This is a genomic window from Pseudonocardia asaccharolytica DSM 44247 = NBRC 16224 (assembly GCF_000423625.1).
Lineage (GTDB): Bacteria > Actinomycetota > Actinomycetes > Mycobacteriales > Pseudonocardiaceae > Pseudonocardia > Pseudonocardia asaccharolytica.
In genome coordinates, this window is sequence record NZ_KE384067.1 from 1 (window position 1) to 47,315 (window position 47,315).

Annotated in this window: 41 protein-coding genes and 1 pseudogene; 29 read left to right on the forward strand and 13 right to left on the reverse strand. The window is 72.3% G+C overall.

Translation table 11 applies throughout. The annotated features are described in order from the left end of the window. Positions 1-614 (forward strand): transposase (locus tag G567_RS0125640; RefSeq protein WP_028929901.1); only part of this gene is annotated, 614 nt, incomplete at its 5' end. 11 nt (positions 615-625) lie between these two features. Here G567_RS0125640 and G567_RS0125645 read toward each other — a convergent pair. After that, positions 626-1,429, reverse strand: coding sequence for a CoA transferase subunit A (locus G567_RS0125645; protein WP_028932147.1), 804 nt, complete (start codon positions 1,427-1,429; stop codon positions 626-628). 186 nt (positions 1,430-1,615) lie between these two features. Here G567_RS0125645 and G567_RS31580 point away from each other — a divergent pair, with 186 nt between their 5' ends. The 3 genes from G567_RS31580 to G567_RS0125660 all read left to right on the forward strand — a co-directional run bounded on the left by G567_RS31580 (position 1,616) and on the right by G567_RS0125660 (position 4,170). Next, positions 1,616-2,743, forward strand: coding sequence for a methyltransferase C-terminal domain-containing protein (locus G567_RS31580; protein WP_037058254.1), 1,128 nt, complete (start codon positions 1,616-1,618; stop codon positions 2,741-2,743). A gap of 81 nt (positions 2,744-2,824) precedes the next feature. After that, positions 2,825-3,202, forward strand: coding sequence for a BlaI/MecI/CopY family transcriptional regulator (locus G567_RS0125655; RefSeq protein WP_028932148.1), 378 nt, complete (start codon positions 2,825-2,827; stop codon positions 3,200-3,202). After that, positions 3,199-4,170 (forward strand): M56 family metallopeptidase, encoded by a 972-nt coding sequence (locus tag G567_RS0125660; RefSeq protein WP_028932149.1) that lies wholly within the window; start codon positions 3,199-3,201, stop codon positions 4,168-4,170. Before G567_RS0125655 ends, G567_RS0125660 begins: the two co-directional genes overlap by 4 nt. Before the next feature lie 46 nt (positions 4,171-4,216). Here the strand turns inward: G567_RS0125660 and G567_RS31585 are convergent, their stop codons facing one another. Beyond that, positions 4,217-5,533: an AI-2E family transporter gene (locus G567_RS31585; RefSeq protein ID WP_084796458.1), complete on the reverse strand. Its 1,317-nt coding sequence runs from the start codon at positions 5,531-5,533 to the stop codon at positions 4,217-4,219. Positions 5,534-5,868: 335 nt separating this feature from the next. Between G567_RS31585 and G567_RS0125670 the strand changes: the two genes are divergently transcribed. From G567_RS0125670 to G567_RS31595, 3 genes are all read left to right on the forward strand, one after another. Next, a complete protein-coding gene (locus G567_RS0125670) occupies positions 5,869-6,123 on the forward strand; it encodes a hypothetical protein (RefSeq protein ID WP_147201194.1) in 255 nt (84 codons plus the stop codon). 178 nt (positions 6,124-6,301) lie between these two features. Next, on the forward strand, positions 6,302-7,048 hold the full coding sequence (locus tag G567_RS31590; RefSeq protein WP_051233567.1) for a TetR/AcrR family transcriptional regulator: 747 nt from the start codon (positions 6,302-6,304) through the stop codon (positions 7,046-7,048). Between the two features lie 4 nt (positions 7,049-7,052). Next, complete coding sequence (locus G567_RS31595) at positions 7,053-8,297, forward strand: D-arabinono-1,4-lactone oxidase (protein WP_084796460.1); 1,245 nt, start codon at positions 7,053-7,055, stop codon at positions 8,295-8,297. Between the two features lie 36 nt (positions 8,298-8,333). Here the strand turns inward: G567_RS31595 and G567_RS0125685 are convergent, their stop codons facing one another. Further along, positions 8,334-9,659, reverse strand: a complete 1,326-nt coding sequence (locus G567_RS0125685) for an amidohydrolase family protein (protein WP_028932151.1) — start codon at positions 9,657-9,659, stop codon at positions 8,334-8,336. 9 nt (positions 9,660-9,668) lie between these two features. Continuing rightward, a complete protein-coding gene (locus tag G567_RS0125690) occupies positions 9,669-10,295 on the reverse strand; it encodes an NYN domain-containing protein (protein WP_028932152.1) in 627 nt (208 codons plus the stop codon). A gap of 73 nt (positions 10,296-10,368) precedes the next feature. Between G567_RS0125690 and G567_RS0125695 the strand changes: the two genes are divergently transcribed. Further along, positions 10,369-10,794, forward strand: coding sequence for a DUF4440 domain-containing protein (locus tag G567_RS0125695; RefSeq protein ID WP_051233569.1), 426 nt, complete (start codon positions 10,369-10,371; stop codon positions 10,792-10,794). Continuing rightward, complete coding sequence (gene paaI, locus G567_RS0125700; RefSeq protein ID WP_028932154.1) at positions 10,787-11,215, forward strand: hydroxyphenylacetyl-CoA thioesterase PaaI; 429 nt, start codon at positions 10,787-10,789, stop codon at positions 11,213-11,215. Before G567_RS0125695 ends, paaI begins: the two co-directional genes overlap by 8 nt. Before the next feature lie 4 nt (positions 11,216-11,219). On the opposite strand, the gene trmB is transcribed toward paaI, so the two are convergent. The 3 genes from trmB to G567_RS31600 are packed head-to-tail and all read right to left on the reverse strand — an operon-like array spanning position 11,220 to position 13,801. Continuing rightward, positions 11,220-11,945, reverse strand: coding sequence for a tRNA (guanosine(46)-N7)-methyltransferase TrmB (gene trmB / locus G567_RS0125705; protein ID WP_028932155.1), 726 nt, complete (start codon positions 11,943-11,945; stop codon positions 11,220-11,222). Next, positions 11,938-12,954 (reverse strand): glycosyltransferase family 2 protein, encoded by a 1,017-nt coding sequence (locus tag G567_RS0125710; protein WP_245585802.1) that lies wholly within the window; start codon positions 12,952-12,954, stop codon positions 11,938-11,940. Before G567_RS0125710 ends, trmB begins: the two co-directional genes overlap by 8 nt. Before the next feature lie 40 nt (positions 12,955-12,994). After that, on the reverse strand, positions 12,995-13,801 hold the full coding sequence (locus tag G567_RS31600; RefSeq protein ID WP_245585803.1) for a glycosyltransferase family 2 protein: 807 nt from the start codon (positions 13,799-13,801) through the stop codon (positions 12,995-12,997). Between the two features lie 301 nt (positions 13,802-14,102). Between G567_RS31600 and G567_RS31605 the strand changes: the two genes are divergently transcribed. The 13 genes from G567_RS31605 to G567_RS0125780 all read left to right on the forward strand — a co-directional run bounded on the left by G567_RS31605 (position 14,103) and on the right by G567_RS0125780 (position 29,338). Next, positions 14,103-15,944 carry a DUF2339 domain-containing protein gene (locus tag G567_RS31605; RefSeq protein WP_084796465.1) on the forward strand — a complete coding sequence of 614 codons (1,842 nt, stop codon included), beginning with the start codon at positions 14,103-14,105 and terminating at the stop codon, positions 15,942-15,944. Between the two features lie 79 nt (positions 15,945-16,023). Next, positions 16,024-16,791 (forward strand): hypothetical protein, encoded by a 768-nt coding sequence (locus G567_RS0125725; protein ID WP_028932157.1) that lies wholly within the window; start codon positions 16,024-16,026, stop codon positions 16,789-16,791. Beyond that, positions 16,778-17,077: a hypothetical protein gene (locus G567_RS31610; RefSeq protein WP_147201193.1), complete on the forward strand. Its 300-nt coding sequence runs from the start codon at positions 16,778-16,780 to the stop codon at positions 17,075-17,077. The genes G567_RS0125725 and G567_RS31610 overlap by 14 nt, the downstream gene beginning before the upstream one ends. Before the next feature lie 9 nt (positions 17,078-17,086). Further along, positions 17,087-18,598, forward strand: coding sequence for a TldD/PmbA family protein (locus G567_RS0125735; RefSeq protein WP_028932158.1), 1,512 nt, complete (start codon positions 17,087-17,089; stop codon positions 18,596-18,598). Then, positions 18,595-20,001 (forward strand): metallopeptidase TldD-related protein, encoded by a 1,407-nt coding sequence (locus G567_RS0125740; protein ID WP_028932159.1) that lies wholly within the window; start codon positions 18,595-18,597, stop codon positions 19,999-20,001. Before G567_RS0125735 ends, G567_RS0125740 begins: the two co-directional genes overlap by 4 nt. A 271-nt stretch (positions 20,002-20,272) precedes the next feature. Next, positions 20,273-22,099, forward strand: a complete 1,827-nt coding sequence (locus G567_RS0125745; protein ID WP_028932160.1) for a phosphoenolpyruvate carboxykinase (GTP) — start codon at positions 20,273-20,275, stop codon at positions 22,097-22,099. A 106-nt stretch (positions 22,100-22,205) separates the two neighbouring features. Next, positions 22,206-24,098 (forward strand): hypothetical protein, encoded by a 1,893-nt coding sequence (locus G567_RS0125750; RefSeq protein WP_028932161.1) that lies wholly within the window; start codon positions 22,206-22,208, stop codon positions 24,096-24,098. A 47-nt stretch (positions 24,099-24,145) separates the two neighbouring features. Next, positions 24,146-24,727: a peroxidase-related enzyme gene (locus G567_RS0125755; RefSeq protein ID WP_028932162.1), complete on the forward strand. Its 582-nt coding sequence runs from the start codon at positions 24,146-24,148 to the stop codon at positions 24,725-24,727. Between the two features lie 89 nt (positions 24,728-24,816). Beyond that, the gene (locus G567_RS0125760) at positions 24,817-25,035 is read left to right on the forward strand and encodes an antitoxin (protein ID WP_028932163.1); all 219 of its coding nucleotides are present in this window, start codon (positions 24,817-24,819) and stop codon (positions 25,033-25,035) included. A 198-nt stretch (positions 25,036-25,233) separates the two neighbouring features. After that, the gene (locus G567_RS0125765) at positions 25,234-26,421 is read left to right on the forward strand and encodes a thiamine pyrophosphate-dependent dehydrogenase E1 component subunit alpha (RefSeq protein WP_051233571.1); all 1,188 of its coding nucleotides are present in this window, start codon (positions 25,234-25,236) and stop codon (positions 26,419-26,421) included. A gap of 1 nt (position 26,422) precedes the next feature. Beyond that, on the forward strand, positions 26,423-27,397 hold the full coding sequence (locus G567_RS0125770; protein ID WP_028932165.1) for an alpha-ketoacid dehydrogenase subunit beta: 975 nt from the start codon (positions 26,423-26,425) through the stop codon (positions 27,395-27,397). Beyond that, positions 27,397-28,791, forward strand: coding sequence for a dihydrolipoamide acetyltransferase family protein (locus G567_RS0125775; RefSeq protein WP_028932166.1), 1,395 nt, complete (start codon positions 27,397-27,399; stop codon positions 28,789-28,791). The genes G567_RS0125770 and G567_RS0125775 overlap by 1 nt, the downstream gene beginning before the upstream one ends. A 43-nt stretch (positions 28,792-28,834) precedes the next feature. After that, complete coding sequence (locus tag G567_RS0125780) at positions 28,835-29,338, forward strand: FxsA family protein (RefSeq protein WP_028932167.1); 504 nt, start codon at positions 28,835-28,837, stop codon at positions 29,336-29,338. Between the two features lie 6 nt (positions 29,339-29,344). Here G567_RS0125780 and G567_RS0125785 read toward each other — a convergent pair whose 3' ends face one another. Further along, positions 29,345-29,956 carry an SIMPL domain-containing protein gene (locus G567_RS0125785; protein WP_037058260.1) on the reverse strand — a complete coding sequence of 204 codons (612 nt, stop codon included), beginning with the start codon at positions 29,954-29,956 and terminating at the stop codon, positions 29,345-29,347. 209 nt (positions 29,957-30,165) lie between these two features. Here G567_RS0125785 and G567_RS0125790 point away from each other — a divergent pair, with 209 nt between their 5' ends. Next, positions 30,166-31,356 carry an ATP-binding protein gene (locus G567_RS0125790; protein WP_028932169.1) on the forward strand — a complete coding sequence of 397 codons (1,191 nt, stop codon included), beginning with the start codon at positions 30,166-30,168 and terminating at the stop codon, positions 31,354-31,356. A gap of 45 nt (positions 31,357-31,401) precedes the next feature. Here G567_RS0125790 and G567_RS0125795 read toward each other — a convergent pair whose 3' ends face one another. Further along, positions 31,402-32,268 carry an alpha/beta fold hydrolase gene (locus G567_RS0125795; protein WP_028932170.1) on the reverse strand — a complete coding sequence of 289 codons (867 nt, stop codon included), beginning with the start codon at positions 32,266-32,268 and terminating at the stop codon, positions 31,402-31,404. Between the two features lie 299 nt (positions 32,269-32,567). Between G567_RS0125795 and G567_RS0125800 the strand changes: the two genes are divergently transcribed. From G567_RS0125800 to G567_RS0125810, 3 genes are all read left to right on the forward strand, one after another. Next, a complete protein-coding gene (locus tag G567_RS0125800) occupies positions 32,568-32,888 on the forward strand; it encodes a GroES family chaperonin (protein ID WP_028932171.1) in 321 nt (106 codons plus the stop codon). Between the two features lie 145 nt (positions 32,889-33,033). Continuing rightward, positions 33,034-35,439, forward strand: coding sequence for a VanW family protein (locus tag G567_RS0125805; protein WP_245585804.1), 2,406 nt, complete (start codon positions 33,034-33,036; stop codon positions 35,437-35,439). A gap of 102 nt (positions 35,440-35,541) precedes the next feature. Further along, positions 35,542-35,967 (forward strand): CBS domain-containing protein, encoded by a 426-nt coding sequence (locus tag G567_RS0125810; protein ID WP_028932173.1) that lies wholly within the window; start codon positions 35,542-35,544, stop codon positions 35,965-35,967. A 58-nt stretch (positions 35,968-36,025) separates the two neighbouring features. Here G567_RS0125810 and G567_RS0125815 read toward each other — a convergent pair whose 3' ends face one another. Further along, a complete protein-coding gene (locus tag G567_RS0125815; RefSeq protein ID WP_028932174.1) occupies positions 36,026-37,858 on the reverse strand; it encodes an acyl-CoA dehydrogenase in 1,833 nt (610 codons plus the stop codon). Between the two features lie 211 nt (positions 37,859-38,069). On the opposite strand from G567_RS0125815, the gene G567_RS31615 reads away from it, so the two are divergent. From G567_RS31615 to G567_RS0125830, 3 genes are all read left to right on the forward strand, one after another. After that, complete coding sequence (locus G567_RS31615; RefSeq protein ID WP_051233572.1) at positions 38,070-39,134, forward strand: peptidoglycan recognition protein family protein; 1,065 nt, start codon at positions 38,070-38,072, stop codon at positions 39,132-39,134. Positions 39,135-39,159: 25 nt separating this feature from the next. After that, complete coding sequence (locus G567_RS0125825; protein ID WP_028932175.1) at positions 39,160-40,353, forward strand: methyltransferase domain-containing protein; 1,194 nt, start codon at positions 39,160-39,162, stop codon at positions 40,351-40,353. Between the two features lie 321 nt (positions 40,354-40,674). Then, entirely contained in the window at positions 40,675-43,332 is a 2,658-nt protein-coding gene (locus G567_RS0125830) for a helix-turn-helix transcriptional regulator (protein ID WP_147201339.1), read from the forward strand. 11 nt (positions 43,333-43,343) lie between these two features. Here the strand turns inward: G567_RS0125830 and G567_RS0125835 are convergent, their stop codons facing one another. The 3 genes and pseudogenes from G567_RS0125835 to G567_RS31625 all read right to left on the reverse strand — a co-directional run. Continuing rightward, positions 43,344-44,852 (reverse strand): dynamin family protein, encoded by a 1,509-nt coding sequence (locus G567_RS0125835; protein WP_051233574.1) that lies wholly within the window; start codon positions 44,850-44,852, stop codon positions 43,344-43,346. A 34-nt stretch (positions 44,853-44,886) separates the two neighbouring features. Beyond that, positions 44,887-46,716: a dynamin family protein gene (locus G567_RS31620; RefSeq protein ID WP_037058263.1), complete on the reverse strand. Its 1,830-nt coding sequence runs from the start codon at positions 46,714-46,716 to the stop codon at positions 44,887-44,889. 173 nt (positions 46,717-46,889) lie between these two features. After that, a pseudogene (locus G567_RS31625) lies at positions 46,890-47,315 on the reverse strand (hypothetical protein); the annotation flags it as partial.

Consider the following 47,315-nt stretch of genomic DNA (forward strand, 5'->3'; position numbering starts at 1 on the left):
ACCGCGGCCGCACCCCCGCGCAGACCCTGCACGAGCGGCTCACCGGCGCCCCCCGCGGCGCGACCGGCCCGGCCGGCGACACCGCCGCCGCGGTCACCGCCGCCTTCGTCGCCACCCTGCGCGCGATCAACGCGCAGATCGACGCGCTCGCCGCCCGGATCGCCGAGCAGCTCGCCCTGCACCCCGACGCCCCGATCTTCACCAGCCTGCCCCGCGCCGGCACCCTGCGCGCCGCCCGGCTGCTCACCGAGATCGGCGACACCCGCGGCCGATTCCCCACCGCAGACTCCCTGGCCTGCCTCGCCGGCGTCGCACCCTCCACCCGGCAGTCCGGCAAGATCCGCGCCCTCGGCTTCCGCTGGGGCGCGGACAAGCAACTCCGCGACGCGCTCTGCGACTTCGCCGGCGACAGCGTCAAGGCCAACCCCTGGGCCGCCGACCTCTACCGCCGAGCTCGCGACCGCGGACACGACCACCCGCACGCCGTCCGCGTCCCCGCCCGCGCCCGGACCAACATCATCTGGGCCTGCTGGACCACTCCCACGCCCTACGACCCAAGCCGACACCACGCGCTCCAACGCGTCCTCAACCAAGACCAATCGGCCGCGGCTTGACCCAGGGCAACTCATGCCGCCTCCAGCTCGCGCAGCCAGCCGGCGAAGCGCTCCCGGTCGCGGCTGATCGCGTCCCACGCCAGATAGGCGGCGTTATCGCGCTCGTAGTAGCCGAGGGCGTAAGAGGGTGCGGCGCCGCCGGGAGCCTCCGCGACCGCCGTGACGGCCCAGGACGGCAGCACCACCGCGTCGGGTACCGGCGTGAGCTCGTCGATGATCTCCTCGACGGTCGCCAACGAGCACCGCGCGGCGAGGACGGCCTCCTTCTGCACCCCGGTGATCCCCCACATCTGCACATGGCCGGCTCGGTCGGCCCGCTGGGCATGGACGATCGTCACGTCCGGGTTGAGCGCGGCAACGGCGGCGAGATTCTCCCCGGTGAACGGGCAGGTGACCGTGGAGATCGTTGCGGAGTGCGCCGGAAGGTCGGTTCCGGAGTAGCCGCGCAGCACCGCGAACGGTAGCCCGGAGGCGCCCGCGACGTAGCGGTTGGCCATTCCCGCGTGGCTGTGCTCCTCGATCTCGAGCGGGACCGGCCAGCCGTGACGGAGCGCGTCACGCAGCCGGTGCAGCGACCCGACGCCGGGATTGCCGCCCCAGGAGAACACGAGCCTTCGCGCGCAGCCGGCGCCGATGAGCTGGTCGTAGATCAGGTCGGGGGTCATCCGGACCAGGGTCAGGTCGCGGCGGCGCTGCCGGATGATCTCGTGGCCCGCCGCGAACGGGATCAGGTGCGTGAAGCCCTCCAGCGCCACGGTGTCGCCGTCGTGCACGAGCTCGGCCACGGCCTCGCGCAGCGCCACGATCTCCCCCACGAGGGGCACGCTAACCCCGCCGGGCGACCCCGGCAATCGGCCGTCGGCCGTCGCAACGGTCAGTTGACCCGGCGCTGAGCTGTGCCGATCCCGTCCGCGGTGGTCGACGAAAGCCGCGCCGGACCACGTACTACGATCACACTTAGTACTGACCCCAATACTCAATCGGCGAGATCAGGACCGGTGATGGGCACCTTTCCCTTCCGCTGCCGATCATGCGGTTCGTCCGCTGGTGAGGTGGTTCTCGACCTCGGACGGCAGCCGTCGTGGGACCGGATGCCGCCGGTCGCCGAGCCGCTGCCCGACCCCGCCCACCTGCTCCGGATGTGGTGGTGTCGCGCCTGCGGGCTCGCCCAGCTCGTCGAGGACGCCGATGCGGTGGAGGAGGTTCCCGGCATCGAACCCCAGGCGATGCTGGACCAGACCGAGCGCTCGATCGCGCGGATGGGCGAGCAGGAACTGTTGCGCCCAGGGGCGACCGTCGTCGAGTTCGGCAGTCCACACGGCGAGTCATGGCTGTCCCGGCTCGTCGACCGCGGCCTTGTCGAGCAGATCGGGTCTGGGCCCGCCGATCTCGTCATCGACTGCTACGGCCTGCTGCACGAGCCCGATCAGGAGGCTTCGCTGCGGGCCAGGGCCGCGGCGCTCGCACCCGGCGGAACGCTCGTCATCCAGCTGCACAGCTTCGCCACCATGCTCCGCACCGGTCAGTGGTACGACCTGCGACACGGCCATTTCGCCTACTGGTCGGTGCCCGCGCTCGACGGGGCGCTGCGCAGGCACGGCCTCGGCGTGCACCGAGCCTGGTGGTATCCGCTGGCGGGCGGCACCGTGCTGATCACCGCGACGCGCACGCCGGCGCCCGACGCCGCGACCCGGGCACTGATCGAGTCCGAACGCGCCGAGGGCGTCTGTGATGGCACGCAGGTGCGCCGGCTGCAGGACGACGCCGCGTCCGCCGTACAGCTGCGGGACTGGTTGGCCGCCGAGCGCGCCGCCGGACGGCTGGTCCTCGGCTACGGGGCCGCGTCCCGCTCGGTGCCGCTGGTCTGCCACGCGGGGATCGACGCCGACCTACTGCAGGCCATCGCCGACGCCTCCCCGGCAAAGCAGGGCAAACGGATGCCCGGTACCCGGATCCCGATCGTCTCGCCCGCCGAACTGGTCGCCCGGGCCCCCGACCGGGTGCTGCTGTTCCTGGCGGGCCTCGCGGACGAGGTACGTGGCGCGCTGCCCGGCGTCGAGGACGCCGGCGGGCGGTGGGTGGTGCTCGACCCCTCACCCACGGTGATGGAGCTGAGCGCGGCCAGCTGAAACATCGATTCGCTGCCGTTCGATGGACGTGTGAGTGGCCGTCCCGACGGGAGCCGGCTCTATCTCTCGGCGGGAGGGGACATGCGCGGTCTCGGTGCGCTCGAAGCTGCAGTCATGGATGTGCTCTGGCGGGCAACGGGGCCGCGCCGGGTACGCGATGTGCTCGAGGAGCTGACCCGCGACCGCCAGCTCGCCTACACCACGGTGATGACCGTGCTCGACAACCTGCACCGCAAGGGCTGGGTTCAGCGTGAGATGGGCGGGCGGGCCTACCGCTATCGGCCCACCGCCAGCCGCGAGGAGGTCACCGCGAAGGCGCTTCGAGATCTGCTGGACTCCTCGGACGACGTCGAGGCCGTGCTGCTGCGGTTTGTCCGCTCGGTCTCGCCGCATGAGTCCGCGGTGCTGCGGGATGCGCTCGGTGGTGGTGACGGCGACTCGACCGGGAGTCGCGGATGACCGTCGCCATCGCACTGTTGCTCGGCGCCACGATCGTCGCGGTCGCGGCCCCTCGCGGGCTGCGGGCCATGGCCGAGCACGCCGTCGACCCGGTCGTCGTCATCGTCGGCTGGATCCTGGTCCTCACGGGCGTGCTCGGCACGGCCTGCACGGGACTCGTGATGGTTGCTCTGCCCGCCCGGTTCGTCGACAACGGACTGGCCGGGCTGGTGAGCAGCCCGTGGTGGTCGGCGGTGCGCCACGCACCCGAGTTCGTGGTCTATCGCCTGGCCGGTTGGGCCGCGGCGATGCTCGGCTGTGCCGCGCTGGTCCGGGTGCTGTGGGTCGGTCTGCGGGAGGCGCTGCACCGCCGGTCCCGGGTCCGCGGCCAGCTCGAGGTTCTGGGAATGGTCGGTGACCTGGTCGAATGCCCGCGGCGCGGGCCCTCGATCCTCTGGCTGCAGTCCGATCGGGCGGCCGCGTTCAGCCTGGGTGGGCGGCCGGGCACCGTGGTGCTCACGGACGGCCTGCGCCGCCGGCTGTCGCCTCTGGGGCTCGACGCGGTGCTCGCCCATGAGCGCGCGCACCTGCGCGGCCGGCACCATCTGCTGGTCGCGGCCGCCGACGTGCTGGCCCGCGCCTTCCCGTTCGTCCGGCTGTTCCAGTCGGCTCGCCGCGACCTGCGCGAACAGGTCGAGCTCGTGGCCGATATCAGCGCGGTCCGGGCCTGCGGCGCCGATGCGGTGCGCAACGCGCTCATGACCGTCACCGGAGCGTGCGCCCCGGAGCACGCCCTGGCCATGGCCAGGAACGCGGTCGACAGGCGGTTGCGCTATCTGGCGACGGCCGCCGATCCGCCCTCGCGCTGGAGCCGGATCACCGGCTGTGGGGCGTTCGGGGGTGTCGTCGCGGTGGCTCCGATGTTCGCCGCGAGCGCTTTGCTCATCGCGATCTCGTTGCTGGCCACTGCGGCCACGGCCCTGGGTTGACGGCCGTCCGGCACGGCTCTGTCCCGGAACCCTCGGCCAGGCGCCCTCACCGAGGGTCTGCCTGTTCCCGCCCCACCAGCCTGCGCAACAGCCGGGCCAGCCGGGATGGCTTCCGCGGCCCGATCGGCTCTCGTACGGCACGGCTCTGCCGGGGATCGATGGGGTTGATCAGATGCGGTTCCGGCTCGGTCTGCGCGGTCATCGACCGGGTCCCGGCGGTGAGCACCGCAAGCACCGGGACGGCGAGCAGCCCGCCGGGAATACCGGCGATGACCACGCCTGCGGCGACCGCGAGCACCACCGCGAGCGGATGCAGCCGTACGGCGCGGCCCAACAGCAGCGGCTGCAGCACGTGGCCCTCCAGCTGCTGGACACCGATGACGACCCCGAGCACGATCAGTGCCGGGATCAGCCCGTTGGCGACCAGCGCGATGAGCACCGCGACCGCCCCGGTGATGACGGCCCCGACGGTCGGGACGAAGGCGCCCAGGAACACCAGCGCGGCCAGCGGGACGACCAGAGGCACCCCGACGATGCCCAGCCCGATTCCGATGCCCGTCGCGTCGACGATGGCGACGAGCACGGTGGCCCGGGTGTAGCCGACGAGCGAGGCGAACGCGCGACGGCCCGCGACATCGACGCGCTCGCGGCGGGCCTGCGGCACCCCGCGCAGCAGGAACCGCCAGATCCGCGGGCCGTCATAGAGGAGGAAGATCAGCGAGAACAGGGCGAGCGCGATGCCGGCGACGATCTCGGTGACGGTCGCTGCGGTGCTGAGCGCCCCGCTGGTGAAAGCGTCCCGGTTGTTGCTGATGGCCCGCCCCAGCTGATCGGGCAGGTTCTGCAGCTGCGAGGCCGGGATGTTGAACGGCGGCCCGGACAACAGCCGCTGGATCGAGGCGAAGCTCGCGCTCAGCTGCTCCCGCAGGTCGCCGAAGCCACTGATCAGAGCGTTGATGACGAACGAGAGCAGGCCACCGAACAGGACCAGCCCCCCGACGAGCACCAGCGCCGTCGAGATCCCGCGGGGCACCCGGCGGGAAACGAGCCAGTGCACCGTGGGTGCCAGGAACGCCGTGAGCAGTACGGCGATCGCCACCGGGATGACGACGACCCGCAGCTGCACGATCAGGAACAGGAGCAGTGCCAGCGCCGCAGCGATGATCAGAATCCGGGCGCACACCTCGGAGACGACCCGCAGCGGGGTGGGGACCAGCGCCGCGGCGTCGCGTTCGGGGAGGCTGCTGTTCGCCCCGGCCGGCGGTTCGGGCGCGGAGCGACGGGGTTCGGGTGTGATCGGTCGCGGAGCCGCGTGCGGATCGGGGTCGGAACCCGAGGTGGGGCCGCCCTTGTCGTCGCTCATCGTCGCACGCTAACGGTCCCGCCGGCCGGACGGCCGGGGTTGTTACCGGACGGAACGGCCCTCGTACGCGGCGACTCCGCGGCGTGGTCGGCTCGTCGCCGAGCGGAACAACCTCCACGGAAAGCCACGGCAGAAGGGCGAAGGCGCGATCTTTCACTCTAACGGGTGTTTTTTGAGGGAATCGCCGTGACGGTCACGAGCGAGCCGTTTCCCCGGCCGGGTGTCCCCGTTATGGGTGGTGCGGGTGCGCAGACGTCCCCGTGCGGGCCCGCCGAGGATGCCGGTGAGCGCATGGCCGCAGTACTGGATCGTCCACAGATACGGAGGTGCGGCGCGTGACATCGCAGGGAAGAGGCCTCAGCAATGCTGCGGCGCGGCGACGCGCCGCGTTCCTGGTGGGCGGCGAGGAGAGCCCGATCCTCGGGCGGCACGCCAGCCGGAGCGAGATCGTGGCGGAGACGCCGATCTTCCACGCCCTGACCGCCGGTGGCTGGCGCAGCCGCCAGCACGAGCCGTCCCGGGTGCCGGCTCCGCCGGAGCCGGCACCCGGGCGGTGGACCCGATGGTCGAGTTTCGCCGCAATCCGCTGACCGCGCCGATCCCGGTACAGGCCTTCGGTGATCTCCGGATGGGAAGCCGGAACCGTGGGGAGCGCGGTTCCGGCTTCCCGAGTGACGATCATGCACCACCCTTGAGGTGAACGCCCTTCACCCGCCGCGGCGACCGTACGCTCGGTGAACGGCGTTCACAAGAGGCAGGATGGCGAGCATGACGGCGAACACATCGTCATCCGACCGGCCGGGCCGGGAGCGCTCCGACACCGAGCGCCTGATCCGGGCCCGGGCGCGCGGCCTGCTCGTCGAACATGGCGAGAAGGCCCTCACCCTGCGTGCCATCGCCGCGGAGCTGGGGCTCACCGCCCCCGCGCTGTATCGGTACTTCCCCTCGCGGGCGGCGCTCGTCAGCGCCGTCTGCGCGGACGTGTGCGCCGACCTCGCGCACAACCTGCGAACCCTCATCGACCGCGTCCCCGCGAGTGACCCGAAGGCGCGAGCGGCCGCGGCCTTCCGCGGCTTCCGGACCTGGGCGCTGCGTCACCGGGCGGAGTTCGCCCTGGTCTTCGGCACCCCGGACGAGGGCGGCGCCGGGCTGCGCGACCAGTTCGGCCTGGTGCTCATGGAGGTCACCGGCGGGATGCTGGCCTCGGGACGGCTGGCCGCCGCGGCCCCGGTGGCGCCGGCTGCGGCCGGGCCGGTGCTGGAGTCGTTGCGTGACCTGCTGCTGTCCGGGCTCGCCGAGGCCGGAGTCCCGGTCGAGCGCCACCTCATCCGGCCGGACGCCATCTATCTGTTGCTGCGCTGCTGGATCTTGCTCTACGGGGCGGTTGCGCTGGAGGTGTTCGAGAAGCTGGCCTTCCTCGCGACCGATCCGGAGCCGTTGTTCGACGCGCTCCTCGCCGAGATCGCCGACCTGCTCGACCATGATCCCGTGGCCGGAACCGACGGCCTAGGCTGACCGGGTGTGGACGAACTGGTCCGGCGCGCTGCAGAGTCGCCCACGAGCGACCGACCGTCCCCTCGACGAGGCGGGTGTGGCCGCGGCGGTACGCCGGGCGGCGGCGCGGGGTCTGCGTATCCGCCCCGTCGGCACCGGCCACTCGTGGAGCCCGCTCGCGGTGACCGGCGACGTCCAGCTCGACTGTCGCGCGCTCACCGGCGTCGTCACGGTGGCGGGCGACCGGGTGCGGGTCCGCGCGGGCGCGACACTCGAGAGCCTCTACGCCGAGCTGGCCGAGCACGGCCGCACGCTCGCGGTCATCCCGGACGCCGGTGGGCTCACCGTGGCCGGCGCCATCGGCACCGGGACCCATAGCAGCGGGGCGGCGACCGGCTCGTTGTCGGCACAGGTCACCGGCGCGCGAATGGTCGACGGCACCGGCTCCGTGCGCTGGGTCGAGGGGCCCGATCTCGACGCCGTGCGCACCGGGCTCGGCGCGCTCGGCGTGCTCACCGAGGTCGAGCTGCGCACCGTGCCGATGCGGCTGCTGCAGGTCCACGAGGACTCCGGCGACCCCACGGAGCTGCTGGCCGACGGCGGGATGCTCGACGCCCACGCCTGGACCGAGGTCGTGCTGCACCTCCCGAGCCGGGAGGCGCTGGCCCGCTGGGGCGATCCGGTCGAGCCGGGCCTCGAGCGCGAATCCGGGCGCCGCGACCTGGTGCGCGCCGCCGCCGCCGGATCGGCCGAGGCGTTGGGCCGGGTGGTGTCCCGGCTCACCCCGACGCTGCGGCGTACCGCTCGCTGGGGCGGCTCGGTGACCGGCCCGGCGTATCGGGTGCTGATCGACCGCCGTCCGGTCCGCGGCGAGGCGGCGGAGTGGGCATTGCCCCGGGAGCGGCTCGGCCCGGCCCTGCGTGAGCTGGGCGCCGCCGCCGCTGCCCGCCGCATCGAGCTGCGCAGCCCGGTTCTCGTGCGGGTCGGCCCCGCCGAGACGGGCTGGCTGCATCCCGCCTGGGGCCGGGCGACGGCGTGGGTGGCGCTGCGCGGTCTCCGAGGCGCGGACCCCGGGCCGTTGTTCGCGCTGGCGGGCGCCGTGCTCACCGACGCGGGCGGCCGCCCGCACTGGGCGGGCCGGCATGAATGGACCCTCGCGGAGGTGGCGCTGGCCTATCCGCGGCTGGCCGACTTCCAGGCCGCCCGCGACCGGTTCGACCCCGACCGCCGCTTCGCCTGCGACCACCTCGACGCCCTCCTCGGCCCCTGATCCCGCGAGTCGCGGTACTCCGAGCGCGAGTCGCGGTCAGGACGAGTGCAGACGCCTTGCCACGGTGCGCACCTCGGCCTTGGCGGCGGCACGGTCGACGCGGGTGGGCTCGCCGTCGACAAGGACGGGTTCACCGGCCACCCAGACGTCGCGCACCAGCCGCGACCCGCCGGCCCAAACCAGGTTCGACAGCAGCTGCGCGTCGTCGGACGGGTCGGCGAAGGCCGAGTCGTCGAGGTCGATGTGCACGAGGTCGGCCCAGCGGCCGGGCTCCAGCGCCCCGAGGTCGTCGCGGCCGATGGCCCCCGCGCCGTCCCGGGTGGCCAGCAGGAGCAGGTCGGCGGCCCGCAGCGCGGCGGCGTCGCCGGTGCTCACCCTGGCCAGCAGGCCGGCGAGCCGGGCCTGCTGCCACAGGTCGAGGTCGTCACCGGAGCCGGGACCGTCCGTGCCCAGCCCCAGGCGGACACCGGACCTGCGCAGATCGACCACCCGGGCTATCCCGGCGGCCAGCTTGGCATTGGATCCCGGGCAGTGCGCCACCGCGGCTCCGCGGCCCGCGAGCAGGCCGATGTCGGCGTCGGACAGATGCACGCCGTGCGCCGCGAGTACCCGCCCACCGAGCACGCCGAGCTCCTCGAGCAGCGCAGGCACCGACCCGTGCGCCGCACGGACGTCCGCGTCCTCATGCACCGACTCGGCGACGTGGATGTGCAACAGCGCCCCGCGCTCCCGCGCACGTTCCCCGGTCGAGATCAGCGCCTGCGGTGGCAGCGTGTAGGCCGCGTGCGGCCCGTAGCCCAGCTCGATGCGTTCGCCCGGCCCGAAATGCAGGCCCGTCGCGTCGATCCGTGCGGTGACGTCGTCGAGCATGTCCTCCCAGCTGCCCAGCCGGTCCCATCCGGGCCCGGCGATGACGCACGGGGTGACGACGGCCCGCGAGCCGACGCGGAGCACCGCGTCGATCATCGCGTCGGTGTAGAAGTACATCTCGACGCTGGTCGTGCAGCCGGTCCGCAGCAGCTCCACGCAGCCCGACACCATGCCGGCGTGCACGTCCTCGGCCGTCAGCCTGCCCTCGGCAGGCCAGATCACCCCGGTCAGCCACCGCATCAGCGGCAGGTCGCCACCCATCCCGCGTAGCATCGTCATCGGGGTGTGACAGTGGGTGTTGACCAGGCCGGGTAGCAGCAGCCCGGGGAGCGCCCGGACCGTGGCGTCGGACGCCGGGGCGGTCGCGCGGGCGCCGACCCAGGTGATCCGTCCGTCCGCGCCGACGTCGACGACCGCGTCGCGCAGCACCGAGCAGCCCGGGTCGCACGGCAGCGCGATCGGGGCGGTGAAACGCGTGGAGTTCGGGGACACGGCCCGCCCCTACCGCCTCGGCTCGAGCAGCGAGCGCAGCGATCGGAACGGCGGCAGCCAGGCCCCCTCGTCCGGCAGCGTGTCGAGCGTCATCCGGGGCAGCGGCTCGCGGAACACGCCGTCGATGTCCTCGAGATCGACGAAGTCGATCACCTCGGAGGTCAGGGCGAAGTTCGCGTACTCGCGGAACCCGATGACCGTGACCGCGGTGCTCTGGGTGACGAGGCTCTCCAGCGGTTCGCGGAACGCCCGGCCGTCCCCGGAGGCGACGACGACATGGCGCAGCGACCCCTCGCCCATGCGCAGCTGGATATGCCGCAGCATGTCGTCGTCGACATCGGAGTCCTCGGTCACCTTGGGCTTGGCGAACACGGCGAAGCCCACGTTGCGCAGCGCCTCCACCCACGGCCGCACGACCTCCGTGCTGCCGGGAACGACGTTGGTGAACACGCAGGCCTCGGCGATCGCGTCCGGGCCCGCCAGCTCGAGCAACCAGCGGCCCACGGCGTCGAACCGCGGTCGGAAAGCCGACGTCGGGCGAGCGCCGAGCAGCGAGCCCAGGCTCATATCCATATTGGGTGCGTCCCAGACCAGCAGCACGCGGGACGTCGGGGCCACCGGTGCGATCGCCGTCATGAGGGCCGCACCGCGGGGCGCGTCGAGATCATTGGCCGACCCTATCCCGGTCGGCCGGATAGCATCCGGGGCGATGGACGAGAGCGCGGACATCCTGCGGACCCGGTGCGCGGCACGCATCGCCGACCCGCACCGCACGATCGCCGACCGGCTGACGGGCCGATCGCCGCGCACCCCGGGGTCGTTCGCCGCGTTCGCTGATGCGCATGCGGCCGAGTTCACCATGGTCTCCCCGGATGGCGCGTTACTGCGCCGGAAGGATCTGCTGCCCGGATGCGAGGGTGCTCACGGCGCCGCGCCGGGCCTGTCGATCGAGATCATCGGTGTGGACGTCGTCAGGGTCGATGCGGCAAGTGTCGTTGCCATCTATGAGGAGTGGCAGGACGGCCAGGACGGCCGCACCGGACGGCGCAGCACCGTGCTGTTCGACCGGGACCCGGCGGCCCCGCGGAGCCTGCACCTTCGGCACCTACAGGAGACGTGGATCAGCCGTGGGTGAGGACCCGGACGAGATCGCCGCGCACACGGCGGCGGCGATGGAACGCGCGGACGCCGCCGGTCGCGGTGCGGGCGTGCGGCTGCTGGACGTCGCCCCTGGCCGGGCGCGCGTCGGCCTGACGGTGGCGGACCGGCACGTCAACGGGCATGGGCTCTGCCACGGCGGATATCTGTTCCTGCTCGCCGACGCCGCGCTGGCGTACGCATCGAACAGCTACGGGACCTCGGCGGTGGCGTCGGGGGCCGATATCGCGTTCCTGCGGCCGGTTTCGCTGGGTGCCGAGCTCGTCGCCGAGGCGGTGGAACGGGCGAAGACGGGCCGGTCGGGGCTCTACGACGTCACGATCCGGGCCGGTGCGGAGGTGGTGGCGGAGTTCCGCGGACGCACCCGGCAGGTGCCCGGCCTGCCGCCGCCCGCCTGAGGTATCAGACCCGGACGTAGATGAGATCCCGGACGTCGCGTCCCTCGGAGCGGGCGCGCTGCTCGAACTTGGTCATCGGCCGCCATCCGGGGCGCGGGGTCCAACCGTCCGGGGTGTCGGCCGTATTGCGCAGCAACGGTTCGGCGTCGCAGACCGCCCGCATCTGGTCGGCGTAGTCCGCCCAGTCGGTGGCCATGTGCAGCGGCGCACCCGGCCGCAGCCGGGAGGCGGCCAGCGCCACGAACGCCGGCTGAACCAGCCTGCGCTTGTGATGTCGGCGCTTGGGCCACGGATCGGGGAAGAAGATCCGGATACCGTCGAGCGAATCTGGTGGGACACAGGCGCACAGCAGCTCCACGGCGTCTCCGCGGAGCAGCTGCAGGTTGGTGAGCCCGGCCTCGGCGGCCCGCATGAGCAGCTGCGCCAGCCCGGGTTCGTAGACCTCCACCGCCAGATGGTCGACCTCGGGTGCCGCCGCCGCCAGCGCCGCGGTCGTCTCCCCCATGCCCGAGCCGATCTCCAGCACCAGTGGCGCCCGCCTGCCGAACCAGGCCTGCGGGTCGTACGGCTCCCGCCCGGACACGAGGGCGGGCACGTCGCGGCCGCGCACCGGCCACCACCGCGCCCACGCGGCGTGCTGACCGTCGGTGAGCCGACTGCGCTGGTGGACGAAGCTGGGTACCCGGCGCGCGGGCGCGGTCCGGTTCCGGGGGGCGCGGTCCTCAAGCACCGTCGCGGCCGGCCGCGGGCAGCCGGACGTTCGAGGTGGCACCGGGCAGCTTCCCGCGCAGGTAGCCCGCGCTGGTCCAGGACAGGCAGACCATGACCGCGGCCGCCGAGGAGAGCTTGCCGCGCCGCAGTTCGCGCACGACCGCCTTGGGCAGCACGTTCGCGACGTAGCCGCGTTCGGTGGACAGGGCGTCGTCGCTCCCGACCAGCTTGGAGACCGCGGCCTTCGACAGGCCCTCGGCCCAACTGCGCCGCCGCAGGTAGCGCCACTCGACCCGGTCGTCGCTGACCCGGTGATCGACCTCGGCGCGCGGCTCGAACACGATCCGGATCGGGCGCCCGTCGCGCGCGTAGGCCTGGCGCGCGCGGATGCACAGCTCCGTCTCCTCGCAGCCCAACGGGTTCTTGCCGATGCGGCCGATGTCCTCGGCGAAGCCGCCGACCCGCTTGAACACCTCGGCCCGGAAGGACATGTTGCAGCCCATGAGGTTGCGGACCTCGGCCCGCTCGGTCGGCTGGCCGGTGTAGGTGCAGCCGACGACCCAGTCCAGTTCGCCGGTGGCGTTCCGGTCGGTCGGCGCGTACCCGGGGAGCGTCACCGGTCGGCCGTCCGGCCACCGCGGGTGGGCCACCCCGCCGACCGCGATCACGTTCGGATCGGCGTAGGGGGCCAGCAGCGCGCGCAACCAGCCGGGGCGGGCGGTGGCGTCGTCGTCCAGGAAGACGATCACCTCGCCCCTGGCCATGGCGACCGCCGTGTTCCGCGCGCCGGAAAGGCCCTGTGCGCCCTGGTTCCGGAGCACCCGAACGCCACGCGGCCCGAAGGTGTGGTAGGCGCGGTGCAGCAGCGCCTCGTTGTGGTCGACGACCACCATCGTCTCGATCGGGCGGACGTCCTGCGCGGCGACCGAGGTCACCGCCGCCACGATGTCGTCCCAGCGCTTCTCGGTGTAGGCGCAGACCACCACGGTGGCGGTGGGCGGGCCACCCACGGGGGGGTATCCGATCACGAGGCGGGATCCTCCAGGTGTCAGGTGACCGCCCCGCTGCTCAGCGCTGGGCGCGGTCCTTCTTGCGGCGGTCGGCCCGCCGGTGCTCGGCCAGCAGCGTACGCAGCACCCTGGTGCCGTCGGCGAAGGTCCTCAGGTTGGTCTCGCCGAAGATTCGCTGGCGCTCCACCGACGGTACCTCGGTGATCTTCAGAGCGGCCGCCGCGACGCGGCAGTTCAGCACGGTCTCGATCTCGAAGCCGTCGCCCCACAGCATGCCCTCGGCGGGCGCGGACGCGTTCACATCGGGGAGCTCGAGCAGCGGCAGCAGGTCCGCCCAGAACGCGTTGTAGCCGTAGCACAGGTCGGTGTACGACGTGCCGAACAGCGCGTTCGCGACCCCGTTGAGACCGGCGTTGCCGGTCTTGCGCAGCAACGTGATGTCGTCGCTGCCACCGCCCTCGGTGAACCGGGAGCCCTTGGCGAAGTCGGCCCCGGCGACGAGCGCGGACACGAACGCGGGGATCTCCCCGGGGTCGGCGGAGCCGTCGGCGTCGAACATCACGATGACGTCGCCGGTGGCCGCGGCGAACCCGCAGGCCATCGCGTTGCCCTTGCCCTTGCGGGTCTGGGTGATGACGCGAACCCAGGGCAGTGCGCGGCGGGCGGCGCCGATCGAGTCGTCGGTCGAATTCCCGTCCACCACGATGATCTCGTGCACGGCCGGGCGCACCGCGGCGATGGCCGGGAGCACGATCTCCAGGTTCCGGGCCTCATTGCGGGTCGGGACGATCACGGAGACGGCCGGGAACGCGGAGCGACGCGGGTAGGGCCGCGGCCGCGGCTTGCGCATCGGAGGCCTGCGCACGGCCTCGTTGGGGGGCGGACCGAACAGTCGTGGCGGCGCGCCGTACGGGGGAACCGCCCTGTGCGGCGGGCCGACTGGACCGCGCGCAGGTGTGACAGCCGGACGGACGGGCGAAACGGCGCTCACACAACCTCCATACAGGTCCGCTCCATCTTCACAACGACGACCCGCCGAACCGGTTGCTGTGCGTTCGGCGACTGCCTGGCACGTACCCCCCATATGGGGGACGTGACCGATTCGTGACGCGAAGCTCGTTCTGGTCCGCATCATCCCCTGCCCACGAATCGGCATGCTCACCGGCATGTCCGATCCGAATGTCGGGGACCGAATCGCCGCGGTGGCGGCCGAGCTCGGCCGGCTCGGCCGCCGGCTGGATGAGCTGGGCGCCGAGCTGTCGTCGCTGCACAGCGGGGCCGCGCTCGACGGTGGTCCCGCGCCGGCCGGGCCCCAGCCGGCGCCGTACCCGGCCCAGCCGTGGGGCCAGCGGCCGCCGTACCCGGACCAACCGCCGCCGGCCACCTCGGGGGCCGGCGGCGGGCGACGCCGGCGGTCGGCGCTGTCCGGGGCCAGGGTGCTGGCCTGGACCGGCGCCGGTGTCACCCTGCTCGGGGTCGTCCTCCTGCTCGCGCTGGCGGCGTCGCGCGGGTGGTTCGGCCCGGGGGCCCGCGTGCTCGGCGGGGCCGTCCTCGGCGTCGGGCTCGTCGGCATCGCCTGGTGGCTGCATCGCAGGGAGACCTCACGGACCGGGGCGACGGCACTGGCCGGCACCGGTATCGCCACGCTGTACCTCGTCGTCGCGGCCGCCACCGCGCTCTACGAGTTCCTGCCCGACAGCGCCGGGCTGCTGCTCGCCCTGCTCGTCGCGGGTGGTGGCCTCGGCGTCGCCGATCGTTGGCGCTCGCCGCTGCTCGCCTCGGGCACCGTGGCCGGAGCCGCGCTGCTGGCCCCGGTGGTCACCGACGGGATGGTCCCGATCCTGGTCGTACTCGTGCTCGTGCTGGAGCTCGCCGCCACCGCGGTCGCGCTCCGCCACCGGTGGCCGTGGCCGGCCGTCCTCGCGGGGTTCTGGCCAGTGCTGTACGGCTCGCTGACGGCGGCCTCCGGGACGGTCGCCGACCGGCCGTTCACCGCCGCCGCCGTGCTGGCCTTGCTGGTCGTGCGCATCGCGACCGCGCTGCCGGCGTCGACCCGGCTGCCGCGTCCGTCGTCTGCCGGTCTGCTCGTGACGGCGCCCCTTCCCGCGCTGGTACTGGCCGCGACCCTCGACGGCCGCGTGGGCGCAGGCCTCGCGGCAGGCGCGGCGGCTCTGCTGGCGGTCCCGGCGATCGTTCCGCGGCTCGATCGGGCGGGGCGCATCGCGGCGGGGACGGCGGCCACGATCGCGCTGTTCGAGTCGACGGTGATCCTGCTGGACGGCGCAAGCCGGACGGCGGCACTGCTCGGGCAGGCCATCGTGCTCGTCGTGGTCGCGGCGGTACTGCGGTCCCGGGTCCTGCTCGTGATCGGCGGGGTGTACGGGAGCGTCGGAGTACTGATGGCGATGGCCGTACACCTGCCGCCGCGGACGCTGGTCGAGTTCCCCTCCCGTCCGTTGGCCTCCCCCACGACACCGGACATCGGGGCGCTGACCGCCGCGGCCGGGGTGTCGGCGCTGGTGCTCGCGTTCGCCGTGGCGGTACTGGTCGCCGCGGCCCGAGCCGGGGTGCTGGGTGGTACCGGCCTCGGGACCGTTCAGCTGTGGGTGCCCGCCGGCCTGGTCGCGCTCTACGGTGCGGCGGGCCTGGTCGTGACGCTGGCGTTGCTGGTGTCCCCGGACCGGACCGGGTTCGTCGTCGGGCACGCCGTCGTGTCGGTGTCGTGGACGGTGACCGCGCTGATCCTGCTCGCCCGCGGCATCAGTCGTCCGGCGCTGCGACTCGCCGGCCTGGTCCTGGTTCCGGTGGCGGTGGCCAAACTCATCCTGTTCGACCTGGTCGCCCTCGACGGGATCGCCAGGGTGGCGGCGTTCCTCGGGGCCGGGCTGGTGTTGCTCGCGGCGGGAAGCCGCTATGCGCGGCTGGTGGCGGAGGCAGAGGCGGCGGCAAAGGCTGACACGGAGGCGGAGCCGCCCCAGCAGGACGGTGCGCCGGGCACGACCGGCTGATCGACGCGGGGCCGTTCCCGAAGGCGAACGCCGCCGCGGATCGGGCTCGTGGGCGCCGTCACGGTGCCACGCTGCGCCGATGCCCGACCGCTACGCCGATGCCGTACGCAGACGGCGCGCCGAGCTGCGCGCCCATCATCTGATGCTCACCGGTGGTCACCGCGCCGAGATCCGTGCCGCGTGCGCCCAGGTCCGAGTGGCGCTGGCCGCGGACGTGGCGCGCACCGTGGCGGAGCTGGCCCGGCAGGCCCGCGGGTATGTCGACTGCCCCGACCGGGCCGTGCGCCACCGGTTGCCCGCGCTGCTCGCCGCCGCGGCCGACGAGGCCAGAGCGGACCTGCGGGCGCGCATCGCGGCTCTGGTGCTGCCCGCGCTGCGCCGGATCGCCGCGCAGCGGGGCGTGCTCGGGGCGCTGGTCTCGCTCCCCGGCGGCGCGCCGGGCAGACCGGGAGGTCTGCCCGGCCCGGAGCCTCTGCCCGGGCTCGGACGCGTGCTCGCCGCATCCGGGTCCGGCGGGTTCTGGCGGCTCGCGGTCCTGCCCGCGGCCACGATCCCGGTGCTGGGGCTGCCGGTGGGGCTCGGGCTCGTGCTGCTCGTGTTCGTCCTGGTGGCGCGGCAGCGGTGGGTCGCGGCCGAGCGGGCCCGGCTGCACCGATGGTCCGCCGACGCGGTGGCCGAGGTACACGGCGGGCTCGACACCGAACTCGGCCTCGCCCTGCTCGACCTCGAGCAGCGGGCCGGGGTCCTCCTGGACGCCGCGGTGGCCGCCCGGCGCACCGAGATCGAGGCCGAGCTGCAGGCGCTGGCGCCCGCCCGGCGGACGGCGGCTGCCGATGCGCTGGATTGAGCCCGACCCGGCGCCGCGGTCCCCGATGGCCGTCCACGATCTGGGCGATCCCGAACCGCCGGGGTTGCCGGTCGCCGACGGCCTCGACACCGACGGGGACGGCGAGCCGGACACCGTCGTGACCGTCGAGGGTCCCGACCTGCTGCTGCACACCGATCTCGACGGTGACGGGCTGGCCGACCAGATCCTGCGGATCGGTCCGGGCCGCGGCGCGGGGTCGTTCGACCCCGACCCGGAGGCGGGCGAATGGTGGCTCCCGCCGTGCGGGCCGGGACCATCGGGATAGGTTGCGGATGTGCCGACCGACGAGATCGATCCGGAGTTCCGGGCCCTGCCGCTCGCGGCGCTCGCCGACGCGGCGCTGAGCCGCGCCCGCGCCCTCGGCGCCGAGCACGCCGACCTGCGGGTCGAGAGCATCAGGTCGGAGTCGATCAATCTGCGGGACGGAAGCGTGACCGGCCTGTCCGACGAGACGACGGTCGGGCTGGCCGTGCGCGTCGTGGTCGACGGGGTATGGGGGTTCGCCTCGCATGTCGAACTGAGCACGGACCGCGCCGCGGCCACCGCGGAGCAGGCCGTCGCCGTCGCGCGCACGCTGGCCCCCGTGGCGCGCGAGCGCGTCGAGCGGGTCGCGGAGCCGGTGCATGCCGACGCGGTCTGGGTCTCGGCCTACGACATCGACCCGTTCACGGTGCCGACCAGGGACAAGGTCGCGCTGCTCACCGAGTGGTCGCAGCGGTTGCTGGCCAGCGACGGCGTCGACCACGCACAGGCGGCGCTCGTGCAGGTGCGGGAGAACAAGTTCTACGCCGATCTCGCCGGAACCCGGACGACCCAGCAGCGGGTGCGAGTCGGGCCGACGGTCACGGCCATCGCCGTCGACCGCGCGGCCGGCGGGTTCGAGACGATGCGCACGCTCGCGCCGCCCGTCGGCCGCGGCTGGGAGTACCTGACCGGGCAGGGCTGGGACTGGGACGGCGAGCTCGCTGCGATCCCCGAGCTGCTCACCGAGAGGACGAAGGCGCCCTCGGTCGAACCGGGCGCCACCGATCTGGTCATCGACCCGACCAACCTGTGGCTGACGATCCACGAGTCGATCGGGCACGCCACCGAGTACGACCGGGCGATCGGCTACGAGGCGGCCTACGCGGGCACCAGCTTCGCCACCCCCGATCTGCTCGGGACGCTGCGCTACGGCTCGGACCTCATGCACGTGACGGGAGACCGCACCGTCCCGCACGGCCTGGCCACGATCGGCTTCGACGACGACGGGGTGGCGACCACCGAATGGGACCTCGTCCGCGACGGCGTCCTCGTCGGCTACCAGCTCGACCGCACGTTCGCCCCGCGGCTGGGCCTGGACCGCTCGAACGGCTGCGCGTTCGCCGACTCCCCGCACCACGTGCCGATCCAGCGGATGGCCAACGTGTCGCTGCGGCCGGACCCGGCGCGCGACACCACCACCGAGGAGCTGATCGCGCGGGTCGAGCGCGGGATCTACGTCGTCGGCGACAAGTCGTGGTCGATCGACATGCAGCGCTACAACTTCCAGTTCACCGGGCAGCGGTTCTACCGAATCGAGAACGGGACGCTGGCCGGGCAGCTGCGCGACGTCGCCTACCAGGCCACGACCACCGATTTCTGGGGTTCGATGGAGGCGGTCGGCGGGCCGTCGAGCTGGCGGTTGGGTGGCGCGATGAACTGCGGCAAGGCCCAACCCGGGCAGATCGCCCCGGTCAGCCACGGCTGCCCACCCGCGCTGTTCCGCGGGGTGAACGTGCTGAACACGCATCAGGAGGGCCAGTGACAGCGCTCGCCGCCCAGGAACTCGTCGAGCGGATCCTCGCCCGGCCCGGCACCGATGTCGCGGGCCGGGTCGTCGTGGTCGCGGAGACCAGCGAGGCGGTGCTGCGCTGGGCGAACTCGACGATGACCACCAACGGGCACACCACCTCGCGGCGGCTGTCGGTGATCTCGCTGGTGAAGGTCGGGGGCGGGACCGCGGCGGGCGTCGTCAGCTCCAGTGTGCCGATCACCGATCCGGCCCAGCTCGACGACCTGGTCGCCGCCAGCGAGCGCGCCGCCCGCGATGCCGGACCCGCCCGCGACGCCGCCCCGCTACCCGATGCCGTTGTCGAGGATCCGTCGTGGTCCGATCCGGCCGCCCAGACCTCGATCGGGGTCTTCGGCGGGTTGGCCGTCGGGCTGGCCGACGTCCTCGCGGGCGACCTGCGCCAGTACGGCTTCGCCAGTCATGCGCTGACCACGGTGTGGCTCGGGACGTCGGCGGGCGTGCGCAGGCGCTGGGTGCAGCCCGACGGCTCGGTCGAGCTCAACGTCAAGACACCGGACCTTGCCCGCTCGGCCTGGACCGGCTCGGCCACCCGCGATTTCACCGATGTGGACGTCGTGACGCTGGCCGCCGAGGCGGCGCGCCGCCTCGACTGGGGCGCCAAGCGCGTCGAGCTGGCCCCGGGCCGGTACGAGACGCTGCTGCCGCCCTCGGCGATGGCGGATCTGATGGTCTATCTGTGCTGGTCGATGGAGGGCCGGGCCGCCCAGGAGGGGCGCAGCGCGCTGGCCGGGCCGGACGGCCCGCGGATCGGCGAGCGGCTGACCGAGCTGCCGCTCACGCTGACCAGCGATCCGGCCGCACCGGGGCTGGAGTACGAGCCGTTCCTGGTGACCACCCGCTCCGGCGACGGGATCAGCGTCTTCGACAACGGCGCGCCGCTGCGCCGCGTCGACTGGGTGTCCGAGGGTGTCGTGCACGAGCTCGCCTACTCCCGCGCCGAGGCCCAGGAGTACCGGGAGTCCGGGGCGCGGTTCACCCCGAGCGGCGAGAACCTGTTGCTCACCGGGGGCCCGACCGGGTCGGCAGGCTCGATCGAGGAGATGGTGGCGGGCACCGAACGCGGCCTGCTGCTGACCTGCCTGTGGTACATCCGCGAGGTCGATCCGACGAGCCTGCTGCTCACCGGCCTGACCCGGGACGGGGTCTACCTCGTGGAGCACGGCGAGGTGGTGGCCGAGGTGGACCACAACTTCCGGTTCAACTACTCCCCGCTGGACGTGCTGCGCCGGGCGTCGGAGGTCGGGACGACCACGGCCGCGCTGCCGCGGGAGTGGAAGGACTGGTTCACCCGCGCGGCGATGCCGCCGGTGCGGGTGCCCGACTTCAACATGTCGTCGGTCTCGTTGGGACGCTGACCCCGCGGGTGTCCCATAGGCGTGTCTCACGTCCCATCGGTCGCCCCTCGGAGCACCGGACGATCACCAAATGTGGGCGAACGTGAGTCCTGAATCGATTACGTGATCGGTCCTGTGAGTCATTCGACAACGCTTGCGGTGGGTCAGAGGGCGTGTCCCGGGTAGCCTCGCGTCATCCTTTCAAGCCACATCCAGGTCCGAAAGCGGCCCGGGTGGGCGTCAGCATTCCCGCGGGCGGGCGGTGGCCCGCCAGGTAGGAGACAGGACAGAGATGACTGCAGCGACCGTGCCAGGGATCGACAACGCCCCTACATCGAACGCTCGCCTACTGTCCTGGGTGCGCGAGGTTGCGGAGCTGACCACGCCAGACCGGATCGAGTGGTGTGAGGGGTCGGACGCCGAGTGGGAGCGCATGACGTCCCGGCTGGTCGAGGCGGGGACGTTCGTGAAGCTCGACGAGGCGAAGAAACCGAACTCCTTCTGGGCCGTCTCGGATCCCGAGGACGTGGCCCGGGTGGAGGAACGCACCTTCATCTGCTCCGCCGAGGAGGCCGACGCCGGGCCCACCAACAACTGGATGGACCCGGCGGAGATGAAGGCCATCCTGAAGGACCTCTACCGGGGCTGCATGCGCGGCCGCACGATGTATGTCATCCCGTTCTGCATGGGTCCGCTCGACGCGGAGGACCCGAAGCTGGGCGTGGAGATCACCGACTCCGAGTACGTGGTCTGCTCGATGCGGATCATGACCCGGATGGGGGCCTCGGTGCTGCCCCTGCTCGACGGCCCCACCGGGGAGGACTTCGTCCCCGCGCTGCATTCGGTCGGCGCCCCGCTGGAGCCGGGCCAGGACGACGTGCCGTGGCCGTGCAACGAGACCAAGTACATCACGCACTTCCCGGAGACCCGCGAGATCTGGAGCTACGGGTCCGGGTACGGCGGCAACGCATTGTTGGGCAAGAAGTGCTACGCGCTGCGCATCGCGTCGGTCATGGCGCGCGACGAGGGCTGGCTCGCGGAGCACATGTTGATCCTCAAGCTGATCAGCCCCGAGGACAAGGTCTACTACGTCGCGGCCGCGTTCCCGAGCGCCTGCGGCAAGACCAACCTCGCGATGCTGCAGCCCACGGTTCCCGGCTGGCGGGCCGAGACCATCGGCGACGACATCGCGTGGATGCGGTTCGGCGAGGACGGCAGGCTCTACGCGGTCAACCCCGAGTACGGCTTCTTCGGGGTCGCCCCCGGCACGAACTGGAAGACGAACCCCAACGCGATGCGCACCATCGAGCAGGGGAACTCGCTGTTCACCAACGTCGCGCTGACCGACGACCGCGACGTCTGGTGGGAGGGACTCGAGGGCGAGCCGCAGCACCTCACGTCCTGGAAGAACGAGGACTGGACCCCCGACTCCGACCAGCCTGCCGCGCACCCGAACTCGCGCTACTGCACGCCGATCAGCCAGTGCCCGGTCGTGGCGCCGGAGTGGAACGATCCGAAGGGCGTCCCGATCTCGGCGATCCTGTTCGGCGGCCGGCGCAAGGAGACCGTCCCGCTGGTCACCGAGGCCCGCGACTGGCAGCACGGCACGTTCATGGGCGCGACGATGTCCAGCGAGAAGACCGCGGCCGCCGCCGGCGGTCTCGGGCAGGTCCGCCGCGACCCGATGGCGATGCTGCCGTTCCTCGGCTACAACGTCGGCGACTACTTCCAGCACTGGGTGAACATCGGCAAGAGCGCCGACGGCGGAAAGCTGCCGAAGATCTTCTATGTGAACTGGTTCCGCCGCGGCGCCGATGGCCGGTTCCTGTGGCCCGGGTTCGGTGAGAACAGCCGCGTTCTCAAGTGGACCATCGAGCGCATGGAGGGTTCGGCGGCCGCGACGGAGACCGCGATCGGCTTCGTCCCGACCGTCGACGCACTCGACCTGGACGGTCTGGACACTCCGCGCGAGGACATCGAGGCGGCCATGGCGGTCGACGTCGAGGAGTGGAAGGCCGAGATCCCACTGATCGAGGAGTGGTTCGAGAAGGTCGGCGCGAAGCTGCCCAGCTCGATGCGGGACGAGCTGGAGGCGCTCAAGCTCCGCCTCGGTATGTAGCCGCGTGCGTGCGTAACATCGTTCCGGCGGTGTTACGCACGCACGGGCCGGCGCGATACATCGTGTGACCACCGCTTCTCGCGGTGGCCAGGCGGAGGTGACCGAAATGGTGCGTGTCGGACCGGCGAGCGTGATCGACGACGCTCATCTGATCGCATTCGTCGAGAAACTCGCCGAATCCGGCGACGCCACGGTCACCAAAGCCGCTTGCGCGCAGATTCGCCAGGCCATCGAGTCCGGGGCCACGCCTGCCGGGCTGCGCAGGCTCGCCGAGGAGATCGCCGACTCCGTCGGGGACGCCTCCCCCCGGGCGCGTCCCCACACCGCCGCGGACGCCTCGCTCGCCGCGGCGGTGCAGGCCAACACCCTGGTCGTGCTCGACGGGTTCGCGCCGCACGGGGTTGCCGCCGCCGTGGCCGATCTGCTCGCCGACGGTTGCCGCGTCGTCGTCACGGCAACCGACCCGGACGAGCTCGTCGCGTTGCGCGCGGCGTTGCCCGTCGAGGTCAGGGATCGCTGCCTCGACGACCTGCCCGCACTGTCCCCCGCCGAGCAGCGGGAGCTGCGCAGGCTGCTCGCCACCGCCACCGCCTCCCGGCAGGCCCGGCGCGGCGAGGAACTGCCCGCCCCGGCGCGGCTGCCCGGTCTCGACGAGATCGCCGAGCTGTGCCGGCGCGCCGAGCGCGGCCGCACCGGCACCGCGATCGACCTTCTCCCCGGGCTGCTCGCCGGCCTCGAACCCGATCGCCGGGCCGCGGTCACCGAGGTCGCCCGTGCCGCCGTCCGGGCGTTGCGTGCGCTGGGCCCGCGCACCGAGCAGGCCTGGACCTGGAGATTGTTGTCCGACCTCGTCCACAGCAGGCACCGGCCCATGTTCGAGCGACTGGTCGAGGACGTCGCACAGGCCGTCGCGGCCGAGCGCGCCGGCACCGGACCACCGATCACCGTCATCGGCCCGCTGCCCGCGGATTCGGCCGCGCTGCTGCGCCGATACCTGGCGTTCCTGCTGGCCGGCGGCCGTCCCCGGACGTATTTCCGGTCCCCGGAGCAGCGCGACGTCCAGCCCGTGCTGCGGCAGTTCCTGGTCGACGACGTCGTACCGGAGACCGTGGAGCAGGTACGACGCGCGCTGGAGCATGTCGAGCTGGCCGAGCGCCTCAGGATGATCGACGCGAGTTGTCGTGAGGTCGGTATTCCGGTGCCGCGCAACCCCGACGAACTGGCCGAGCTGGCCGAGGGGCTGACCAGGGTCGCTGCCGCCGCACGCTCGGTGGGTGCGCTGCGCCACGACGTGCTGTTCATCCATCCGAACTCGCCGATCCCGGTCCCCGATGTCATCGTGGCCGAGCAGATCGCCGCCGACGTCGTCGACTACGCCGAGCACGGATTCCCCGAGCAGGCCGCCAGGCAGCTCGACCGCTACGCCGACCAGCTGACCGGGCTGGCGCCGGCCCCCGCCATCGCGGCCGAGCACACGCAGGCGGTGGAGGCACTGCGGGCGCGGGATGCGGCGGGTTACGGCGCTGCCCTGGATGCGCTGGCCGCCGCCCGCCGCGAGCAACGCGACGAGCAGCGCTGCACCGAGCTGCTCGGCAGGCTGCGCGTCGCCACGCCGAAGCTGGCCGACCTGTGGGAGTCCGGCAGCCGGTCGGGCCGCGGCGGCTTCGGCCTCGTGTCGTTCGTCGCGGCGGATCGGCTGCTGGAGAGGCTCCCGGAACCGGATGCGGCCGATGTTGTCATCCTGCTCGGCGCCGCCGAACACGGCGTCGACCGGCTGCTGCTGACCGCGGTCGCGCCCCGGCTGGTGGCGGCCGTCGGGCCGGGGGCCCGTTCATCCCGCGGTCCGAGTCTGCTGAGCGTGCTGTACCGGGCGAATGCACTGGTGGTTCCCGCCGATGAGAGCGACCTGTCCACCACCGGCCAGGTCCTGCGACTGCCCACGGGCGGCGACTCGCGGCCCCGCAAAGGCGACCGGCGGGTGAGGCGAGAGGGCGCCTGAGAGCCAGGTCCGGAGGAGATCGCCGCAACCGGCTACCGTCGACAGCCATGAGCGATGAGCATCCGGTCAGCCGCTTCGGCATCGTCGAACTCGAGGACCTGCCCGAGGATCTGCGCGAGCGACTCGAACCCATCGCGCAGAAGTCCGGCTTCGTCCCGAACATCTTCCGCGCGCTGGGCCGCCGCCCCGCCGAACTGCGTGCCTTCCTCGACTACCACGACGCGCTGATGGAGTCGTCCGAGGGCCTGAGCAAGGCCGAGCGCGAGCTCGTGGTCGTCGCGACGTCGGGGGCCAACCACTGCACCTACTGCATCGTCGCGCACGGCGCGATCCTGCGGGTGCGCGCGAAGGATCCGGAGATCGCCGACCGGGTCGCGGCCAACCCCTATGCCGTCGAGCTGAGCCAGCGCGAGCGCGCGATCGTGGACCTCGCGCTGCTGATCTCGACCGACTCCGCGGCACTCACCGAGGCCGAACTCGACAACGCGCGCGCCGCGGGGCTGACCGACGAGGAGATCTGGGACATCGGCTCGATCACCGCGCTGTTCGCCATGTCCAATCGGCTGGCGCATCTCATGGCGTTGCGCCCCAACTCGGAGTTCTACCTCTTGGGCCGGCAGCCCCGGTGACGGACTCGCCCCGGGGAGCTCGGGCGGGAACCGGACGTGCGGTCTGCTCGTTCGGTGATCGAGACGTAATGGACACAAGGAGGACACCGATGTCGCTGCTCAGAAGGATCACCGTGCTGGCGAGCGCAGCCGAGGCCGCCCGCCGGTACGCCCGTCGGAACCCCGACAAGGCCGCCCGGTTCGTCGACCAGGCGGCGGAGTTCGTGGACAAGCAGACCAAGGGCAAGTACTCGGGTCAGATCGGCGGGGCAGCGAGCAAGGTCAAGGGCGTGGCCGGGGTCCAGCGGCGGCCCGGGCCGCACCACTGAGCTTCGACGAAGGTCGGACGTCCGACCTTCAGAACACCGTGGTGATCAGTGCGGTCTGCCCGCGGGCTAATGTCGTGCCAGGATCGTGGTCAGGAACACAATCGAGTGCCGGGTCACCTCCGCCGCGACCCTGGTGAGGCGACCCGGTCGGCCCGAGCCGCCAACAGCGGTCCGGGTCGTGAGCACGAGGAGGCAACCGTGTCGCAACCCCAGGCCTGGGTACCCGTCGATCCCCGGTCCCGCCCAAGCCGCGAGCAGGTGCTCGCCGGACTGCGCGGGACCGATGCGGGCGGGCCCGAGCTCGTCCAGTTGCTCACCCCGGAGGGGCAGCGAGTATCCGATCCGCGGTTCGACGGCTTCGTCGACGACGTCGACGCGACCGCCCTGAAGTCGCTCTACCGGGACATGGTCCTGGTCCGCCGGTTCGACCGGGAGGCCAATGCCCTGCAGCGCCAGGGCCAGCTCGGCATCTGGGTCCCGCTGCTGGGCCAGGAGGCCGCGCAGATCGGTGCGGGCCGGGCGATGCGCCTCGGGGACATGGCCTTCCCCAGCTACCGTGAGCACGGAATCGCCTGGTGCCGCGGTATCGACCCGACCGAGCTGCTCGGCATCTTCCGCGGCACCGACCACGGCAGCTGGGACCCGCTGACCACCGGTTTCAACCTCTACACGATCGTCATCGGCAACCAGTGCCTCAACGCCGCCGGCTACGCGATGGGCCAGCGCTTCGAGGGCAAGGTCGGGGACTCCGAGTCGGCCGAGGCGACGATCTGTTTCTTCGGCGACGGCGCCACCTCCCAGGGCGACGTCCACGAGGGCTTCGTATGGGCGGCGGCCTACGACGCGCCGGTCGTCTTCTACTGTCAGAACAACCAGTGGGCGATCTCGGTCCCCCTGGAGCGCCAGACCCGGGTTCCGCTCTACGAGCGCGCCCGCGGCTACGGCTTCCCCGGTATCCGGGTGGACGGCAACGACGTGCTCGCCTGTCTCGCGGTCAGCCGCTGGGCGCTGGAGGAGTGCCGCACGGGCAACGGCCCGGTGCTCGTCGAGGCCTACACCTACCGGATGGACGCCCACACGACCTCCGACGACCCGACCCGCTACCGGCTCGCCGACGAGCTGGAGCTGTGGAAGCTCAAGGACCCGATCGAGCGGGTGCGGGTGAACCTCGTCCGGGAGCACCACGTCGGGGGCGAGTTCTTCGACGAGGTGACCGCCGAGGGCGACGAGCTCGCCGCGCGGCTGCGCGAGTTCTGCCTCGCGATGCCCGAACCCGCACCTGATCGGATCTTCTCCGAGGTCTACGCCGAACCCTCGCCCCTGCTGGAGGCACAGCGGGAGGAGTTCCTGGCCCACCACACGTCCTTCCAGACCGAGGAGGCGTGAGATGGTCAACCTGACGCTGGCGAGGGCGCTCACCGACGGCCTGCGCGCCGCGATGGAACGCGACCCCAAGGTTCTCGTCATGGGCGAGGACGTCGGCAAGCTGGGCGGCGTCTTCCGGGTCACCGACGGGCTGCAGAAGGACTTCGGCGAGCAGCGCGTGCTCGACACCCCGCTGTCGGAGTCCGGGATCATCGGCACCGCGGTCGGTCTCGCGATCCGCGGGTTCCGTCCGGTGTGCGAGATCCAGTTCGACGGCTTCGTCTTCCCCGGCTTCGATCAGATCGTCTCCCAGCTGGCCAAGATGCGGTTCCGGTCGCAGGGCAAGGTCCCGATGCCGGTCGTCGTGCGCATCCCGTTCGGCGGCGGGATCGGCGCGGTCGAGCACCACAGCGAGTCGCCGGAGTCGCTGTTCGCGCACGTCGCGGGCTTGAAGGTGGTCGCGTGCTCGAATCCGTCCGACGCCTTCTGGATGATCCAGCAGGCGATCGCCTGCGACGACCCGGTGCTCTTCTTCGAGCCGAAGCGGCGGTACTGGGAGAAGGGTGAGGTCGACCCGGACGCGACGCCGCCCCCGCTGTTCTCCTCGAAGGTGCTGCGGGCAGGAACGTCCGTGACCATCGCCTGCTACGGGCCGCTCGTGCGCACCTGCCTGGACGCCGCCACCGCGGCGCAGGCCGACGGGCTCGACCTCGAGGTGATCGACCTGCGGACGCTGTCCCCGCTCGACCTGGGTCCGGTGTTCGAGTCGGTGCGCTGCACCGGGCGGCTCGTGGTCGTCTCCGAGGCCCCGTCCGAGGCATCCGTGACGGCGGAGGTCGCGGCCCGGGTGCAGCAGGAGTGCTTCTACTCGCTGGAGGCGCCGGTACTGCGGGTGACCGGGTTCGACACGCCGTACCCGCCGTCGAAGTGCGAGGACGACTACCTGCCCGACCTCGACCGGGTGCTCGACGGTGTGGACCGGGCGCTGGCATGGTGATGCGCATGCGGCGCGAGTTCCGGATGCCGGACGTCGGCGAGGGGCTGACCGAGGCCGAGGTGATCGCCTGGCGGGTGGCGCCTGGGGATGAGGTCGCTGTCAACCAGGTCCTCGTCGAGATCGAGACGGCGAAGGCCGCCGTCGAGCTGCCCTCCCCGTTCGCCGGGACCGTCGGCGAGCTGCTCGCCCAGCCGGGGCAGACCGTCGAGGTCGGCACCCCGATCATCACGATCGAGGCCGCCGAGACGGCTGCGACCTCCGGGGAGGCTGCGCCCGCCGGCGGTCCGGTCATCGGCGAGGCCGGGGCGGGTGGGCGGATCGCCACCCTGGTCGGCTACGGGCCCCGGCAGGGCACGGTGGCGCGCCGCCCCCGCCGCCCGGCTCCCGGCCGCGCGCGGCACGCGGACGCCGCGCCGAGCCCGGAAACCGCGCCGAGCCCGGACGCCGGGCAGCCGGTGGCCCCTCCGGTCCAAGATCGCCGTTCGGGAGCCGCCGACCGCGAAATCCGCGGCTCCGGCCGCCCAACCGGCGATCATGGCGAGGCCGTTCCCCTGGCCAAGCCGCCGGTCCGCAAGCTCGCCCGCGACCTCGGCGTCGACCTGCGCTCCGTGCCCGGCAGCGGAGCCGGCGGGATCGTCACCCGCGAGGACGTCGAGGCGGCCGCGACCCACGAGCCCGCCCCGGCCGCCGGGACAGGAGGGGTGCGGCGCGAGCCGATCCGCGGGGTTCGCAGGGCGACCGCGGCGGCGATGGTGTCGAGCGCCTTCACCGCACCGCACGTCACCGAGTTCCTCGCCGTCGACGTCACCGCGACGATGGCGCTGCGCGACCGGCTGCGCGGGTCCCGGCAGTTCAGCGGCGTGAAGCTCACCCCGCTGGCGTTCGTGGCCAAGGCGGTGTGCCTGGCAGCGCGACGCACCCCCCAGGTCAACGCGCACTGGGACGACGCGGCGGGCGAGATCGTCTACTACGACCGGATGCAGCTCGGCATCGCGGCGGCCACCCCGCGGGGGCTGATCGTTCCCAAGATCCGCGACGCGGACACGCTCGACCTGCATGGGCTGGCGACCGCGCTCGCCGAGCTGACCGAGACCGCCAGGGCCGGGACGACGCCGCCCGCCGACCTGGTGGGCGGCACGTTCACGATCACCAACGTGGGCGTGTTCGGGGTCGACACCGGGACGCCGATCATCAATCCCGGTGAGGCCGCGATCCTCGCCGTCGGAGCGATCAAACCGACACCCTGGGTGGTCGACGGTGAACTCGCGGTGCGGACGGTCTGCCAGCTCGCGCTGTCCTTCGACCACCGGCTGGTCGACGGCGAGCAGGGTTCGCGGTTCCTGGCTGATGTGGGTGCTCTGCTGGAGGATCCGGGGGTCGCGCTGACCTGGTGATCGGGCCCGGGATCACCAACGGCGGTTCGCTCGTTGTACGGGTATGCCGTTCGTGCTGCTGTACCTCGTTGTCGAGATCGTCGCGCTCGTTGCGCTCGGTTCCTGGATCGGCGCGGGCTGGACGCTGTTGGTGCTGCTCGTGGGTTCCGTGCTGGGGCTCTGGCTCGCCCGGCGCCAGGGTGTCCGGGCCGTGCGGGCGTTGCAGGAGGCGATGCTGCATCGGCGAGTGGCGCACGCGGAGCTCACCGACGGCATGCTGGTCGCGATCGGTGGCCTGCTCCTGTTCGTGCCCGGGCTGGTGACCGACCTGGCCGGGCTGCTGCTGGTGCTGCCGCCCACCCGGGCGCTGGTCCGGCGGCGGTTGGTGCGGGCCGCGGAGCGGCGCAATCCCGAGCTGAAGGCCGCGCGGATCCGGTCGGATTCAACGGTCGTCGACGGCGAGGTGGTGGACGAGCAGGCGACCGGGGCGGCCGGGTCCGCGCCGCCGCCCGTGATCGAGGGCGAGATCGTCGATCCGGCCGACCGGTCGCCATGCGGGGGTTCCTGACCCGGTTCAGCCCAGCGCCCAGGTCGCCGTGCAGCGTGCGGTGACGCGCACCGGCTCGGGTTCGAGCCCGAGCTCCTGCACATCGACGGCCGCCTCGGCGTGCGCCATCCGAAAGGCCACCGGCGCACCGTGGTCGGGTGCCTCCACGAGCCGGCGCAACGTGCCGAGCGTGCCGCCCAGCGCCGCCGCGTAGCCCTCGGCGCGGCGCCGGGCGTCGGCCACCGCGTTGTGCTGCGCGGTCCGCAGCGCCGCCGACGGGTCGTCGAGGGTCCAGTGCGGACCGTTCAGCGCGGTGGGCTCCGCGGCGATCAGCGCGTTCAGGACGTCCTCGAGCGCCGGCACGTCGGTGACGAGCAGCGCGACATCCTCCCCGGCGCGGCAACCCGCGGACCGCCTCCCGCGCCACTCGGTCCGCACCCACAGCCGGCGGCTGCGGACCTTCACCCCGGGTCGCGACAGCGCCGGTTCGGCCGCGGCCATCGCCCGCCCGAGGTCGCGTACGGCGCTCGTCCGGTTCCGTCCGGTCGCCGAGAAGCTGACGTCGATCTCGGCGCGGTCGGCGAGCTGTTCGTGCCAGCCGGTTCCCTCGGTCACGATCTCGGATCCGTCGACGCTCATCGCTCCAGAGAACCAGATCGGGGCGAATGTCGGTGTCTAGCAGATATGCTAGGCCGCCGTAGAAAGTGCGATCAGGACGCCGGATCGCCTCGTCTATCGATCCCTATGTCCAGTACCGGACGGCGATAGACCGGCCGACCGACGACACGGCATCGAGGTTGATGGCGAAATCTAGGACTTGGTCAAGACGGCCGGATACCGTTCGATCCATGGACCCGGTGCGCAACCCCTTCGCTCCCGGTGCCGGTCAGCGGCCCCCCGAGCTGGCCGGGCGGGACAGGGAGGTGAACGCGTTCGAGATCGTGCTCGAGCGCGTCGCGCGCGGACGCCCCGAGCGCAGCCTGGTGCTCACCGGGCTCCGTGGTGTCGGGAAGACGGTGCTGCTGGGCGAGCTGCGATCGATGGCGCTGCACCGCGGCTGGGGGGCCGGCAAGATCGAGGCCCGGCCCGAGGCCGACCTGCGCCGCCCGCTGTCCGCCGCGCTGCACCGCGCCATCCGCGACCTCGCCGTGCGGCACCGCGCCCCCGACCGGGTCGACGACGTGCTCGGCGTGCTGAAGGCCTTCGCGCTGCGCTCGGCCCCCGACGGGGCGAAGCTGCGGGACCGCTGGCAGCCCGGCATCGATGTCCCGGTCAAGAACGGGCGGGCCGACTCCGGCGATATCGAGATCGATCTCGTCGAGCTGTTCACCGACGTCGCCGAGCTCGCGGCCGACGTCGGCACCGGGGTCGCGCTGCTCATCGACGAGATGCAGGACCTGCGTCCCGACGACATCTCGGCGCTGTGCGCGGCATGCCACGAGCTGTCGCAGTCACGCGCGCCGCTCGTGGTCGTCGGGGCCGGGCTGCCGCATCTGCCCGCGGTGCTCTCGGCGTCGAAGTCGTATTCGGAACGGTTGTTCACCTACGCCCGCATCGGCCAGCTCAACCGGCCCGACGCCGACGTCGCCCTGCTCGCCCCGGCCCGGCGGGAGGACGCCGGGTTCGAGGACGAGGCGCTCGAGGCGCTGTACGAGCGCTCGGGCGGCTACCCCTACTTCGTCCAGGCCTACGGCAAGGCCGCCTGGGACGCGGCCCCGGTCAATCCGATCACCGCTACCGATGTTGCGTTGGCGGCGCCCGAGGCCGAGGCCGAGCTCGCCGTCGGGTTCTTCGGATCGCGGTTCGAGCGGGCCACGCCCGCCGAGCGGGAGTACCTGCGGGCCATGGCCGAACTGACCGACGGCCGCGACGAGCCGGTCGTCACCTCCGGGATCGCCGAGCACCTCTCGCGCCGGGCCTCATCGCTCTCACCCGCGCGGGACAGCCTGTTGAAAAAGGGTCTCGTGTTCTCCGCGCAGCGCGGCCAGATCGCCTTCACCGTCCCGCATTTCGGCCGCTACCTGCTCACGCACGCGTGATGCGGGCGATGGCCTCGACAACGTCGGCGGCGGTCGGGATACGGGTCATCGGGCCGCCCCGTCCAGGTGCTCGGTGACCGCGGCAAGCACCTCATCGGGCCGTTCCTCGACGAGAAAGTGCCCAGCGTCGATGCTCCGACCGATGGCTCGTGGGAAGTGAGCTCGCCATGCGTCGAGAGGATCGCACTGCGCTCCGACAACCCCCCGTGTTCCCCAGAGAATGAGCGCGGGGACGTCGATGGTCCGCCCCCGGTCCGCCTCGTCGTGCTCGCGGTCGGGTCCGGCGGCGGCCGTGTAGTCAAGGCACCAGGCCTTGACCACCTCCGGGTTCCGGGCAGCCTCCTCGTAGGCGGCCAGCGCCTCGGGGGCGAAGACGTCCAGTGGACCGCCGAGGCCGCCGAGCGCGGCGTGCAGAAACAGGACGGGGTCGTGGCAGATCATCCGTCGAGGCATGTCGCCCGGCTGGGCGAGAAACAGCCAGTGGTAGTAGCGCAGGGCGAGCCAGCTGTCCATGAGCCGCCACACGTCGAGGGTCGGCAGGATGTCGAGCAGCGCCACCGACGCCACGCGTCGGGGATGGTCGAGAGCCATCCGATGAGCTGTGCGGGCGCCTCGGTCGTGGGCGACGACGTCGAAGGTGGCGAAGCCCAGCCGGTCCATCACCCGCACTTGATCATTGGCCATGGTGCGGAAGGTGAAGTCCTCGTTGTGCGCCTTCGAGTCGCCGTATCCACGTAGATCGGTCGCCACCACCGTGTGGGTTCTGGCGAGCTGTGCCGCGACGGGATGCCACATGGCGTGCGTCTGCGGGTAGCCGTGGAGGAGCAGCAACGGCGTGCCGTCCCCGCCGACCCTGGCGCGGATGACCGCCCCCTCGACCTCCACGTCATGCGGGTGGAATCCGGCAAACATGCGTGTCCAACCCCTTGCCTCGCGCATCCTCGTTGACAGGATGCGCGATCAGCGGTTGCGTCGACCAGCCCGTGATCGCTGGGCACACTCCTGTTGCTCCGAAAGAGTGAAATCCCAAAGGATGGCGCTGTAACGTAACGTGCCCGCCTCTGCGGCCGACTAGCTGATAGCCCCGCGGCGCTGTCGGACCCCCGACCTGGCAGCTTCGCGGGGCATTCCATGTGCCGAGGCTCCGCGCCGGGTCAGCCGGGTGGCGGGCGGCGCACGAAGCCTCGTCGTCGGCCCGTAGCATCAGCCCGGTGCCGGACCCACGCCTCGAGATCCAGATGCTGCACGACCGCGTGATGGTCCGCACCGTCGAGGGCACCGGCGAGCGGCGGAGCAGCGCGGGGATCGTGATCCCTGCAACCGCACAGGTTGCCAAGCGTCTGATATGGGGAGAGGTCTTCGGGGTCGGTCACCACGTGCGCACCGTGAAGGTGGGCGATCGGGTGCTGCTGAGTCCGGACGACCAGTACGAGGTCGAGGTGCAGGGGGTCGGCTACCTGGTCATGCGGGAGCGGGACCTGCACGCGGTCGCTGCGGAGCGCACCGAGCACGGAACCGGCCTGTATCTCTGACGGTTCGGCTCGGCCCGGCCGAGTGTGCGGTGAAGAGGGGAAAACGGAGTTCATGCCCGAGCGCCATGCCTCGCCCGGCGAGGTGACGCAGCGCCCGACATCGGCAGCCGAGACCGAGGGGGGTCCGCAGCCTGATTCGGCCGACGTGACGACCGACGTCACGGCGCCTGCCGGCAGCGCCCCCGGCAAGGAGGCTGTCCAGGAAACCCGGCAGGCGGCGGCCGAGCCCGGCGGGACCGATCCGGGCAAGGCATCCGCGGCCCCGGCGGAACCGGCGGCGTCCGAGGCGGTGGCCACCGAATCCGCGGACCCCGGCGCCCCGGCGCCCGCCGGCAACCGGCCCACCGCCGATGCTGCGAACGGCGACGGCTCCGAGGAGCGCGCCACGGTCGGCGAGGCCGCCGAGGATCGCGGTGCCGCCGCCGATTCCGGCTCGGCCGCGGACGCTGCCGCGGGTCCGTGCCTCGACGGCGACGCATCCGAAGCGACACCGTCTGATGCTTCCGCACCGGCGGCGGCCCCACCGGCACCGGCCGGATCCGCCGCTTCAGCCGCGGCCGCACCGGCCGCACCGCAGGGATCAGCCACTCCCGCCGCGCGCGCGCCCGACGAGCAGCCCACCCAGACCTTCGCCGCCGTCGGCTCGCAGGCCGGCCGTACCCCGGGAGCTCCGGCACGGCCGGGCGCGGCTCCGGTGGGCGGGCCGTGGGACGTCGCGGCGACGCAGGTGATCCCGGTCAGCGCGGCAACCGGCCCGGCGCGGACCGAGCAGCCGACCGACCGGATCGTCGCCCGCGCCGCGGGCGGCGTCGAACAGCCGACCGAGCGGATCCAGATGCCACCGACCGGCCGCCCCCCGGCCGGTGCCGCCGGACGTCCACGGCGGCGGAAGCGGCTGCTGATCGGTGCCGCGGTCGTCGGCCTGCTCGCCGTGCTGTACACCGCCGACGTGCTGCTCAGCCTCGGCAGCGTGCCGCGCGGGGTCAAGGTGGCCGGACTGGAGGTCGGCGGCCTGAGCCGGGCCGATGCCGAGCAGCAGTTGCGCGCGGCGATCGGGCCCCGGACCACGCAGCCCGTCACGGTCACCGCGGGCGAGGTCCAGAGCGAGATCGATCCGCGCACCGCGGGTCTGAAGGTCGACTGGACCGCCACATTGGATCAGGCCGGGTCGCAGCCCCTCAACCCGATCACGCGGATCACCTCGTTCTTCACCACCCGCGAGGTCGGCGTCGTCAATACGGCGGACGAGCGGTCGGTGACCACCGCGATGGAGCAACTCGCACCGCTGGTGGACACGCCGCCGACGGAAGGCAACGTGCGCTTCGAGGGCACCACGCCGATTCCGGTGGAACCCGTCGACGGCCGCAAGCTCGACGTGGCCGCCGCGGTCAAAGTGCTCGAGCGCGACTGGGCGAGCGGCCGTCCGGTCGATCTGCCGCTGATCCCGTTGCCCGCGGCCACCACCGTCGATGACGTGCAGCAGGCCATCGACACCGTCGCCGTACCCGCCGTGTCCGCTCCTGTGACCATCACCGGTGAGGGTGCGCAGGCCACCCTGACGCCGACGGCCATCGCGTCGGCGCTCAGCTTCCGCGCCGACCCCGAGGGCTCTCCCAAACTGGTGCCGGAGATCAACATTGAGACCGTGACCGACGCGGTGAAACCGCAGCTCGCGAGCACCGAGAAGCCGGGCAGGGACGCCTCGATCGACTTCTCCTCGGGATCACCCGTCGTCGTCCCGTCGCAGGACGGCCGTGGCGTCGACTACGACGCCACGTTCAAGGACCTACTCACCGTGCTGACCAGCAAGAACAGTCCCCGTCAGGTCACCGCGGTCTACGCCGACCAGCCGGCCAAGCTCACCACCGACGAGCTCAACAAGCTGGGCATCGTCGGCGAGATCAGTTCGTTCACGACCGGCGGGTTCGCGGCCGACTCCGGGCGCAACATCCGCCGGGCTGCCGAGCAGATCAACGGCACGATCGTGAAACCGGGCGAGACCCTCAGCCTCAATGCCGTCACCAATCCCCGCAACCGGGCCAACGGCTATGTCGAGGCCGGGATCATCGAGGACGGGCACCCGGCGCGCGGCGTCGGTGGCGGTGTCTCGCAGGTGGCCACCACGCTCTACAACGCGGCGTACTTCGCCGGGATGGTGGATGTCGCGCACAAGGAGCACAGCTACTACATCAGCCGCTACCCGGTGGCGCGCGAGGCGACGGTCTTCGACAACGTCATCGACCTGAAGTTCCGCAACGACGGTCCGACCGGCGTGCTGATCCAGACGATCTGGACCCCGCGCAACCTCACCGTCAAGATGTTCGGAACCAAGCGCTACGAGGTCACCTCGACCACCGGGCCGCGGACGAACCAGACGCCGCCCAGTACGGTGACGATCCCTGCGGGCAAGCCGTGCAGCCCGAGCCAGGGTGCGCCCGGCTTCACCGCGACCGACACCCGCACCCTGCGCAACCTGCAGACCGGCGCGACCCGCAGCGAGACGCGCACGGTCAAGTACAACCCGTCGCCGATCGTCGTGTGCGGAGGCTGAGACTGCTGTCCGATTCGTCCGGTCGTGGCTAGGGTCTTCCGAGATCTAGCTCACAGTTCGTATCCTCGACCTCACGACATGAATCGAGGATCGGGGGGTCGGATGCGAATCGCGGACGTCCTGCGGACCAAGGGCGATACGGTGACGACGGTCCGGCCGTCGGCGACGGTCGGTGATGTCATCGCTCGGCTCGCCGAGACCAACTACGGTGCGCTACCGGTGGTGGACAACGGACAGCTGGTCGGAATCGTCTCCGAACGCGACGTGGTGCGCCGGCTCTACCAGCACGGCCCCGCTCTGCTGGAGCTGTCCGTCACGAAGATCATGACCGTGAACGTGGTGACCTGCTCGCCCACCGACAGCGCCGTGGACCTGGCGCGGATCATGACCGAGCGCCGGATCCGCCATCTACCCGTCGTCGTCGACGACCAGCTGCGCGGCATCGTCAGCATCGGCGACCTGGTCAAGGCTCGCATCGACTCGCTCGAGGAGGAACGCGAGCAGCTGCACTCCTATATTGCGGGCTGACGCCCGCCGGTGAGTGCGTAACAGTGTTCTAACACTGTTACGCACTCACCGGGCGGGTTTAGAAGGCGCTTTCCGACAGCTCCATCAGCGCGTTGTCGGTGTTCTCGACGATCGCGCGCTGCGCGGAGAGTTGCGGCAGCACCGTCTTGGCGAAGAATCGGGCGGCGCCGAGCTTGCCCTCGTAGAACGCCTTGTCCCGTTCCGACAGCTGATCGCCGAGCGCGGTGAGCGCGACGTCGGCCTGGCGCAGCAGCAGCCAGCCGATCAGCAGGTCACCGACGGCCATCAGCAGCCGGACGGTGTGCTGGCCGACCTTGTACAGGTTCGACGGATCCTGCGCCGACGCCATCAGACAGCCGGTCAACGCACCGAGCATGGCCTGCACGTCGGCGAGCGCCGCGGAGAGTAACGCTCGCTCCTCCTTGAGCCTGCCGTCGCCGGTCTCGGCCTCGATGAATCCCTGGATCTCGCCCGCCACGTGCGCCAGGGCCTGGCCGTTGTCCCGGACGATCTTGCGGAACAGGAAGTCCAGCGACTGGATCGCCGTGGTGCCCTCGTAGAGCGAGTCGATCTTCGAGTCGCGGATGTACTGCTCGATGGGGTAGTCCTGCAGGTAGCCGGAACCGCCGAGGGTCTGCAGCGACAGCAGCAGCATCTCGGTCGCGCGCTCCGAGCCCACGCCCTTGACGATCGGCAGCAGCAGATCGTTGACCTTCTCGGCGAGCGCGGTGTCACCGCCGAGTCGGATCTGGTCCTGGAAGGTCGCGGCGTAGGTGTACACGGCGCGCAGCCCCTCGGCGTAGGCCTTCTGCAGCATGAGGATGCGCCGGACGTCCGGGTGGTGCATGATCGTCACCCGCGGCGCGGTCTTGTCGAGCATCCTGGTCAGGTCGGCGCCCTGCACGCGCTCCTTGGCGTACTCCAGCGCGGCGAGGTAGCCGGCCGAGAGTGTGCCGATGGCCTTCGTGCCGACCATCATCCGCGCGTACTCGATGACCTGGAACATCTGCGCGATGCCGTCGTGCACCTCGCCGAGCAACCAGCCCACCGCGGGCACCCCGCGCTGGCCGAAGGTCAGCTCGCAGGTCGTGGAGGCTTTGAGGCCCATCTTGTGCTCGACGTTGGTGACGAAGACGCCGTTGCGCTCGCCCGGCTCGCCGGTCTCGGGGTCGAAGTGGAACTTCGGTACGAGGAACAGCGAAAGGCCCTTGGTGCCGGGCTTCGGCTCGATCCCCGGTCCCTCGGGGCGGGCCAGCACCAGGTGCAGGATGTTCTCGGTCATGTCCTGCTCGGCCGAGGTGATGAAGCGCTTCACCCCGTCGAGGTGCCAGCTGCCGTCGGCCTGCCGGACCGCCTTGGCGCGCCCCGCGCCGACGTCGGAACCGGCGTCGGGCTCGGTGAGGACCATGGTGGCCCCCCAGCCGCGCTCGATCATGATCTGGGCCCATCGCTTCTGCTGCTCGGTGCCGTTGCGGTGGACGACGGCGGCGAAGCTCGGTCCGGCCATGTACATGAAGATCGCCGGGTTCGAACCGAGGATCAGCTCGGCCGCCGCCCACTGCACCGACGGCGGGATGCCGTAGCCGCCGAGCTCGCTGGGCAGGCCGAGCCGCCACCACTCGCCGTCCCAGAGCAGCCGGTAGGCGTCCTTCACCGACTGCGGCAGCGTGACCGAATGGGTCGCCGGGTCGAAGACGGGCGGGTTGCGGTCGCCGTCGGCGAAGGATTCGGCGAGCGGCCCGGTCGCGACGGTGTTGAGTTCGGTGAGCACGCCGCGCACGGTGTCGACGTCGACCCCTTCGAACGGACCCGACCCCAGCCGGTCCTGCACCCGGAACACTTCGAACAGGTTGAACTCGAGGTCGCGCAGGTTGCTCCTGAAGTGGCCCACCACCGTCACCGCCATTCCCGCTCGTCCGGCCGACCGTCTCGGACAACAGCCTACTCACCGGTAACTTACTTGGAGTATATTACTCGTCAGTAACTACGGCAAGCCGGCGTGCGGCGAGGTCCTGCCCCCCTTTTCGGATTCCTCGGTTGTGTACGAGCCGCATGTGGTGAATGGTGCTGATGAGACCGTTCGGACACACACGGGGGGAACCGTGGCTCGACGTGGTGTTTCGCGGCGGGGCTTCCTGATCGGCGGCCTGACGCTGGCCGGAACCGGGCTCGCCGGCAGCACGATCGGGAGCGGTACGGCGTGGGCGCTGAGCGATCGGCCGATCATCGACTGCGCGGGTTGGGGTGCCCGCCCGAACAGCGCCATCGTGCCGATCTGGAACCAGCGGCCGGTGAAGATCCTGGTGCACCACACCGCCACCCCGAACGTCGCCGACCAGAGTCGACGCGCCGCCGACTCGCTGGCGCGGGCTATCCAGAACTTCCACATGGACGTCCGCGGCTGGCTGGACACCGGGCAGCACTTCACGATCAGCCGCGGCGGTTTCGTGCTGGAGGGGCGCCATCGCAGCCTCGAGGTCCTGCGGATCGGGCAGCGCCAGGTCGAGGGCGCCCACTGCACCGGACAGAACGTCGTCGCCGTCGGCATCGAGAACGAGGGCACCTACCTCGACGTGGACCCGCCCGGCGCGCTCTGGGACAGCCTGCGCGCGCTGTGCGTCCACCTCTGCTCCCAGTACGGCATCCCACCGACCGAGATCTACGGCCACCGCGACTTCAAGAACACCGCCTGCCCCGGTGACCGGCTCTACGGCATGCTGCCGCGGCTGCGCACCGAGGTCGCCGGCGGGCTGGGGCAGCGGCTGGAGGGTGGCGCCGCCCACAAGGAGTCGTGGCCCCTGCTGCGCCCCGGGGACCGCGGGCCACAGGTGCAGGCCGCCCAGTACCTGCTGCGCGCCGCCGGGATGCGCGACGTGGTGCCCAGCGGACGCTACGACCGGCTGACCGCCGCCGCCGTGCTCCGCTTCCAGGAGCTGACCGATGCCGAGAACGTCGGGATGATCGGCGGCGAGACCTGGCCGGTACTGGCCCGTCCGGTGCGCCGCGACGAGGGCGGCGACGCCGAGCGCGCCGTCGCGGTACTGGCGGCGCGGCGCGGGACCGAGAGCGTCCCGGACGTCGTGACACCGCGGGTGTGGCAGCGCCTGCTCGGCACCGGCGGCGCACCGGCCGAGACCTCCACCGATCCGCAGGGCCCGCCGCGCTGATCCGGGCCGCGTTCTAGGGTGAACCGTGCTGACCCGCTGCCCGGCGTGCGACGCCGTTTCCCCGGACCCCTTCTTCTCCCTCCCCGGTCTGCCCGTGCACGGCACCGCGGTGCTGCCCGACCCGCAGGAGGCGCGGGCGGTCCCGGTCGGGGACCAGGTGCTCGTGCTGTGCGAACGGTGCGGGCTGGTGTTCAACCGGTCCTTCGAGGAGCGCCTGCTCGACTACACCGGCCACCACGAGGAGTCCCAGCACCACTCCCCCCGGTTCGCCGCCTATGCCGAGGAGATCACCAAGGACTGGCTGACCCGGTTCGACCTGACCGGACGCGACCTCGTCGAGATCGGCTGCGGGGCCGGCGACTTCGCCGCGGCGCTGCTCGCCGCCGGAGCCGGACGGGTCACCGGCATCGACCCGCATTTCACCCCGGGACGGGTACCTGCGGAGCTGGCCGGACGGCTGCGGGCGGTGCCGGAGGTCTTCGCCGCTCCCATGATCGAAACGGGCACGGCCGCGGTGGTCTGCCGGCATACGCTCGAGCACATTCCGGCGCTGGCCACCTTCGGCACCGAGGTGGTGGCCGGGATGCGCCACGGTGGTGCCCCGCTGCTGCTCGCGGAGGTGCCCGACCTCGGCCGCATCCTCGACGAGGGCGCCTTCTGGGACCTGCAGTACGAGCACTGCTCCTACTTCACCCCGGCCACGTTCGGCGGGTTCCTCAGCGGCCTCGGCTTCGACGATCCCGCGGTGCGGACCACCTACTCCGACCAGTACATCGTGGCCGAGGCCCGGCTGGGGACGCGCCCGGCGGAACCGAGGGTGCTGCCGGACGAGCAGCTGGGGGCGCTGCGGGCGGCCTGCCACAACTTCGCTGACCGGGTCGGGCAGCAGGTCGGCCGCTGGCGGGCCTGGCTCGCCGAGCGCGCCGCCGCGGGTGACCCCGTCGTGGTCTGGGGCGGGGGGGCGAAGGGGCTCACGTTCCTGAACGTGGTCGTCGGGCGGGCGGGCGGGCGGGATCTTGCGGTGCGGGCCGTCGTCGATATCAACCCGGGGCTGCAGGGTCACTACATGGGTGGGCTCGGGTTGCCCATCTGCAGCCCGGACGACCTCGCGCGGCGGCGGCCGCGCACGGTGCTGCTGATGAATCCGGTCTACCTCGGCGAGGTGCGCGACATGCTCGACGCCCGCGGGCTCACCGCGACCGAACTGCTCGCCGTCTGAGCGGTTGACCACGCGGCCGCCCGAAAAGCCCTTCACGGGACGGGAGTGTGCGGCGGACCGGTGATCCTCGAACAGGCGGACCCGATACGCTCGCCCCGCCCATCCCGATCGGGTGAGGCCGAGCAGAGACGTGGCGACAGACTGTGCGCGGAACCGGGAACGGTGTCGCGCCGGGCGCGCCGCGTGGGGTCGGGTGCCCGCGCACGCCCAGGTGCGGAGGCGCCCATTGGCGAGAGGGGTGCAGTGAGCGTGGCGGCCCGAACCTCGGCCGGTCCGGATCAGGACCGAACCGAACCGGACGGGGTTCTGGCGGGGGCGCCCGTGGCCCGCCGGCTGTACCGGGAGGTGGTCGCGGACCCGCAGGTCCCGCGGCGGGTCGACGTGGTCGCGCCCGCCGGGCACGGCAAGTCCGTCCTGCTCGAGACGCTGGCCGCCGTGTACCGCGCCGCGGGCTGCGAGGTGCTCCGATCGTTACCGGCCGGGGACGCGCCCGTCGACCCCGCCGCCGTTCTCGTCGTGGACGATGTGCACCTTCTGCCCGCCGCCGAGGTGCGCAGGCTGTGTGCGCTGTCGAGCGACCCGGAGCGCCGCCTCGTCGTCGCGCACCGGCCGTGGCCGCTGGAGCCGGAGCTGGCCGCCGCGCTCGCCGTCGTCGCGTCCCCGCTGGTGCTCGGTGCGCTCGACCGCACCGGCGTCGCCGCCCGCGCCGCCCGGTTGCTGCGCGAGCGGCCGTCGGCGCCGCTGGTCGACCGCGTTCTGCAGCAGACCGGCGGCCTGCCCGCGCTGGTCGACCGGCTGCTCGCGGCGTTACTGGAGCAGGTCGGCCCGGCCGACCGGGCCCGCCTCGGCCAGCCCGGTGGACTCCCGGACGAACCGCCCGCCGCTCTTCTCCAGCAGCTGGGCTATGCCGCATACGGGCTGGAGCGGCGGGTCCGCGAGCTGCTCGTCGCGCTCGCCCTGGGAGCTCCGCGCGACGCCGAGGTGCTCGTTCCGCTGCTCGGGCTTGCCGACGCCGCCGGCGGCGGCATCGACGAGGTGGAAGAACTCGTCGAGGAGGCCAGGGCCGGGGGGTATCTCACCGCGGAGGGGAAGCTCCCCCCGCTCCTCGCCACCTCGATCGTCCGCCGTACCCCGGCCGCACGGCGTCTCGAGCTGCGCCGCACCCTCGCCGAGATCGAGCTCGATCGGGGCGGCAGCGTGCTCGCGGTGGCCAGGGGCATGCTCGACACCGAGGCGAGCGGGGCCCGCGCCGCGGAGGTGTTCGTCGCCGGGGCCGGGGAGGCCGTTCGGACCGGGTCGGTCCTCGCCGGCAAGCTGTACGAGGCGGCGGTGCGTGCCGGGGCGCCCGCATTGCCGCTGGCCGCGCGCCGGGCGGAGGCGGCCATGCTGGCCGGCGACCTCGATCTCGCGCTGGCGCAGGCCGACCACGTACTCTCCGCCGTCGACGAGGTGGACACCGAGGACGCGGTCCGCGCCGGGACCGTCGCCGCCGCCGTGCTCGCCCACCGCGGGCTGCTCGGCCGCAGCGCGGAGCTGTACCGGTGGATGGGCGCCGCGGCCGAGCCGCCGGGGCAACCGGCGCTGCTCGCCATCCCCGCACTGATCGGCACCGGGGCACTCGACGAGGCGCGCGCGTTGCTGACCAGGCCGCCCGCCCCGGCGGGCCCCGGTGATCTCGCATCCGCCCCGGGCCGCCTTCCGCCGGTTCCGGGACGGCTCGGCCGCCCGCCGACCTTGCTCGCGTCGGCCGAGGAGCTGATGGGCAAGGGCGTCTACGACTCCGTGGCGGGCTCGCCCACCGCCGCGCTCTCCCAGCTGGCCCGCGCGGCCGCGTTGCTCGAGGCGTCCAACCGGGCGGCGCTGCTGCCCGACACTCCGGCGGCGCTCGCCGCGCTGGTCGCCGTGCACTGCGGCGAGCTCGACGTCGCGCAGTCGGTGCTCGAGCGCGCGGTACAGGTGCGGCTGGGCGGGAAGGCCGCCGCCGCGCGGCACCGGCTGCTGCTCGGGTGGATCGCGCTGTTTCGCGGATCGACGACGGCGGCACGTTCCCTGCTGGCCGCGGCCTCCCCGGCGGGCACCCGGCTGGAACCGCGCGACGAGCTGCTCGCCGCCGCGCTCGAGGTGGCACTCACCCGTCGGGCAGGCGATCTCGCCTCGCTGATGCCCGCCTGGGGTCGGGCGCGGGCGGCAATCGTCCAGCATCCGGTGGACCTGTTCGTGCTGCAGCCGCTCGGCGAGCTCGCGATCGCCGCCACCCGGCTGCGCGAGACGAGCTGGGTTCGTCCGCACCTCGACGAGGCGGCGGCGCTGCTGGCCCGGCTCGGGGATCCGGCACTCTGGTCGGCGCCGCTGCGCTGGTCGGAGCTGCACGCGGCGATCCTGGCCGAGAACCGGGAGGCCGCGCAGCGGCACGCGATGGCGCTGGAGGCGGCGGCCGGGGGCAGCCGGTACGCCGCGGCGATGGCCACGGCCGCGCCGCACTGGGTGCGTCTGATGGACTCCGACGTCGACCCGGAGGCGGTCGAGGCCGCCGCCCGCGGCCTGCATGCCGTCGGGCTGTCCTGGGAGGGCGGCAAGCTCGCGGGGCAGGCGGCGATCCGCACCCGCGACCGCAAGGCGATGAGCGCGTTGCTCGGTTGCGCCCGCGCCCTGCAGAGCAGCGGGCCCGCGGCGGCCCCGGCCCCGCAGGCCGATACCCCCACCGGCTCCCCCGACGAGCAGGCGAAAACCCGTCCCGCCCCCGCCCCCGAGCCCGAGGCCGCCGAGGAGGGTTCGGACGGCCAGCTGAGCGACCGGGAGCGGGAGGTCGCGGCGCTGGTCCTGGAGGGGCTGACCTACAAGCAGATCGGCGAGCAGCTGTTCATCTCGGCCAAGACCGTCGAGCACCATGTGGCGCGGATGCGCCAGCGGCTCGGATCGAACAGCCGTGGCGAGCTCTTCGCGCATCTGCGCCAGATCGTCGGTCACCCGGAGAGCTGACCGCCGGTCCGTCAGTAGCGAGGGCCGCCCAGCCCGGCGAGCACGCCCTCGCAGCTGCGGACGACCACCCGGGCCGCGTCCGCCGTCGCCCGGCTCGACAGCGGGCTCTCCGCCCGGCGTTTCCAGCGCACCACCGCCTCGAGCGCTGCGGCGCGCAGCTGCTCGAAGCCGGCCCCCGGGTCGAGTCCGAGCCGGGCGGCGGCCGAGCCACCGTCGCCGCCGAGCAGCCGCTCGGCGTCCTCCATGGCCTCGGGGGGCAGCTTCACCGCTCCGGCCCGCAACGCCGAGAGCATGCGCAGCTCGACGAACTCGTGCGCGCCGGCGAGGATCCGCTCGACCTCCGCCGTCAACGGGGCCGCCGTGGGTCGCGGTTCGCGTTGCAGCACCAGTTCGATGGCGAGCAGCGCGGACCGGGCCTTGAGCAGGTCGCGGCGCTCGGTGAACTGGTTGGCCAGCACCGTCCGCAGCTCGTCGAGCCCGCTGCGGCGCACCAGCTCCTCCGCGATCCGGGACGGGTCGGTGATCCCCTGACGGATGAGCGTCGTGCCCAACCGGACCCCGAACAACCCGAACCGCTCGATGAGCCGCGCCCGGGTGTCGGCGTCCGGGGTGATCAGGTCGTGCCGGACGAAGCGGTCAACAGACAGCAGCATCGAGTCGATATCGGGGCGCGGCAGTTCCGCGAGCGAGACGAGCGCACCGAACTCGTCCTGACGCATCGTGCGTCCGGTCTGCGCGAGCAGCCCCGCCACCGCGACCACGGTCTGGCAGAGCCCGCGCAACTTCTCGTCGGAGCGGTAGCGGCGGGCGATGCGCCGGGCCGAGGTGAGCGCGTCGAGCCTGCCGACGCCGATCTCGTCGGCCCGCGACAGCACGGCGATGGTGTTGACGGGGGTCGCCCGGGCGACGCCCTGGTCGAAGAACGACTCCAGGAACCGCACGTCGCTCACGTGCATGTGGCGCATCAGATAGATGACCGCGTCGGCCTGCGTTGGCGAGTCCTGCGGCGTGAGGAAGGCGTGCGCCCGCATCGCGGTATCGGCCGAGAGCGACGCGATTCCCGGGGTGTCGATGAGCGTCGTCGAGCGCAGGTTCTGCGACGGCCAGTCGACGACGAGCCGGTCGACCTCCTCGATCGGGGTGTTCTGCAGGTCGAACGACAGCGCGCCGTTCTCGCGGTGGATCGTGAGCTGGCGCGGCGGCGCGCCGCGCGGATACATCAGCACCCGCGGCACCCTCGCGTCCTGGTACCAGGTGACGACCCGGGTGCACTCGCCCGCGTCGGTGGGCGCGATCTCCTCGCCCACCAGCGCGTTGAGCAGCGTGGACTTGCCGGCTTTGACCTTGCCGGCGATCGCCACCCGCAGCGGCTCGTCGAACCGGTCGAGATGGTGACGCAACCAGCCGACGGCCTCCGGGCTGTCCTGGTAGGTGTCGATGGTGCGGCGCAGCAGCACCCGGACGGTCGAGCCCAGGCTCGGTATGGCGGTGCCGGGTGGGTTTGACGCAGAGGGTGTCATGCCGTTGCCTCCGCGACGGGGAGCGTATCGGTGGTCATGATGCTGTGGTGGTCGGTGCGCTCTGGCTCGCCAGCTTCCTGGCCCGCTCGCCCAGCGCGTCGATGCGGGCGAGCTCCGCCTTGAGGTCGCGGATGCGCCGCTCACGTCCGGAGGTCTCGGTCTTCACCGCGCTCTGCGCGGCCGCGACTGATCCGGACAGCGAGGTGCTGACCTCCTCGGCCAGCACGGTGAAGTGATCGCGCAGGTCACGCTGGATCCGGCGCATCATGTCGCGCGAGTCCTTGGACACCTGGAAGGTGACCTCGTCGATGTGCCTGCGCACGGCGTTCTTCGCCTCCGCCTGCCTGCGCTGCATCAGCCTGCGCTTCTCGTCGCGCACGGTCTTGCCGCCGAACAGCAGACCGGCGCCGATCGAGAGCGGGTTGAGCAGGGCCATCCCGGCGAAGCTCGTGGCCAGCCCGATCATCAGCAGGCCGCCGTAGCCGCCGCGCATACCGGTGAACAGCTTCTGCCCGATGCCGAACTTCTCGTCCTCGGGCTGTTCGAGGGTGCCCACCTTCCCGCCCATCTCGCCCGTGTCGCCGAACCGTAGCTCCGGCAGCGCGATCTCGGCGCCCTCCGCGAAATGCTCGGCCACCTGCTCGGCCAGCCAGCGGGCGCGCTCAGCGGTCCAGACGAAGTTGGCCGACGCCGCCGAGGTCACCTGCTGATGCAGCCATTCGGCGAACTGGTCCCAGATATCGGCGGGGTCGGCGGCGGAGAGGAGCTCCTCGGCCTCGCGGGTGATCGTGCGCAGCCGGTCGCGCAGGTCGTAGTCGATATCGGAGATGAGGTCGGCGACCCCGTCGTTGAGGGTGGTCTGCCAGCGCGCCGTGCGCTGGCGCAGCGCGTCGGCGCGCGACTTGGCCTTGGTCAGCTCGGCGACGAGGGCCTCGGCGCGTTCCGGGTCCTCCTGCGCCGAGAGCTCGGCCTTCATGCTCGTGGCGAGCTGCTCGGCGACGTCGAGGACGTCCTGGGCGGTGGAGCGGCGGTCCAGGTCGTCGGCCCGCGCCACCACCTTGCGCAGCAGGAACGAGATCAGATCCTTGAACCCGGACTCCTCCATCAGCGCGGTGTCCTGGGTCTGCGCGGCGTGCAGCCGCAGCGTCGAGGACACCGGGAGGACGTCGGCGCGGATCCCGGCCTTCTCCAGATGGCCCTTGTCGATCTCGAGGATGCGCCGCCAATGCGGGTAGAGATCGGTCTTCGTGACCACGCACGCGACGTTGGGGCACAGCTTCATCGCCGCGGACAGGAACTCCAGCTCCGGGGCGGTGTACTCCTGGGCGGCGTCGGAGACGAGCACGACGGCGTCCGCGCTGGGCAGCACGGACATGGTCGCGGCGCCGTGCGCCGACCCGAGCCCGCCGACGCCGGGGGTGTCGACCAGGACGAGGCCGCCGGCCAGCAGCTTGCGCGGCAGTCCGACCTCGGCGTAGCTGAGCCCCGCGCGGTTGGCCGGGTTACCCGCCTCGGAGACGTACTGGGCCAGCTGGCCGATCGGCACGTCCGTGCGTTCCGGCGGCCGGTCGTCGTCGGTGGCCGATTCGCGCACCAGCGTCACCGATGTCGTCTCCGCGTGCCGGACCACGGTCGGCACGGCCGTGGAGATGTCGTCGTCGACGGGGCAGACCGGGGCGTTGACCAGCGCGTTGACCAGCTGGCTCTTGCCCTTCTTGAACTCGCCGACGATGAGTACCCGGACGTTGGGGTCGGCGAGCCGCTTGCGGGTCAGCTGCAGCCGGGCGCCGAGGTCGGGGCGTTGGTAGGCGCTCGTCGCCTTCAGCGCGAGATCGACCAGATCGACAGCTGCCGGAACCGCCACTGCCTTACCGCCCTCCTCGCTGCCGGCCGCCGACGTTCGGCGGCCCCGCCCAGATTGCACCTGTCGTGCCTACACGACGAAACCGGCTCCACCACCTCCGGGGTTCGGAAGAGTGGTGGAGCCGGTCACCTCGTCACGGAAGAGTATCCCCAGACCGATCAGGCCGCAGCGACTCAGGCGCTGAGGTGCGCGTCCAGGTTGAACGAGTCGTTGACGCTCGCGTCGACGGCGGTATTGCCCGAGTCATTGACCGAGTTGTCGCTGTGGTCGTTCAGCGAGTCGTTGGTGCTCGCGTCGACGGCGGTGTTGCCCGAGTCGTTGACCGAGTTGTCGCTGTGGTCGTTCAGCGAGTCGTTGACCGAGTTGTCGCTGAAGTCGTTGCCCGAGTCGTTGACCGAGTTGTCGGAGTTGTCGATCCGGGCCGCGCTGCCGGAGGCGAAGGCCGAGCCGTCGCCCACCGTGACATCCCCGCCCACGTTGGTGCTGGTGGCGTCGCCCTCGCCGAAGGCGGTGGTGTTGCCGTTGCCCTTCACGACCTGGTTGTCGTTGCCGAGGATGTTGTCGTCGCCGGTGACGATCGTGGAGTCCTCGATGTCCCC

What these genes read in the sequence shown, in the direction of transcription:
- G567_RS31580 (WP_037058254.1), top strand. Translation starts at nt 1,616, where the DNA reads ATGGGCACCTTTCCCTTCCGCTGCCGATCATGCGGTTCGTCCGCTGGT.
- G567_RS0125655 (WP_028932148.1), top strand. Translation starts at nt 2,825, where the DNA reads ATGCGCGGTCTCGGTGCGCTCGAAGCTGCAGTCATGGATGTGCTCTGG.
- G567_RS0125660 (WP_028932149.1), top strand. Translation starts at nt 3,199, where the DNA reads ATGACCGTCGCCATCGCACTGTTGCTCGGCGCCACGATCGTCGCGGTC.
- G567_RS31585 (WP_084796458.1), bottom strand. Translation starts at nt 5,533, where the DNA reads ATGAGCGACGACAAGGGCGGCCCCACCTCGGGTTCCGACCCCGATCCG.
- G567_RS31590 (WP_051233567.1), top strand. Translation starts at nt 6,302, where the DNA reads ATGACGGCGAACACATCGTCATCCGACCGGCCGGGCCGGGAGCGCTCC.
- G567_RS0125690 (WP_028932152.1), bottom strand. Translation starts at nt 10,295, where the DNA reads ATGACGGCGATCGCACCGGTGGCCCCGACGTCCCGCGTGCTGCTGGTC.
- G567_RS0125695 (WP_051233569.1), top strand. Translation starts at nt 10,369, where the DNA reads ATGGACGAGAGCGCGGACATCCTGCGGACCCGGTGCGCGGCACGCATC.
- G567_RS31605 (WP_084796465.1), top strand. Translation starts at nt 14,103, where the DNA reads ATGTCCGATCCGAATGTCGGGGACCGAATCGCCGCGGTGGCGGCCGAG.
- G567_RS0125725 (WP_028932157.1), top strand. Translation starts at nt 16,024, where the DNA reads ATGCCCGACCGCTACGCCGATGCCGTACGCAGACGGCGCGCCGAGCTG.
- G567_RS31610 (WP_147201193.1), top strand. Translation starts at nt 16,778, where the DNA reads ATGCGCTGGATTGAGCCCGACCCGGCGCCGCGGTCCCCGATGGCCGTC.
- G567_RS0125745 (WP_028932160.1), top strand. Translation starts at nt 20,273, where the DNA reads ATGACTGCAGCGACCGTGCCAGGGATCGACAACGCCCCTACATCGAAC.
- G567_RS0125750 (WP_028932161.1), top strand. Translation starts at nt 22,206, where the DNA reads ATGGTGCGTGTCGGACCGGCGAGCGTGATCGACGACGCTCATCTGATC.
- G567_RS0125755 (WP_028932162.1), top strand. Translation starts at nt 24,146, where the DNA reads ATGAGCGATGAGCATCCGGTCAGCCGCTTCGGCATCGTCGAACTCGAG.
- G567_RS0125760 (WP_028932163.1), top strand. Translation starts at nt 24,817, where the DNA reads ATGTCGCTGCTCAGAAGGATCACCGTGCTGGCGAGCGCAGCCGAGGCC.
- G567_RS0125770 (WP_028932165.1), top strand. Translation starts at nt 26,423, where the DNA reads ATGGTCAACCTGACGCTGGCGAGGGCGCTCACCGACGGCCTGCGCGCC.
- G567_RS0125775 (WP_028932166.1), top strand. Translation starts at nt 27,397, where the DNA reads ATGCGCATGCGGCGCGAGTTCCGGATGCCGGACGTCGGCGAGGGGCTG.
- G567_RS0125780 (WP_028932167.1), top strand. Translation starts at nt 28,835, where the DNA reads ATGCCGTTCGTGCTGCTGTACCTCGTTGTCGAGATCGTCGCGCTCGTT.
- G567_RS0125785 (WP_037058260.1), bottom strand. Translation starts at nt 29,956, where the DNA reads ATGAGCGTCGACGGATCCGAGATCGTGACCGAGGGAACCGGCTGGCAC.
- G567_RS0125790 (WP_028932169.1), top strand. Translation starts at nt 30,166, where the DNA reads ATGGACCCGGTGCGCAACCCCTTCGCTCCCGGTGCCGGTCAGCGGCCC.
- G567_RS0125795 (WP_028932170.1), bottom strand. Translation starts at nt 32,268, where the DNA reads ATGTTTGCCGGATTCCACCCGCATGACGTGGAGGTCGAGGGGGCGGTC.
- G567_RS0125810 (WP_028932173.1), top strand. Translation starts at nt 35,542, where the DNA reads ATGCGAATCGCGGACGTCCTGCGGACCAAGGGCGATACGGTGACGACG.
- G567_RS0125835 (WP_051233574.1), bottom strand. Translation starts at nt 44,852, where the DNA reads ATGACACCCTCTGCGTCAAACCCACCCGGCACCGCCATACCGAGCCTG.